Genomic DNA, 57,671 nt, shown 5'->3' on the forward strand with positions numbered 1-57,671 from the left:
AGAATAAAATAAAAGTTCCTAAAATTAATCTTTAAAAAATTTTATTGTTTTAGAATATTTAATTATTGTTTATCAATAATTATCATATATTTGTCACAACTTATAACTTTATAAAAATGAAAAAATTACAAATCTTGAGAGCTGTTTTGGACTTTTTCTGGTTTTTTTCTTTAATCAGCGGAATTGGAATTTTGATTTTGCTAACTTTTTATTTATTTGATTCTAATATGGATATCCCTGTAAAAATAAAGGGAAACGTAATAACACCTACTACGCTACTTTCTAAGCTGATTATTTTAGCAAATGTGATCAGTGGATTTCTCTTTTTATACAGCATCTACGTGTTGAGAAAAGTGGTTGGATATTTCCAAAGAAAAGAAATCTTTAAATCTGAGGTTATAGAAAATTTTAATTTAATCGGTAAATTAGTTATCAGCTCTTCGCTTATTAGCCATCTATCCTTATTTATCTTTACTTACATCAATCGAGGCACTGTAGGCTTCTCAATAGAATTTGGAAGCTATGACTCCTTCTTAATTTCAATTAGTTTGGGATTGTTTTTCATGGTGATTAGTGAGGTTTTCAAAATAGCTAAGAATATAAAGGAAGAAAACGAATTAACAATTTAGCACTACTAATCAATTACAGCCTCCGATTAAAATCAGCAATTAACTAGATTAAAAAATTGAAATAAGATGAAAAAAATAATTATTCTGAATTGGGTATTAAAAATATTTATAGGGATTTTACTCTTGGCTATCCCCATAAACGAATGCTTGCGCTATAACCTATCTAATGAAGCAAGAACTTTAATGTACAAAGATTCCCTTTTTGGGCATTTCAGTCCCTATATTATGTTAGTACGAATAGCGATAGTACTATTTGCCCTATTTAATATTCAAAAGGGGCTGCAAGCATTTATTAAAGAAGGCTTTTTTAACGTCAAAAGCTCTGATAGATTTAAAAAAAGTGGTTACTTGCTGCTATTCATTAGCCTCTTTGGAATCATCATTAGTCTGTTGGTAATGTATCATTCCCCAGAAGAACAAACACTATCTGATATAATTATGTATCTACTATTACTTGCAATAGGGATTGGCTTATTGGCTTTTTCTGATGTTATTAAAAAAGGAAACACCATCGAGACAGAAAACAATCTAACAATATAGCCATGCCCATCATTATCAACTTAGATGTTATGCTTGCCAAGCGAAAAATGCGTTCGAATGAATTAGCTGAAAGAATGGGAATCACAACAGCTAACCTTTCTATTTTGAAAACCGGAAAAGCAAAGGCGGTTCGGTTTTCTACTTTGGAGGCAATTTGTGAGATTCTGGAATGCCAACCCGGGGACATTATGGAGTTTGTAAAAGAAGAATAATCTGGAAAAGTCAAATCCCTAGCCCAGATAGCAGTGGAAATCCTTTTGCTTTTTTCTTTAAAAAGCAAAAGATTGAAACGTAAAGCTGGAAATAGCTCCAAAAAAAAAGTCACACATTACTGTATGACTTTTGTTTTTTATTTTGACATGTCTTAATCTACTAAAACAATCACTTTATTGTCTTTCATTTCAATTGTTCCTGAATTGATAGCAAGGGTGTAATTTTGAGCATCTAGTTTAGTAAATTTACCTGCAACCTCTTTTGCAAAAGCAAAGTTAGAAGCTGTAATTTTCACTACACCTTTTCCTAAAATAGAAACGATTGGTGCGTGGTTATTTAAAATCTGAAAGCTTCCATCAACTCCTGGCAATGTAACCGAAGTTACGTCAGCTGAAAATAATTTTGCTTCTGGTGACACTATTTCTAATAACATAATTTTTCAGTTTAAAGCTTAAAAGTTTAAAGTTTAAGGTTACTTGAGAATCTTAAACTTTAAACTTTAAAACTAATTTTTAAGCTTCCGCTAACATTTTTTCTCCAGCTTCGATAGCTTCTTCAATAGTCCCTTTAAGGTTAAAAGCTGATTCTGGCAAGTGATCTAATTCACCGTCAATAATCATGTTAAATCCTTTAATGGTATCTTTGATATCAACTAAAACTCCTTTCAATCCTGTAAATTGCTCTGCAACGTGGAATGGTTGAGATAAGAAACGTTGTACACGACGCGCTCTTGAAACAGATAATTTATCTTCTTCAGATAATTCTTCCATACCAAGGATTGCGATAATATCTTGTAATTGTTTGTATTTTTGTAAAATTTCTTTTACTCTTTGTGCACAGTCATAATGCTCATCACCTAAAATTTGAGGAGTAAGAATTCTTGAAGTAGAATCCAATGGATCTACCGCAGGATAAATACCTAATTCCGCAATTTTACGAGATAATACTGTTGTTGCATCTAAGTGAGCAAAAGTTGTAGCCGGAGCTGGATCCGTTAAATCATCCGCAGGCACGTAAACCGCTTGTACAGATGTAATAGACCCTTTGTTTGTCGAAGTAATACGTTCTTGCATAGCACCCATTTCTGTTGCTAATGTTGGTTGGTATCCTACTGCAGATGGCATACGACCTAAAAGTGCCGAAACCTCAGAACCTGCTTGCGTAAAACGGAAGATATTATCCACGAAAAACAATACATCTTTCCCTTGATCAGTTCCTGCTCCATCACGGAAATACTCCGCAATAGATAATCCAGAAAGTGCTACACGAGCACGAGCTCCTGGTGGCTCATTCATTTGACCGAAAACGAAAGTAGCTTTAGACTCTCTCATTCCTGGCATATCCACTTTAGATAAATCCCATCCTCCATTTTCCATAGAGTGCATGAATTCATCCCCGTATTTTATAATTCCAGACTCTAACATCTCACGAAGCAAATCATTCCCTTCACGTGTTCTTTCCCCTACTCCTGCGAATACAGAAAGTCCACCGTGACCTTTAGCGATATTGTTAATCAACTCCTGAATCAATACTGTTTTACCAACACCTGCACCACCAAACAACCCAATTTTTCCTCCTTTTGAATAAGGCTCAATTAAATCGATTACTTTAATACCGGTGAATAAAACTTCAGAAGAAGTAGATAAATCTTCGAATTTTGGTGCTTGTCTGTGAATAGACATTCCGTTTTCTCCTGTTTTTGGTAAATTACCTAAACCGTCGATTGCATCTCCAATTACGTTGAATAAACGACCGTAAACATCGGCACCAATTGGCATTTGGATAGGATTCCCTGTTCCAACTACTTCATAACCTCTGCTCAAACCATCTGTTGAGTCCATCGAAATGGTACGTACTGTATTTTCACCAATGTGAGATTGTACTTCAAGTACCAATAAAGTACCATCTTTTTTTGTGATTTCTAACGAATCATAAATTTTTGGAAGTTCAACATCTTTACCGTTGAAAACTACGTCAACTACTGGTCCAATGATCTGGGCAACTTTTCCTATTACTTTTGACATTACTTATGTGTTTATTAAATAGCTATTTAGGTTTATGAATTAGTACTAATCGAAACGTATCGATTAAATGCCTTTTTCAGAGCGCAAAGATAATTTTTTAAAATAAAAAATCAACACCTTTTGCGATAAAAAAAGGATATTTTTAATAGTTTGCATAGAAATGACCAAGAAACGGACAAAAGACAGCAATATCCTTAAAATAAACAACCACCACGTCAAAAGACGGGTGGCTGTTTATTGTAAAAAAAATGAATTTTAATTATTGAATTGTCGCTGGATATTGAATTCCATATAAACCTAAGTCAACCCCTTTAAGATTAGAACCGTATTTAGCATTAATCGCTTCTATGAATTTATTCGCAATCAGAGCATAACCTCTAGGACTTGGATGAACTCCGTCCAGAGAAAAAGTACCTCCAGTCACATAAGCAGCAGTCATGTGAAAATTACCAAAGCGAATTCCGCCATTGTTCAACTGATTCAAAACGGAAGCAGCGTCAACAAAAGCCAACCCATTAGATTCTGCAACAGCTTTAATTGTTACATTATAAGCATCTGTAGCTACTTTTATCTCTAAAACCTCTGAAGCTGTTAAAACTCTACTATCTTGTAAAGGATAAGTCACCCCAACTGTATTAAAAGGAGCTGGAATTCCAGCTTGTGGCGTTCCAATAACGGTTCTAGTAGTCAGTAATATAAAATCTTTATTTGCCACATTTGCACCACCATTAGCATGACGTGCCTGCCCATATAAACTACCCATTAAGCCTGCTTGACCAGCAGAAACTCCAGCAGCTACTAATGCACCAGTAATCTGAGCGCTATAATTCACTAAGGTTTCATCTCTTATCAATAGCGGATTTGTAGCCGAAGCAGTTAATGTTTTAATTCTAGTGCCTGCACCCAAAGCTGTAAGAATTTGTTTGACAGGTCCCAACAACTGCGTGTTCAACTGTGTTGCTGTAGCTGCATCTAACGGTACTGGATTAAAAGGAACTGTTGTAAAAAATGGAAGATTATTGATATACGGTAAGTTTGCAACAACCCCTTTTCTGCCTCCAGTAGCAAGAGTCGTCGCTAAAGCATTATAAGCCGCATTAAAAGTACCTGTAGGCGTAATGTCATTCCCTAACACTGGATCTTGTGACGTTGGCACACCCCCATTAGTTGCATATCCCAAAACATCATTTCCACCAATAAATAAGGAGAAAAAAGTTGGGTTTTGATCCGTAGCATCTTTAAGCACACTTGACATTGCCGTTTTAGCAAATCGTCCAAAATATGGATTTGCTTGACCGTAACCTGCTACTCCTAAATGAATTGCTTTTGCACCTGGAACACCCATATTACTGTAATATCCAGAGATACTAGCACCAAAAACAGTCCCTGAAACACCAGAAACATTTACAGGTCCAGCTCCATTAAAATACAAACGCGTTGGGAACTGAGGGATTTGATTCCCACCAATAGAAAAACCTCCTCTATTGTCCTCTGCCATGAATGGATTTGTAAAAGCACCTCCACCAACTAAAGCAAACTGCTCAGCCATGATGTTTGGATACGAATTTTTTTGACCCGCTTTAAAAAGCGCTCCATCACTGTATCCAGCTGCAAATGAATCTCCTAAGGCAACGAATTTCGAAAAATCTGCTGTACCCGCTGTTAACGGCTCTTCGACAACTACTTCATCGTCGTTATTACATGCTGCGAAGGTTAGCGAAATCAACAACAGCCATTTGAAATTTTTTATCATAATATATTTTTTAAAATTATTGCCCTTTTTAGTTTTATGGGTTGATTGTCCATGAAGCAAACCATTGTTGACCTATAGCACCCGCTCCAATTACTTGAATATAATCCTTTCCACCAATATTAGTAGCACCTACTTTAAGTACTGATTTTAATTTAGGAAAACCATAGTTAATTTGAGCATCTAACACTGTGTTTTCTGGAACAATCCCATCAGCAAAAGAAGACTGCCATAAATACTCCGTGTTGTATCTTGCGTTTATATTGAAACCAAAGTTTTCAAACAATCTTGAATTTCCAATTGAAGCTTTTACTCTGTGTTTTGGAGTGTTGAAACCAGCTACAAAACTAGGATCTTCTTCTTGGTTAAAATTAAATTCAGCATAATTGTAATTCACGCCCAATTCAAAATCTTTATATACTTTTTTAGATAAACCTACACCAAAACCTAATGAAGTAATTTTTGCAGTTGTATTAGTATAAACTTGATAAACTCTTCTGTCACCATTTCCTAAAGCGGATAGTGTAGCCAATGTAGCTGGATTGCCAAAGTCAAATACTGTGTTGACATCTCCATAATACGGGCTGATTACTCTTGAAGTATTCATGAAATCATTGTAAATATTATAGTACCCATTCAAATCAATTGATAAATCGTTGTTTACAACAGAACGATACCCCAGTTCGATTGCTTGTACCTCTTCTGGTTTAACTAATCTAGGATTAGCCGTTTTCAATAAAGCTGCTGCTGCAGGAACATTTGTTGGGTTGGCGGCAATGGCAGCACTAAATGCTTGTACCGAAGTTAAAGTATATGAATTATTGTATGCATTTTGACCTGTTAATGTCAAAGTTGCAGGTATTCCCAATGCTTGACTTGCAGCACTAACTCCTCTAACCTCTGTGAAACGATCTAAATTCTCAGGAGCAGAACCAATCAAAGCAAACGGCCCTAAGTCAAGACCAATGTACTGATCTTGTGTTGTAGGATTTCTAAATCCTGTTTGATATGAAGCTCTAAAATTGTGTCTTTTAGCTTCCCCAGCAGAATACACCAAGGATACACGTGGCGAAATGTTTCCGTTAAAATTTTGACTTTTATCGTAACGCGCTGATCCTGTAAATTTCAAGCGGTCGTCCATGAATTTTTTAGTCAATTGCCCGTAAGCACCATATTCATTATATCTTAAAGGACCATCAAAATCAGTAAAGATTGTTCCTTGAGAATTCATTTCATATTGTCTAAAAGAACCACCTAATTGAATCTCAGCAAATTTCACTAAATCTTTAAAATTATAATTCACATCTGAATGATAGATTTTTGACTGATCAATAAATTTAGCTCCCTTTGTTAAATCTGGCTCAGCAATTGCTGCAGCTAAAGCATTCTTAAACTGGATAGAACCCGGCTCAAATCTTGCACTTCCCGCTGGAGTTGGTAAAAAAGGCAACCCTGTTGGTTTAATATTGAAATCAGCATAATTTCTCGCATTTGCAGCTGATTGTTGTGCGTTAGTTCCTAAAACAGCACCCGAAAGTTGGTATGCCGTAGCATAGTTCGTAAACCATTCTGTATCTGATTTTGCAGCTCTGTTAACATTCCAAGCAGCAAAACGCATATCATAAGAATTTCCCGCATCCTCGTCAGTCACATATCCTCTAACAAAGAAATTTTTTCCTTTTATTTCTAATTTAGATTGCTGCATGAAGAAATCGCCTAATGCATATCTATTTGCTCCTTGGTATATTGTACTACCTAAACCTATTTTATGTTGTAAAATAATTTCAGTTTCCCCTTCCCAAGGTTTAAAATGCAAAGAAAAATCAGCCTTTACACTTCTTACTTTGTTGTCATTCAAATCTTGCTCACGGTATCCCGTTCTACTTACTTGACCTACATTAGTTATAAAGGTTGTCACCTCATCACCATACAAGTTCAAACCATCATAATTTTGATTATTAGCGTGCCCTACGGAACCGCCAGTAATACTTCTTTGATCAGCAGCAATCCACTCTGTCGCTCTCAAAAAATTAAAATTTCCTTTAGCAGCAAAATGCTTACTAAACGCTTTGGCAGCTCTTAATCCAAAATCAAAATAATCATTAGTACCCGCAGCCTGTTGCGTGGTCTGACCATATTTTACATACGTACTAATCCCTTGATTTGTGAAAGGATTTTTACTGTTCATAAACAAAATACCATTAAAAGCATTTGCACCGTAGAGCGCTGAAGATGCTCCTGGGAGTAATTCCACATTAGCAACATCGATATCCGATAGTCCAATTAAATTCCCTAATACAAAGTTCAAAGCAGGTGATGAATTATCCATTCCGTCCACCAATTGCATAAAACGCGTATTTGCCACACTAGAAAATCCTCTAGTATTAATCGATTTAAAGGAAATACTACTTGTATTAAAATGCACCTCTTTAAGATTCTCTAAACCATCATAAAATGTAGGTGCAGTAGTGTTTTTAATTTGTTGAATACCCATTCTTTCAATAGTAACTGGTGACTCAATCACTCTTTCAGGAGTTCTTGAAGCTGAAACCACAATTTCGTCTAGCTTATTCTCCTCATCTAAAAGCGTTACAGCAATTTTTTGATTATTTGAAGAAATTGCAATTTTTTGGGATCGATATCCCACACTAGTAACCTCAATTGTAAAAGGTGGCTTTGCTGTAGATTGCAATGTAAATGCACCATCTAAATCGGTAGTTGTACCCGAAGAATCTCCAACAATCTTAATGTTGGCTCCAGGAATAGGTTGGTTGCTACTGTCTGTAACAATACCAGAAATTGAGTTTTGAGCAAAGGTTAGGCTACAAAAAAACAATGACAAAAAAAGTAAATACACTCTCATTGGGTTATAATTTGTTGGTTTATGAAGCCAAAGTACAAATATTTTTGATATTAATAAAAAAGCACCTTAAAAATTTCATATTTATCAGTTAATTTGCCTCATTTGCACTTATTCTATATTTGAATTTAATTATTTAATGTTAAAATTTGCATCAAAAAAACAGAATATCACTATGCGCGCATATAAAAAATACAGATATCACAAAATTTTTATTAATTTTTAGATATTTGATAAAAGTGATAAAACCTTAAAAATTTATCATTTTTTTGTCACTATCGCCAAGTATCAGGGCTTTACCGTGCCTCGAAAAAACAACGCATAAAAAAGCCCCGAAAAGAATATTCGAGGCTTTAGTATAAAAATAGAATACTATAAATTTACTCTACAGTAACTGACTTTGCTAAATTACGGGGCTGATCTACATTACATCCGCGCATAACAGCAATATGATAAGACAAAAGCTGTAAAGGTATTGTGGTAATCAATGGCGATAGCGCATCTGATGTCTCTGGAATTTCTATCACATAATCCGCCAATTCACGCACTTGTGTATCACCCTTAGTTACTACTGCTATGATTTTTCCACTTCTGGATTTAATCTCTTGGATATTACTAACAATTTTATCGTAGTGTCCTTGTTTTGGCGCAATTACAACTACCGGCATGTGCTCATCAATTAATGCTATCGGTCCGTGTTTCATTTCTGCTGCAGGATATCCTTCAGCATGAATATAGGAGATCTCTTTTAATTTCAATGCACCTTCCAGAGCTACAGGAAAATTATATCCTCTACCTAAATACAAACAATTAGGGGCATCTTTAAAGACAGCAGCTATTTCTTTTGCTCTGTCATTTGTTTCTAAAGCCTCTTTTACTTTGTCAGGAATAATTTCTAATTCTTGCAAATAGCTGTGAAAAACAGAATTCGACAATGTTCCTTTGGCTTTAGCCAAACGCAAAGCAATCATAGTCAAAACAGTAATTTGCGTGGTAAAAGCTTTGGTGGAAGCAACACCTATTTCAGGTCCTGCATGCGTGTAAGCACCAGCGTGAGTTTCTCTTGAAATAGAAGAACCTACTACATTACAAACTCCAAAAACAAATGCACCATTTTCTTTAGCCAGTTTTATTGCTGCCATCGTATCCGCCGTTTCTCCTGATTGAGAGATAGCAATGACGATATCTTTACTATTAATAATTGGATTTCTGTATCTAAATTCAGAGGCGTATTCTACCTCAACTGGAATTCTAGCAAACTCCTCAAAAACGTACTCGGCAACTAAACCAGCATGCCAAGAAGTACCACAGGCAACAATAATAATTCTTTCTGCATTTAAGAATTTTTCTAGATTATCTTCAACACCTGCCATTTGGATTAATCCTTCATTTGCATGAAGCCTTCCACGGTAAGTATCTTTAATAACGCTAGGTTGCTCATAAATTTCTTTCAACATAAAATGATCGTACCCTCCTTTTTCAATTTGCTCCAAGTTCATTTGAAGTTCTTGAATCGTAGGATTAACCAAAGAATCATCTTTAATTTTGCGTACTTTCATTTGTTTGTGCAATCGGATATTTGCCATTTCACCATCTTCTAGGTAAATAGCATTAGCCGTATATTCTATGAAAGGTGAAGCATCTGAGGCTATGAAAAACTCTCCTTCTCCAACCCCAATTGCTAATGGACTACCTAAACGGGCCGCAACGATTTCATTTGGATTTTTTTTATCAAAAACAGCAATCGCATAAGCTCCTACTACTTGATTTAAAGCTACCTGAACAGCTTTACCTAATTTTAGGTTATCTTTTTTCTGCACTTCTTCAATAAGGTTTACAAGCACTTCTGTATCTGTATCCGAATGAAAAACATACCCTCTTTTAATTAATTCTGCTTTCAAAGGAGCATAATTCTCGATAATTCCATTGTGAACAATAGCCAAATCACCTGAATTCGAAAGATGAGGATGTGAATTCACATCATTTGGAACACCATGAGTGGCCCAACGTGTATGCCCAATTCCAATGCTTCCATTGATTGTCATTTCCTTTGAGGCTCGCTCTTCAAGATCTGACACCTTTCCTTTGGTTTTACAAACTTTTAAATTTTCACCATCGTACAACATCACACCAGCACTGTCATAACCTCTATATTCCAGCCTTTTTAATCCTTTAATTACAATAGGATAAGCTTCTCTGTATCCAATATATCCAACGATTCCACACATAGTCTTGGTTTAATTAGGTTTTGTATAATAAATTTCAAGTTTCAATCTTTTCTCCACAGGAACGGTAGATTTTCCGCTATATAAAATCGTCCCTAAAGGATTCATCACTGAAGCTTTTGGGGCCTGAGAAATAAAAGAATTTGGCGTTTTTACTTTATAAGATGCTATTATACCAATATCTTCAGTAACAACAAGTCCTAGACTAACATTAGTTGAATCTTTATTATTTATTAGATTTCGTATCTGATTTGTAATTCTAATTTTATACGTAACTCCTCTTTTACTGGTTGCATCCTTTTTAATCATACCGTCAAAAAAAGCTTTGGATTTCTTTGGATTAGTACTATTAGAAGTAGGATCTAAGGAGTAATCTACTAATGGTCGGCTATTTTTAAAATCGTAAAGATAAATTCTTTGCGGCTCATTACTGGACGACATTTCATCGGCATCGATATGGAAAACTAAATTTGCTTCGTTTACCAAAAGCTTTTTACCATCGGCTGGATTTCTTAAATCATCTAATTCATCGGAAACTCCATTAGGGCCTGTAAGAACTCCGTTAGCATCGTACCCTTTTAGATCTTTAGGATCAAAAAGCTGCAGCACCGCTACGGAACCTTCGCCCCCTCTTAGAAACAATTTATCATCACCGTCTGTTCTATTTCCTGTACTTGGCAAAGCAGCATAAGCAGCACCAGAGGTGGTAAAATCATTGTTCAACAAACTAACCGTATTTCCAGTTAAGTTAAGCTCAATAGTCTTTTTTACTCTCGTCGTTGTAGTAATACCGGCAGCAGTAGTAGACACTAAATCTTCATTGTACTTAATCGTAATTTTTCCCGCTCTAAAATTTAACATTGCTAAATTTCCAGCACTGCTTCCTGATTTTTCCATTTTAAAGTAAAGTCCTCTAAAATAATTTTTGAAAACATCATTTGAAGCCAATTTACCACTATTAACTGCATCAATAATTCTGGTTTTAAAGTAGTCTCTGCTCAAATTCAACTTCATACCTGGTGGCGTGTAAGCCGTAGATTTTACATTAGTAATTGAATCTGTCGTTACAACTACATGTTCCTCAGGATTAAAGAAAAACTCTTCATTTTGAGACTTATCTGAACTGTCATTTAAAAGTGTAGCTTTTTTTAAATTGTTAAACTCAGTATTTTGATCTGTAAAATATTTTTGCTGTTGCTGAAAACCGGAATCAGGATCTGAATCTCTCATGAAATAACCTGATTCATAGATACTCAATTTCATTTTAGCCTTTTCCACGCCGTAAATCGAATCAAGAACATATGCACGGCTGCCATCGGCATTTACTTTCGTTTGCGATGGATCCGTATAATAAGGAAGTGTTAACACAACACTTTCAACATAAGGATTTGAACTGACAACAGTGGTAAAAACTGGAAGAGTTAATTGGGTATTAAAATTCGCAGTGGTTTCCCCAAAGTTTGAATTACTATAAATTCCCAATGGATTTACTTCAAGATTATTAGATTGAATTGGTCCTGTTTTTTGATTGTAACCTAAAACACCGTAGGAGGCTTTATTAAGATCAAAATTGTTTCCACCAATCAAATCACCACCAACTTCGTTGTAATCTTTATCACATGAATATAAAAACACAACAGTTGCCACTATCAGGATTTTCTTAAAAAAAGAATTATTGTACATATTTATTAAAAAAGTTTAATTTAAAGAACCTCGTTTAAGTAAAAGTTAGTATACGCTTCTGCGAATGCATCTTTCGGAGCGAAAGGTAAAAAAGGTTTTCCTGAAGATTCTATAAATTTTGTTAAACTTGAAGAGAGGTTTTCTGAGGCAATAATCACGGCATCAGAATGCTTTATAGTAGCCTTTATAATATTTTCATAATCTGGTATGGCCAAGTCCGAAATCGCATCAGCGGGAACTCCATCAAACTTCACTTTATTGATCATTTCCACATTCAAAGTTCCTTCAAAGGACTGACTGTAAACAGAAGTAACAATCTTTGTTTCAGAAAATAAGGCTTCATTTTTATAAAAATGCTTCATGTAAATAGGCAACATCGCGGCCATCCATCCATGAACATGTATAATATCAGGTACCCAATTGAGTTTTTTAACGGTTTCAACAACTCCTTTAGCAAAGAAAATAGCACGTTCGTCATTGTCAGGATACATCACTCCTTCTTCATCTGTAAACGTCGCTTTTCTTTTAAAATATTCATCGTTATCGATAAAGTATACTTGAATTCTTTCTTTTGGAATAGAAGCTACTTTTATAATCAATGGCATATCCAAGTCATTCACTACCAAATTCATCCCCGAAAGTCTAATTACTTCGTGCAATTGGTGTCTTCTCTCGTTAATATTTCCATACCTTGGCATAAAAATTCTTATCTGTCCACCTTGATCATTAATCATTTTTGGCACGTCATAAGACATTAAAGAGACCTCGTTTTCAGCAAGATAGGGCACCACTTCAGATGATACATATAATATCCTCTTATCTTTCATATTGTAATTTACTTTATTTATTGGCAATAAAAACCATGCAAAATTACAAAAATTTATGCAGTTATTAACTAAAATAGTAAGTTTGCATTTAATTTTAATAAAACTGCCATGCCTATTTTCTACGGAAAAGCATCTTTAATGGACTATTTGAAATCAATAAAAACAATCCATTCTACCCTTGGATTTGTTCCAACAATGGGCGCTTTACATCAAGGTCATTTGGCTTTAATGCAAAAATCATTGGCGGAAAACACAAATACTGTAGTGAGTATTTTTGTGAATCCTACCCAATTCAACAATCCTGAAGACCTGGCAAAATACCCAAGGACATTAGAAGAAGATGTGAAAAAACTTACGAATTTGGATCCGAATATTATTTTATACGCCCCTACAGTTGAAGATATTTATGACGGACAACCCGTTTCTCAATCGTTTGATTTTGATGGCCTCGAATATCCAATGGAAGGCAAATTCAGACCCGGACATTTTAATGGTGTAGGTACTGTGGTCAAACGCCTTTTTGAAATAGTGGAACCTACCCATGCTTACTTTGGAGAAAAAGACTTCCAACAATTGCAAATTGTAAAAAAAATGGTAGCTAAAAATAATTTAAAAGTAGTTATCGTTGGTTGTCCCATTTACAGAGAAAGTAACAATCTAGCCATGAGTTCTAGAAACGAACACTTATCTGCTCAGGAAAGAGACGAAGCGGCAGTTATATATCAAATATTGACATCTGTCAAAGCTAAATTTCCGACAAATAGCGCAGCAAAAATCTCAGAATGGGTTCAAAAATTCCTTAAAAAAAATCCTCAATTTACGCTGGAATACTTCACCATTGCCGATGAAGCAACCCTTATATCGTGTAATCGAAAAAATAAAAATAAAAAATACCGCGCTTTCATAGCCGTATTAGTCAACAATATCCGTTTGATTGATACCATTTCATTAAATTAATTTACTTTTGTAGCATGCAAATTCAAGTTTTAAAATCAAAGATTCACCGAGTTAAAGTGACAGGTGCCGATCTAAATTACATCGGGTCTATCACCATTGACGAATCATTATTAGAGGCCTCAAATATCATTGAAGGCGAAAAAGTTTCCATTGTAAACATCAACAACGGAGAACGTTTTGAAACCTACGCCATTAAAGGCGAAAAAAATTCAGGAACCATTACCCTCAACGGTCCTGCAGCAAGAAAAGTTCAAAAAGACGATATCATCATCATCATATCCTACGCAACCCTAGATTTTGAAGAAGCTAAAACCTTTAAACCATGGGTGATTTTTCCAAATGAAAACGACAACTCGTTGACTTAATTGCTATACGAATTCAATCAACACTATCTTTTAGCCACTGATTCTCTGATTTTGCATTTTAAAATCAGAGAATTAGTGGCTATTTTTTAAACGCTAGTTCCTACCTTATAATCAAAGCGCAATAGTAACATTTACCGTTACTCTTTTTCAATTAAAAGTAATAATGTTTATCTTGCTTGCTCTTATTTAGAGCATTCTATAGATTCTAAAACAAAACAAATCATGAAAAAACTAATACTCTTATTACTCTTTTCCATTTCTGTATTTTCACAAAAAACTGTGATTGCTTTCGATTCTCAAGTGCTTGGTGAAAGCAGGGAAATCACCATCGGTCTCCCACCTTCTTTTGATAAAAACCCAATTAAAAAATACCCTATTCTTATTTTACTGGATGGCGATTATCTGTTTGATCCTTTCTACGGCGCCTTAAATTATGGAGCCTATTGGGATGATTTACCTGAAATTATCATTGTTGGCATCAGCCAAAACAAAAATAACGAACGATTTGACGACTGCAATTATGACGAAGCTGATGGTGTCCCTTCCAGAAAAGGCGCTAAATTTTTCGAATTCATTCGAGCGGAGTTGTTGCCATACATAGAAAAAAAGTACCCTGTAGCTCCTTTTCGAATGATTGCTGGCCATGACACGACTGCGGGATTTTTGAATTTTTTTCTGTACAAAGACAATCCTATTTTTAATGCCTATATTTCATTGAGTCCAGAACTAGCACCTGATATGGAAAACCGTATTCCAGAGTCACTTTCAAAACTTAAACAACCTATTTTTTATTATCAATCCAATGGTGATGGCGATGTAAAGAAACTGCAAACCTCTATCAAAAAATTAGACACAAATATAAAACTGGTTACCAATCCGTTACTAAATTACAAGTTTGACAATTTCAAAGGTGCATCTCATTATTCACTGGTTTTGTATTCGATTCCAAATGCTTTATACCAATTTTTCGATACGTACAAACCCATTTCTTCTACTGAATATTCGGAGAAAATTGCCGTCCTTCAATCTGGTTATGTAGATTACTTAACTAACAAATATGATGTAATATCTAAAAATTTAGGCTTAAGAATACCCATTCGCGTCAATGATTTCAAAGCAATTGAAGCGGCCATTTTAAAAAATAAAGCATACGCTGAATTAGAAAAATTAGCCGAAATAGCCAACAAAAACTACCCAAAATCAATGCTTGCTGATTATGAATTGGGATTGATGTATGAAAAAATGGGCGATCCAAAAAAAGCGGCGAAACGCTATCAAAGTGCTTCTCAATTAGAGGAAATCGGTAACCTTACCAAAGATAGTATGATGGAAAAATACGATGATATGATCAGTCAAACACCAAAAAAATAATGACAAAAGTAAAAACTACTTTTTTTTGCCAAAACTGCGGAGCACAATACGCCAAATGGCAAGGACAATGCAATTCTTGTAAAGAATGGAATACCATCGCAGAGGAAATTATCCAAAAACAAGAAAAAACAGCGTGGAAAAGTGAGACTTCCACTAGCAGCAAAGCACCAAAACCTTTACGAATAAATGAAATTGATTCCGCTCAGGAAATCCGAATGGATACTACTGACGCTGAACTGAATCGTGTGCTAGGTGGCGGAATAGTTCCCGGTTCATTGATCCTTTTGGGTGGCGAACCAGGCATTGGAAAAAGTACCCTTTTGCTCCAAATTTCTTTAAAGCTACCTTATAAAACGTTATACGTTTCCGGTGAAGAAAGTCAGAAACAAATAAAGATGCGTGCCGAAAGAATTACGCCCAGCGGAGATAATTGCTATATTCTGACGGAAACCAAAACACAAAACATCTTCAAACAAATTGAAGCCATACAACCGGAAATCGTGATTATCGATTCCATTCAAACCTTACATACGGATTATATTGAATCTACTCCCGGTAGTATTTCTCAAATCCGGGAAACCACAGCTGAACTGATCAAGTTTGCCAAAGAAACCAATATTCCCGTAATTTTGATTGGTCACATCACCAAAGACGGAAACATTGCTGGACCAAAAATCTTAGAACACATGGTTGACACCGTCTTACAGTTTGAAGGCGATAGAAATCACGTGTATCGCATTTTACGTTCGTTAAAAAATCGTTTTGGATCTACTGCCGAAATTGGTATCTATGAAATGTTAGGCAATGGTTTGAGAGAAGTTTCAAATCCATCGGAAATATTGATTTCACATAAAAATGAGGAACTATCAGGAACAGCAATTGCTTCCACATTAGAAGGCATGCGTCCGTTGATGATTGAAATACAAGCCTTGGTAAGCACCGCCGTTTATGGAACACCGCAACGCAGCACCACAGGTTATAATGCCAAAAGGCTCAATATGATTTTGGCCGTTTTAGAAAAAAGAGCTGGTTTTAGGCTTGGCGCCAAAGACGTTTTCCTGAATATAACCGGCGGGATTTCAGTAGATGATCCTGCCATAGATTTGGCTGTTGTGGCCGCTATTTTATCCTCTAATGAAGATATTGCCGTAAATAAAGACTTTTGCTTTGCCGGCGAGGTAGGACTTTCAGGTGAAATCCGTCCCGTAAATCGCGTAGACCAGCGCATACAGGAAGCAGAAAAACTAGGTTTTTCAACCATTTTTGTATCCAAATACAATAAAATCGCTTTGAAAAACACTGGGATCAAAATCCGATTGGTTGCCAAAATTGAAGATGTAGTAAGTGAACTGTTTGGATAATTCTTAAAACCACATAAATTTAAAGAGCCTCATTCCAGTTTTTTATTGCCCTACTTTACGATTTAAAATAAATACTCTAAATTAAGAAAAGGGTATATTATTTTTTGTAACTTTATGTCTAACAACACATTAAGATACAAAATGAAGCATTTACTCCTTGCTATTAATTCTTATTCCAAACATCTCGGCAAAGTGCTAATTCTAGCAAGAAGTAGAGTCACGGCCCACTTCTTGCTAAAATAAAAATAAAGTAGACTCAATTCTGCTCAAATCACTGTATCTGATTTTGCTGGCATAAAACAACACAAAAACGAGCAATTTTAATTTAAAATATCAAAACCATGAAAAGACAAACTGGTATTTGGATTGATTCCTCAAAAGCGATAATTGTCGCTCTTGATGGTGATACAGAAAAAATTACTGAAATAGATTCTGAGGTTGAAAATAGCGTCTATCATAATAAAGAAGGCGATAAAGGGACGTTCTCTGGAGCTCATCATGGCAATAGTGACAAAAAATTTGAGGAAAGAAAAAAACAAGAGTTGGACTATTTTATAAAATCAGTCCTTTCGTATGTTAAAAAATCAGATGAGCTTATTGTCTTTGGTCCAGCACAAACCAAAATTAAACTGGAACATAAATTATTAACAGAACATTTATTAGAACCCGGAAAACTAAAAGCAGTCGAAACGGCCGATAAAATGACGTTAAACCAAATTGTAGAAAAAGTGAGACGCTATTACAATCCTTCCCAATTTAAGACACCAAAGCCCTAACACACTGAAACTATCGTTACCGCAAAATAATTTAGAAACTACAACGCTTTCTCCGTTGTAGTTTTTTTATTTTACACTTTCAATTTCAAATCAAAGTACTAAAGAATACCATAAAAATGTTTCCTTTAGTATTATATTCCTTTTCTTTATACCCAAGATGCATGTCGCTGTATTTTATACTTAAATCAACTGTTTATGAAAACTGGAAAACAAAAACTACTTATCGCAGCAAAAGTACTTTTTGTATTGTTTGTCGCTATACTTATTGCTTTTTATATATTTAGAGATGCCGTATTACAGCAAACAATAGCCAAAGTTTCCCATGAAATGCAAGTCGAATACAATAGCTCTTTTACTATAAAAAAAGCTTCCTTCGATGGACTATCAAGACTGAATCTTTCGGAGATTATATTAGTTCCTAAAAATGCAGACACGCTGTTTAAAATACAAAAACTAAAAACTAGTGTCAATTTATGGCATCTCCTAACTGGTGATGTTCAACTGGGAACTTTAGAAGTCCAGAACGGTTTTGTACAGTTAGTAAAAAAAGGAAAAGTGAGAAATTTTGATGCTTTTCTAAAAAAAGATAATCAAACAGAAATACGCGATGAGAAAAAAGATTACGCGCAGTTTACCTATAGAATCATCTCAAAAGCACTGAATTTAGTCCCAACGGATATGATTCTGGACAATCTTTCTTTTAGACTCGATGATAACGGGAAAAAAGCAACCATCAATTTTCAAAAACTGCGCTTGGTCAACAAACAGCTCGAAACTTCGATACAAGTTCAAACCAATACGATATCACAACGTTGGAAAATCAAGGGATTTGCAGATCCAAGAAATAAAAAAGCCGATATCCGTTTCGTCAATATCGATACTGGCGCCATCCAAATGCCGTATTTAGACGAGCGTTTCAACCTAAAATCAAGCTTTGACTCTATTCGATTGAATATTCAAAACATAGATAGAGATGGTGATCAACTACATATTGATGGGTTTATGGCTATTGCCAATTTAAAACTCAACCACCCAAAAATTGCGAGCAAAGATGTATTATTAAAAAACGCCAAATTCGATTACCGATTCTTACTCGGTTCTAATTTTATCTCGATTGATAGCAGCTCAACGGTTCAGTTGAATAAGATAAAATTTCATCCTTATGCCGCTTACGAAACAGAAAAAGATACCATTTACAAACTCAAGGTAAACCTACCAAAAATGAAAGCGCAGGATTTTATTACCTCGCTTCCTGACGGCTTATTTACCCATTTTCAGGGAATGGAGGCCACTGGAACTTTTGATTATAAATTGGATTTTGCGTTCAACCAAAACAAACCCAATCAACTGGTTTTTGATAGTAAATTGAAGAAAGAAAACCTAAGAATTACAAAATACGGCGAAGCCAATCTCAACAAACTTAATGGCGAATTTATGTATCGCGCTTTAATCAACAAGGTGTTTCAACGAGGTGTTTTGGTAGGAAATGCGAATCCAAATTACACGCCTTTGGACCAAATTTCGCCCTATTTACAAAAATCGGTTTTGACAACCGAAGATCCTTCTTTCTTTAGTCATAGAGGATTTATCACCGAAGCATTTAAACAATCCATAGTCAAAAACATAAGAACCAAAAAGTTTTCCCGCGGAGCTAGTACCATCAGCATGCAATTAGTAAAAAATGCATTCCTGAGTCGGGAGAAAACGGTTTCTCGAAAGCTAGAAGAAATTTTATTGGTTTACATTTTGGAAAACAACCGAATTGTGAGCAAGGAACGCATGCTCGAAGTGTATTTTAATATTATCGAATGGGGACCAAATGTGTATGGAATTGGCGAAGCAAGTCAGTTTTATTTCCAAAAAACACCTGCAGAATTATCGCTGAACGAATGCTTGTATCTCGCCAGAATTATCCCGAGTCCTAAAAAATTCATGTATCAGATTAACAATCAAGGGATGTTGAAAGATTTTGCCGTAAAACAAGAATCGTTCTTAACCAATATTATGTTTCGAAGAGGACTTTTGACTCCGGATGACACTATTTACAAGTCGTTACCCATACTAATTTCAGGACCTGCAAAATCTTTTATCAAATTCAAAGTACAGGATTCCACACAAATAAAAGTAGATTCTTTAGCTAATGATGATGAGTTTGATCTTTAATGCTGCAGCTTTAACCACAAAGTTCACGAAGAAATCGCCAAGTTCACAAGGTTTAAATTTGCTTTTATATTGTCATTCCGACAAAGTAGAAATCCCATTATGTGAGATTCCTCCTTTGTCGGAATGACAAAAAATAGTTTTTTAATTTACGGTGCCGGATCAGGAATAACAGCCTGAACTTCATCAATTGCTTTTAGAATTTCCTCGGAAAGTGTTACTTGAATCGTATCTATGTTTTCCTTTAATTGTTCCAATGAGGTTGCGCCAATGATGGTACTGGTTACAAAAGGTTGTTGGGCTATAAATGCCAAGGACAATTCTGTCAGAGTCAGTCCGTTTTTTTTAGCGATTTCTTGATACAATCGGGTAGCCTCTGTACATTGCGCACTGTTGTATCTCGAATATTGTGGAAATAAATTAAGCCTAGCATTTGGATGCACTTCGCCCGATAAAAACTTACCCGATAAAACGCCAAAAGCCATTGGTGAATAAGCTAATAACCCAACATTTTCTCTCAAGCAAATTTCAGCAGAACCATTTTCAAAAAGTCTATTCAATAATGAATATGGATTTTGAATCGTTTTTACTCTTGGCAAATCATTGTATTTGCTTTCCTCTAGAAAACGCATAATTCCCCAAGGATTTTCATTTGAAAGTCCGATATGTTTAATTTTTCCTTCTTTGACAAAACCGTCTAATGTTTCGAGAACATTGTGAATATTATCTTCCCAAGCATCCTCCTGAACTTTAAAACCACGTTGCCCAAAATAATTGGTTTTGCGTTCTGGCCAGTGCAATTGGTACACATCAAGATAATCTGTTTGTAAGCGTTGTAAACTTTGGTCTAATGCAAACTTGATGCTAGCTGGTGAAAAATCTAACTTGTCTCTCATGTAACCAAAATTCGGATTGGGTCCAGCAATTTTGGATGCCAAAACCACTTCCTCTCTTTTACCTGATTTTTTGAACCAAGTTCCAAGAATTTTCTCCGTACTTCCATACGTTTCTTGGCGCCCTGGAATCGAATACATCTCAGCAGTGTCAAAGAAATTGACTCCATTTTCTAAGGCATAATCCATTTGGGCATGACCCTCCGCTTCTGTGTTTTGTTGCCCAAAAGTCATGGTTCCAAGGCAAATTTTGCTGACTTTTATATCCGTATTTGGTAAAGTTGTGTATTTCATTTTTAAGGAAATTGTATTTTATTTTCGAAAACAAAGATAAAATTAGTTTGTTGTTTAGATTTACAGTTAACAGAAAATTGAGAAACGTTTACAAAATATATCCGCGAATTCGCGAATTAAAAAGCTCCATTCCAAAGATAAAATTAGCGAATTAGCGGTAAAAGAGAAAGGTCCAAAGCAACTACTTTGAACCTTTCCCTCTTTACAATTTTGATCTTTAATTGATTTCCTTTAGCATTTCGGCGATTTCGTCTAATCTAGGTGTTAGAATTATTTCGATTCTACGATTTTTAGCTTTTCCGTCCGCTGTTGAATTGCTTGCTAATGGTGAAAATTCTCCTCTTCCAGCAGCCGTTAGACTCTGTTTATTGATTTTCTTGTTCTCACTCAAAATAGCAACTATTGCTGTGGCTCTTTTTGTGGATAAATCCCAGTTGTCAGCAATAGGTCCTGATGCCGTAAAAGCATCATCATCTGTATGACCTTCAATTAATACGGATATATCAGGATTATCACCCAAAACCTTACCAACTTCTATTACTGCTTTTTTCCCTTCGGAACCAACTGCCCAACTTCCTGAATTGAAAAGTAGTTTGTTCTCCATAGAAACATATACTTTCCCATTTTTTTGCTCGACTGTCAACCCCTTTCCTTCAAAACTATTCAAGGCATTTGACAAGGTCTCTTTTAATTTTTTCATACTGGCTTCTTTGGCAGCAATCAAATCTTCTAATTCCTGCAAACGCTGTGCACTTTTGCTCAATCGCTCTTGTTCCATTGCTAATGCTTTTCCTTTTTCGTCCAATTGCTCTAGCAAATCACGATTTTTTTTCATGTTGCTTTGCAAAGCATCACCACTATTTTTTTCTAAAGCGGCATACGAATCCTGCAAGACTTTGAATTTATTTTGAGCCGCAGCGTAATCTGCTTTCAACTTATCTAGTTCTGATTTAGACTTGCTTAAATCCGTTTTTAAACCATCACGGTCTAATTCTAATTGGTTTTTAGCTTTTAACAAATCAGCATTTTCATCTGCTAAACTTCTGTTTTCTTTTTTGGAATCGGTGTATTTACTTTCTAAGTCATTGTATATTTTCTTGGACACACAGGAAGTTGAAAGTGCCAATACTACTAATCCGATGGAAACTTTTTTAATCATTTTGTTTGTATTTATGTTGTTTCTAATGTTGTTTTGAAAACAAAAACTCAAATTTTATCCGGATCCCCTAGCCCCGATTGAAACGGAAATCCTTGTTGTTTTTGCTGCCAAAAACAACAAGATTGCAGAGTAAAGCGGGAAATAGCTCCTAAAAATGTTACTCTATTTCCACTAAAATTGGGCAATGATCCGAATGCACTGCATCTGATAAAATAACGGCTCTTTTTAATTTATGTTTTAAAGAATCACTAACTAAGTTATAATCAATGCGCCAGCCTTTGTTGTTTCCTCTGGCTCCAGCGCGGTAACTCCACCATGTATATTGGTGTGGCTCACTATTAAAATGTCGAAAACTATCTACAAATCCAGATTTCATAAAGCCGTCAAGCCAATTTCTTTCTTGCGGCAAAAAACCGGAAACATTTTTGTTGCGGACAGGATCATGAATATCGATTGCCTCATGACAAATATTGTAATCCCCGCAAATAATTAGGTTTGGAATTTCTTTTTTGAGTTCGTCAATGTAGTTTTGAAAATCATCCATGAACGTGAATTTATGGTCCAATCGATCGATGTTAGTTCCCGATGGCAAGTACAAACTCATCACAGAAAACCCATCAAAATCAGCACGAAGGTTCCTACCTTCGAAATCCATGTGCTGAATTCCGGTTCCGTGAACCACATTATTGGGTTTGATTTTGGAAAGAATAGCCACGCCGCTATAGCCTTTTTTGGTTGCTGAATAGTAATATTGGTAGGGATATCCAGCTTTTGTGATATCGTCTACTGGAATTTGGTCTTCGGTTGCTTTAATTTCCTGAAGACAAATAATATCTGGATTTGCTTGTTGCAACCAGTCTATAAATCCTTTTGAAATAGCGGCTCTGATTCCGTTTACGTTGTATGAAATAATTTTCATTGAATACTTTTTTGAAATTCTTCCGAAAAAATTATTTTTACCTGCCGTTGTCAGGAACCCACTTTTTTATTTTATCGGAAAAATTATATTGTTTGTATGTGGGTTTCAAATGTAACAAAAAAGTAGAAGTTTGATGGAGAAAAATAGAGAAAATGGAGTTTTTTGCTATCTTTGTTTCTTGCTCTAAAAAAAGATAAAATACATGGGTTTAGTAACCGCGAAGGAAGTTGCAAAAGCAATAAATGCAGACAAGTATGGAGTTCTGGGGACTTTTTCCGGCTGGATCTTGATGAAGGTGCTAAAAATCTCCACTTTAAACAAAGTATACGACAGAAATAAGCATTTAACGGAAGTTGATTTCCTGAATGGTATACTAGATGATTTACAAATAAAATTCGAAATTCCAGAAGAAGATTTAAAACGTTTGCCAAAGGAAGGTGCTTATATCACGATTTCAAATCATCCATTGGGAGGAATTGATGGGGTTTTGTTACTGAAATTGATGTTGGAAAGAGAACCAAATTTCAAAATTATAGCTAATTTTCTTTTGCATCGCATTGCCCCGCTCAAGAAATACATCATGCCTGTAAATCCTTTTGAAAATCACAAAGATACAAAATCAAGTGTAGTAGGATTAAAAGAAACGTTTCGCCATTTGAGTGATGGAAAGCCGCTAGGCATGTTTCCAGCCGGAGAAGTTTCTACTTATAAAGATGGAAAACTGATGGTAGATAAACCTTGGGAAGAAGGCGCTATAAAAGTCATTAGAAAAGCCCAAGTTCCTGTTGTCCCTATTTATTTTCATGCAAAAAACAGCCGATTATTTTATTTACTTTCTAAAATAAGCGGAACATTTAGAACGGCAAAACTGCCTTCGGAAGTGTTTAGTCAAAAACACCGTGTGATCAAAGTGCGCATTGGCAAACCTATTTCCGTAAGTGAACAAAATGAGCATACAACGATAGAGGAATATTCTGAATTTTTAAGAAAGAAAACCTACATGTTAGCGAATCCTTTCGAGAAAGAAATCCCTTTTTTGCCTACACCTACCTTAAAAATTCCTAAAAGTCCAAAGACTATTGTTACTGGGGCTAGTCAAGATAAAATGACTAAAGAAGTAGATGTATTACGAAGTACCGATTGTCGACTTTTACAAAGTAAAAATTACGAAGTGTTTCTTGCTGAAGCACATGCAATTCCAAATATCCTCCATGAAATAGGTCGTTTACGAGAAATTACTTTTCGCGAAGTGGGCGAAGGAACAAATGAATCCATTGATTTAGACAAGCACGATCAATATTACCATCATCTTTTTTTATGGGACAATGAAGCCAATAAAATTGCTGGTGCATATCGAATGGGATTGGGTTCAGAAATTTATCCTAAATATGGAATAAATGGATTCTACCTCAACGATTTGTTCCGATTTGAACCCGAATTACATGATATGATGCACAAATCCATAGAAATGGGAAGAGCTTTTATCATCAAAGAGTACCAACAGAAACCAATGCCGCTTTTCTTGCTTTGGAAAGGAATTATGCACACGACTTTACGATATCCAGAACACAAATTTTTATTGGGAGGCGTAAGTATCAGTAATCAATTTTCAGATTTTTCTAAATCGCTGATGATTGAATTCATGAAGTCCAATTATTACGATCCTTATATTGCACAATACATTCACCCAAAGAAAGCCTATAAAGTAAAATTGAAAGATGCCGATAAAGATTTCATTTTTGATGAAGCAGAATCCGATTTAAATAAGTTTGATAAAATTATTGATGAACTCGAACCAGGAAGTTTGCGTTTGCCGGTTTTGATTAAAAAATACATCAAACAAAATGCAAAAGTGGTTGCTTTTAATGTTGATCCACTGTTTAACAATGCCGTTGATGGATTAATGTACATCCGAATTGCTGATATTCCCGAAAGCACCATGAAACCTGTGATGGAGGAATTTCAAGCGGAATTAGAACGAAAATTAGCTGATAAAGAAGATTGATTTTCTTCAAAACTTTTTGAAAATCAACACGATTACAACGCTCACAAAGCCACTACTTTCAAAATCAAAACCCTATAAATGGCAGGATTTTTTTGAAAGTAGTGGCCTTCTTATTTATTAAAGTATAGCTATTAAAAATCGCTTATTTCAGCCTTTAAAACCACGCTTTTTTATTTAGTTGATATGTAATATAAAATTCCTCATCTGATTTTGTCAAGTAAATTATTCCTTCGATAACACCTAATATATAAGTAACCGTACCACAAGTAAAAAGACTAATCACTAACCAGATAATTCCTTCTGTTGTGTCCTAAAAGGAATTTATGAATGCCAAAAGGCCCCAAAAGTATGGCTAAAATCCCCGCTGGAAGTTTTTTATTGTCTTTACGAATTGGTGTTGGGTTATTCCAAGCTTCAAACTTTGCGTTTTCCATAAAAGTTGGTTTTAGGTTATTTTTTGGTAGTTATAATAGAAATTTATTGAAATGTAGCGTCAATAGGCTCCCAGAGTTCGATTTTATTTCCCTCGACATCCAAAATCCAGCCAAATTTTCCATACTCATAAGTCTGTACATCACCTATAATTGTTACACCTTCATCCGATAATTTTTGCAACAAGCGTTCTAAATTCTCCACTCTGAAATTTTGCATGAACTGTTTTTCGCTTGGTTCAAAATATTTTGTACCTGCGGCAAAAGGCGACCATTGCGTAGTACAATCCTCCCCTACGGCGTCTTTCCAATGAAAAGTAGCACCATAATCATCTGTTTTTAAACCTAAATGTTTGGCGTACCAGGCAATCAACTGCATCGGATCTTCTGCTTTAAAAAAGAAACCGCCTATTCCTGTAACTCGTTTTTCCGGTTCAACAGCTTTGGCTTGACCAAAATATTTCGTTTTTATTTTATCAACTATGACTTGCGCTAATCGTTCGTGGCTCTCGAATGTCCAACCGGCAATATGTGGTGTCAGAATGACATTCTTGGCTTTCAATAAATATTGAAAAGCTTCCGGTGTATTTTTATCAGTAAACAGGGTTTCGAAAGATAATTTCTCATATTCCAAAACATCCAAACCTGCACCGAGAATTTTATCGGATTTCATAGCCGAAACTAAATCAGCAGTGACAATATTCTTTCCACGAGACGTATTGACAATCCAAAAGGATTTTGAAAATCCATTAATAAAATCGCTGTCAACCATTTTATCGGATTTAGGAGTCCACGGAATGTGTAAACTCACTACATCTACTTTTTGCTTAAATTTTGCTAATGAAACCTGTTTTGCATTGACGTCACCTACATTATCCTGAATATCATAACACAATACTTCCACATCAAACCCACGAAGTTTTTTAGCAAAAGATTTTCCCATATTTCCATAGCCAATAATCCCCACGGTTTTTCCGTCCAATTCATGACCACGATTGCTTTCTCGATTCCAGTGCCCGGAACGTATCTCGCTATCGGCTTCATTCAATTTATTAAAAAGGGATAAAATCATTCCCAAGGTATGTTCGGCAACAGCATTTCGATTTCCTTCTGGCGCAGCGATAAGCGTAATGTTTTTTGAGGCTGCATAGTCACAATCAATACTTTCTAATCCAGCTCCTACTCGCGCTACAAATTGTAAATTAATGGCTTTGTCTAAAAAGGTTTTATCTATTTTGAAACGGCTCCGAATAACAATTCCTTGATACTCCTGAATTTTAGTTTCAATTTCTTCTTTTGAAGAGTTAAAATCGCTATGATTTATAAATCCAGAATCCTGCAATTGATTCCAAAGTAAGGGATGATTGCTGTCTATGTGAAGGATTTTGATGTCCATAAGTGTTCTTTTTTTGATCCCTCAAATTAACAAAAAAAATACGATTTATTGCTTTAACAAAGGAAAATAGAGTGCAATTTTGTAAATTTGCAACTTCAATTTTTTTTACAAATCGAATCATTGTAAAAAAAGAAAACTCAGTAATGAAATTAACGAAAACATTTAAAGCTTTTTTCAAAAGCGAAAAATCTGGTGGTCTTCTGCTACTCTCTGTCACAATAGTCTCTCTTTTATTAGCTAACTCATCCATTCAAACTGAATATATTGCATTTTGGGCAGCCAAACTAGGCAGCCATTCTGTAACGGAATGGATAAATGATGGTTTAATGACAATCTTCTTTCTTTTGATTGGTTTGGAATTAGAGCGAGAGATGTATCAAGGGGAATTATCTAGTATAAAAAATGCAGCTTTACCTCTTTTTGGAGCCTTTGGGGGAATGATTATTCCGGCAGGTATCTTTTTACTATTGAATTTTGGTACAATCACACAAAATGGTGCTGGAATCCCAATGGCAACTGATATCGCATTTGCTATTGGTATTTTATCGTTATTAGGGAATCGCGTTCCTACCTCACTCAAAGTATTTCTGACTGCACTTGCTGTAATAGATGATTTAGGTGCCATCATGGTCATTGCCATATTTTATACAGAGTCCATTGCCTACATAAATTTGTTTATTGCTTTGTCCATCATGGGCGGGCTGTTTATTCTCAATAGAAGAAAGGTTCACAATCTCATACCTTATCTGATTGGTGGTGCCGCAATGTGGTATTTTATGTTAAATTCTGGAGTACATGCCACGATCACCGGCGTTTTACTAGCTTTTGTGATCCCATTTGGTAATGGAGGCAAGAAAACCTCCTCCTATAAATTACAGCATTTTTTGCATAATCCCGTTGCCTTTTTTATTCTTCCTTTATTTGCCATCGCTAATACAGGCATCGCTATTGGAAGCGAATGGCACGAAGGATTGAATCATCCCAACACAATTGGAATCATTCTAGGTCTCGTGGTAGGAAAACCATTAGGGATATGGCTATTTTCATTTATTGCTGTGAGTTTAGGGATTTGTACACTTCCAAGAGATTTAAAATGGAGCGACATCTTAGGTGCGGGAATGTTGGGTGGTATCGGTTTCACGATGTCTATTTTTATTACGCTACTGGCTTTTAAAAATGATGGACAAGAAGTCATTACCTACTCCAAGATAGCGATTCTAATTGCCTCTTTTATTGCTGGAACAATTGGTTTTATATGGCTAAAGTTTGTACTAAGGCCCGCAAGAAAAAAAGTAACTAAATAACCTCGGTTATATTTATAAAAATGCCTCGTTTACAAAACTGTAAACGAGGCATTTTTTTAGTGACAATTGACCTTAGCTTGATTGGGTTATTCCAAAACTATTTTCAAAATTACTTTTCCTGATAAATAAGAAACCTACGCAAGGAATCACCATTAGAGGAGTGAACTTCTGAAGTATAGCAAACTGAATAACGATACTTGCCAACACTAATCCTATCATGATTCCTCTTCCAAGATGGTATGTACAACTTGGGTTTATGGTAACTATCTTAGTTTGACCAGCTCTCAAGACCACTTCTTCTTTTTGACAGGATACTTCGTTGCCAATTTCAATAAAGTGCTTTCCGCTCTCAACAAGAAATTCTCGGCGGTTGTTTTTGAAGTTCATTTCGCAAGCTGTTTCATTAGCCACGCGAACTGAATACATATTTGCCTTATTATAAATTCCACTACTTTTAGACATTCTAACTATAATTGTACCTTGATTCATAAGTAAATGGATTAACTGATTAGTATGATGATAAATATTTCATTATTAATTTTTTTTACAATTTCAAAATACTTTTTCTAAAAAGCATATCCAATTGATAGCTGTAAATGAATTATATATTGGTTTCTATTATAGTCCTCATCTACATTTGTCGCATTGTCATTAAAAGAATTCTCCTTTACATATACTACACGATATCCGACTCCTACAGCGGTTTCATACGTAAAATGAGCACCTATTTGACGTTTTAATCCCCAAGTAGGAACAATTGCTAAATCAGCTGTTTTAGTTATAGCATCGTCTAAATTAAGCACAAACCAATCCGGATGATAACTGGTTCTAACCGAAACATAATTACCGCTGTTATTATTAATTTTTTTACCGTTGGAGTTCCTTTTTTCCAAATTCTAATAATATCTTGGTTCTAAGGATACTATGGGTTGCAAAATAAAACCTGCACCTTCATAATGAGTTCCTACTGTATAATCATTTTCAAGACCAATTTCACTTCGCAAAGCAATGCTATTAGTCAACTTCATTTCAATATTCAACCAAATCCCCACACGTGTTCCAAAACCGGCTTGGATTCCAAAAATGGATTTTTCAACACTTACTTCTTGAGCATTTACATTTAGATTAAATACTAAGATCAGAATTACTGCTACTTTTTTCATGTCAAATTCTCTTGTTTTTTAATATTTAGATTTTCTACTGACTTAATTTCTACTTTGTAGTCCAATAATCTACTACAGTCACTTTGTCTGGAGCCGGATTCAAAAGAGCTACTAAAGCTTTATGATCGGGATGAATTAAATACGCATCTCTATCAGCTTCACTATTAAATGTTAAAGTAAAACAATGCGTCAAACCGTTATTCAAATTTTCAGGACTGTTGTTAACTCCCCACTCATAAGCTTTGATCAATTTGATTTTGTGTTCTAAATCCCCAAAAGCAGTTACCACTTTGTCAATTGCTGTAGGATCTGTTCCAGGTTTCCAACCAAATAATACCACATGTCTGAGCACTTGTCTTTGCTTGTCTTTTATAGCACTTACAGCATAACTTGAAATTAAAATAAGGCTTAATAGCAGTAGTTTTTTCATGATAGTTTTTTTTCAAATATAAGAGTTGTTTTATAAAATATTAGCGAATGTAACGCATTGTACTTGTAACTAGTACATCTAATCAGTAACTAACCATCTCACTGGTTTAGATTTTAATATCTGTTTATCAGTTATTTAGTTACATGTCAATATTACAATATTTTAGAAAAATTGTGTAAAAGTTTTATTGTAAAGTATCCTGATATTTGTGTAAGTGAAAATTAATTCACTCCTTAAATACAAAAAATATGAACACTGAAAAATCAATTGAAATACTAAATTCGTTAGTCCAAATCAACAACGATAGAATTCAAGGGTACGAAACTGCTTCAAAAGAGGCTGATGAAACAGACTTAAAAACATTATTTTCTCATTTTACTGAAACAAGTTTGAAATGTAAAGCAGATCTTGCTACAGAAGTAAAAAGATTAGGCGGAACACCCATTGAAGGAACAACTACATCAGGTAAGTTGTTTAGAGTATGGATGGATATTAAATCTGCAATGACAGGTAGCGACAGAAAGGCGATAATCAATTCATGTGAATATGGAGAAGAAGCTGCACTTGAAACCTATGATGAGGCATTAAACAATGCTGAAAATCTATCTGCTGAACAATTGATGATGATAAATGAACAACACGCAGCAATAAAAGCAAACTATCAAGAAGTAAAAGAACTAAGCAATCTAATGGCTTAAATTTTTATTTACAGCAACAAGTATTAGTCAAAATTAATTTTACTAACTCGCTGGTTATATTTAATTCAAGTAAAAAATCGCTTAGCCATTAATGTAGATATCTAATTTCAGAATCTTGAATAATGGCTAAGCGATTTCTATAAAAAAACAACGGGACCTTTTTTTGGAATTGTATAAATTGCCTCATTATAGCAGCAAAAACTTATACAAAATGTCAATATTAATTTAAGGAGAAGGTCACCCCAAATGACGTTTATCCCTTGATTTGTTTCAAAGACGTTTTGATTCCTCGTATCAAAGACGAACTAAATCCGTGCATTTCCATTTCATTCAAACCAGCAATGGTGCAGCCTTGTGGCGTAGTTACACGGTCAATTAATTGTTCTGGATGTACTTTTTCTTCGAGTAGCATTTCGGCAGCGCCTTTTACGGTTTGTGCTGAAATGGCTAATGCGGTCTGCCAGTCAAAACCTATTTCGATACCGGCTTGCATCGATGCGCGAATGTATCGCAACGCAAAAGCGGTTCCACTGGCTGCCAAAACAGTCGCGGCATCCATTAATTTTTCGTCAATAATAGGAGCGGTTCCTAAACTCTGAAAAAGGGAAACTACGCCTTGTGCTTTCTCTTTGTCTTTTTCGTGGAATGCAATACAAGTGGCTGATGCGCCAAATTGTGCCGCAATATTAGGCATGATTCGGATCGCACTATTAGCCGTACCAATCTTGTTTTGTAAATTTTCTATGGACAAGCCGCTCACTGCCGAAGCGATGATTTTATTGGAAATTACAGGAAGGATTTCGGCTAAAACGGTATCTACTTGGTACGGTTTTATCGTTAAAATAATGACATCAGCTTCCTGAATCTGATGAATATTACTAGTGGAAACGGTTGCACCTAATTTTTCAAGATACAGAATACTAGACGTGTTTCTTCGGGTTATAGTAACTTGATTTTCTGGTGAAAATTTGGATAGTCCTAATGCGATAGAAACACCTAAGTTTCCTCCGCCAATGATGTGTACTTTCATGCTGGTTGTGGTTTTCCTCTCCCCTCCCGAAGCTTCGGTACCTCTCCAAAAGATAGCGTTCTGTTAGGGTAAAGTGTTGGTTGTGTAGTTATAGTTGTATTAGTTTGTTGTTTAATTCCCTATCAAATTCTATTATCTTTCTTCTTTGTTCTATTCTCTCTCTTAAAACCCTAAAATCATTTTTGCTATCGAAAAATAAATCAAAATTCCGCAAATATCATTACTCGTTGTGATGAACGGTCCCGTTGCTAAAGCGGGGTCAATACCAAATTTATCCAGCAATAACGGAACAAAAGTTCCTATTAATGAAGCAATAATAATTACCGACATCAATGCTACGGTAACAATAATTCCGATTATAATTTCAACATTCAACAGAAAATGACTTCCTAAAAATAATATCGTAGCCAAAATAAGTCCGTTTAATAAACTTAGTGACACTTCTTTGACCAATCTACTAAATAATGATCCACTTAACGTATTGTTTGCCAAACCCTGCACAATAATTGCCGAAGATTGCACCCCAACATTTCCTGCCATAGCTGCAATAAGGGGCGTGAAAAAGAACAAATTCCCATGTTCAAGCATCGCTCCTTCAAATAATCCGAGCACTTTTACAGAGATAAAACCACCTAAAAGAGCCAAAACTAGCCAAGGCAAGCGTGCTTTTGTATGTTCAAATATACTGTCATCCGCTTCTACGTCCTGTGAGATACCTGCTGCCAACTGGTAATCTTCATCGGCCTCGTCCTTGATTACATCTACAATGTCATCAATGGTGATTCGGCCTACTAGTCTTCCTAATTCATCTACAACTGGAATGGCTTCTAAATCGTATTTTTGCATGATTCGCGCCACCTCAACATCTTCAGTATCTACTTTTACCGAGTTCAATTTTCGAATATAAACATCGTTAATTGGCGTTCTGGAAGAAGTAGTCAATAAATCCTTGAGAGACAAACGTCCTTTTAGCCGGTCTTCATCATCCACCACATAAATAGAATGAACTCTGGAAATATTTTCGGCCTGAATGCGCATTTCTTTGACACAAGTAAGTACATTCCAATTTTCATTGACTTTAACCAATTCTTTGTGCATGATTCCACCTGCGGTATCTTCGTCATAACGCAACAAATCCACAATATCTTTGGCATGCTCTACATCCTGAAGTTCTGATATTACTTCTGCTTTCAAATCTTGCGAAAGCTCGGCAATAATATCGGCTGCATCATTCGTTTCCAACTCGTCTAACTCTTCCGCAATCTCCTTTGGCGAAAGCCTGCTTAATATATTCTCGCGTAAATCATCCTCTAATTCTAGAAGAATTTCAGCGGTTTTTTCACTGTCTAAAACTTTAAAAATATAGGTCGCTTCATTAAAATCAAGCTCATCTAGAATTTCAGCAATATCAGCGTGATGCATATCATTCAATAAAACGCCCAGTTGCTCGTCGTTTTTATTTTGAATAAGTTGCTCTAATTCTTGAATTAGTACTTTGCTGATTTTAAACTCCATCGGCTTCTATTTTTTGGGTAAGTGCAATGAACTCTTCTACATTTAATTGTTCTGGACGTAGATCAAAGATTTTGTCTTCTCGCAAACTATCGGACAAATTTAAGGTTTTTAAACTATTTCGTAACGTTTTGCGTCGTTGTTGAAAAGCGGTTTTTACTACAGTGAAAAATAACTTTTCGCCGCATGGCAAACTGTAATCTTTCTTCCTGCGCAAACGTAAAACTCCCGATTTCACTTTTGGTGGTGGAATAAAAACATGTTCATCTACCGTAAATAAATACTCCGCATCGTAAAAGGCTTGAACCAAAACCGATAGAATTCCATAGGCTTTTGTTCCTTTTTTTTCACAAATTCGTTGCGCTACTTCTTTCTGGAACATTCCTGCAAATTCGGGAATCTGATCACGATATTCCAAAGTTCTAAATACAATTTGAGTCGAAATATTATAGGGAAAATTTCCAATGATAGCGAACTGCTTTCCTTCGAATATCTCATTTATATTGTACCGCAAGAAATCTTTAGAAATGATTCGGTCCTTTAATTTTGGATAATTTTCATCTAAATATGTCACTGATTCCGCATCGATTTCAATAACATAGGTATTCACGGGTTTATCCAATAAATATTTAGTCAAAACTCCCATTCCGGGACCTATTTCTAATACATCCTCATATCCTTCTAAGTTCAAGGTGTCTGCAATATCTTTTGCAATGCTTTCATCTTTTAAGAAATGTTGTCCGAGGTGTTTTTTGGCTTTTACTTTTTCCATTTTTTATGCTGAATACTTTCCAGTATTTTTTATTACCCTAATTTATTGATTTTTGTTTATTTCTCGCAATTGCTGAATATCCAATAAATCCTTAGGCCTGTTTGCTTTAATTTTACTTGTTATTAAATCCTCTAATGACAGTACATTCCATTTTAAAAAGAGAGTGTCCTTCACTTGTACTTCTTCACTACTTTCAAACGCTTCTGCAAAAGTTTTATTTACAGAAAATTTTGTGATTAATTCTAAATCTAAGTCTACTGGAGAGAATTTAACGGATATATTTTGTTCTTGTTTTTTTACATTTTCGGGGAAATCATCAATTTCATATCCCATTTCATTAAAAACGGACACTAATTTTTTAAAGTTTTCATCCGTGGTCTCAATCCAAAAATCGACAGCTGCTGAATGACGCTGGTATCCATGAAAATTTACTGCTCCTCCGCCAACCATCAACATTCTGACATTATGTATATTGGCAATAGCAATGAATTGACTAATATTTTCTTCCCATTTTTGAAACATATCAGCTTGCTTTTATTTGAATAATAAAATTCGAATTTGTGTCGTTTTTATGCTTCACCGGAAATTGATTAACCTTCTCCATCAAACGCAAAAATTGATAAAAACGTTCTGCTTTGGACAATTTCAAAAAATCCTCCAATTGTTTTCTGTTGCTTTCCTCTTTGGTTTGAAAATGGATTTCCATGGCTATTTATAATCTGCAATCAGTTCTAATTCTGTTCTAAACGCCAACATTTTATCTCCAAATAATTTTAATCCTTCTTCACGAAAACCTGGCGCATCTTCCTGATAATATTTCTCCAAAGTTTCCTTACTATCCGTGGTGTACTGAACAGAATAGGTTACTCCGCCCATTTCTTCTTCAATTAAAACCCGAACCATTCTTGCAGCAGAGAATTTTCCTGTAGCCAGAATTTCAGGAATGTGCTTGTGTTGCATCCAGATCATCCATTGATCGTGAACACTTTCGTGTATGTTTGTAGTAACGTTGTATAGTATCATATCAGCCCCCTAACCCCCCAAGGGGGAATCCTACTAGGGGTAAGTAGGGTTAAAAATGTCATTAATTTATATACCATTCGCTATAATTATAGCAAAAATTCATTGTTTATAGTGTTCCTTTAATTCCCCCTTCGGGGGTTAGGGGGCTATCGTATCTCCCCGCAACTGCCTGAATTTCTTCCTAGCTTCCACAAAATAAATACTATCCTCATGACCGAAAATTATCTTTTCGTATAGTGGTTTCGCTTTCTCTGGCACCACTTGCTTGTTATAAATTTCTGCTGCAAAATACAAAGCTTCGTCTATGTAAATTCCGTCGCTATGTTGGTCGATAATCGTTTGATATTGGCTTAAAGCCAAAGCAAAATCACCTTTCTTTTTATATATTTTGCCCAATCGCAACAAGGTGACTGCCTCGATTTCTTCTCCTTTATGATTTCTAAGTATGGCTAGAAATTGTGTTATAGCCTCCTCATTCCTTTTTTGAAACAACAGGTAATCTCCTTTAGCAAACTGTTTCAAAGCGGTTTGTGTCGAATCCGCAACGGTATTGTCATTGATTAACAGAAAATACTCTAAGGCATCATTAGCAATCAATTGCGTATTTGCCGATTTTAATTCCTTGAACTGTTTCAATGCCCAAACGAAATCGGTTTTAAAATAACTCGTTTTGGCTGCTTTCAGACTGGCTTCATGCGCCATGACATCGTTCTTCAAATCCAATTCAATCTGTGAATAATAGATCAATGCCTGATTGAATTTCTCTTCGTACAGCAAAATATCTGCGAGTTCCATTTTGGCATTAGCCACTTCGTAATCATTCAGTTGCAACTCCAATGCGCTCTTGACAATTGCTTTTGCTTCCTCTGGTTTTTTTAACTTAAAAGCCGTGAAATGAGCCTGAATTAGCTGCAAAGATAAGGTAAAAGGACTTATTTCAAATTGTTTCAACAAATCCTCTAATTCTTTGCCGATGATAACCAATTCATTATCCGCTGCTTTTTCTATTTTCATTTCAATCAAATACGAATTGGCTTGGATAAGTAATTCTAAATCTTGGGTGTTTTCCAATACAAAACCAAGTATTTCCTTAGCCGCTGCCTCATTTTCCTCTTCAATAGCCAGTTGCCCTAAATTCACAATATTAGCAAGTGATTCTGAGTTGCGTTTGTAAATGGCTTTCTCTTGAATAAATGCTTTTTCGAACTCTTTTTGCTGTACATAAAACCAACTCAAATAATGGTTCCAAAAAATATCTTGATTTTTCTGGGTTCTTAGGATTAATGCCTTACGTAAGAGTTCATTGAAATTTGCATCTCCTTCGTCAACCATAAAGCGAACCAGCTGATTTTGGATTCTGATAGAGTTTTGAGGATTCGTAAACGCTTCGTCCAAAAAGGTAGCAATCATCATTTCCATATTAGCCATTTGACCGTAAAGCAACCCTATTTGATAATTGAAATTAAAATTCTGATCCGATTCTGAAGCGGTTTGATAGGATTTCAGCGCATAATCGAGTAACACTTTTCGCTCAAAAGCGTTAGCAATTCCGTACACGTCATTTGGATTTTTTTTAATTCGTTCTACTGCCTGCTCGTAGTATATTTTAGCTGTGTCATCCTTTTTTTGCAGCTGGAAATTATACCCTAATTCCACCAGAAGATTTCCCTGCTGGTATTTCTCCAGTCGCTGTTGAATGGCTTTTTCGGCACTTTCAAATTGTAGTAATTGTTGCGCACAATCAATTGTTCTAAGGAAATACTGAGAGTTTTGAGGAATCTCTTTCAGCAGTTCTTCGTAGCTGATTTTTGCTTTTTCAAAATCGCCTTTGTCATAATAATACTGTGCTAATTGCTCGTTTTGCGAAAAACAAACCAATGAAAAAAACAGCGCGATATGTAGAAAAATATTTTTCATCTTGAAAGTGTTCAGTATTCAGTGTTCAGTTTGCTAAACGGTACATTGTCCAAAAACTAACTGAACACCGATCACTGACCACTAATTTATAATATCAAACCCACAGTACGAACGTAAAACCTCAGGAATTACAATTCCTTCTGGAGTTTGGTAGTTTTCTAAAATTCCGGCCAAAACTCTTGGCAAAGCCAATGCACTTCCGTTTAAAGTGTGTGCCAATTGGTTTTTTCCGTCCTTGTCTTTGAAACGCAATTTCAAACGATTCGCTTGAAAAGTTTCAAAATTAGAAACCGAACTAATCTCTAACCAACGGTCTTGCGCCGTTGAAAACACTTCGAAATCATACGTCAAAGCCGATGTGAATCCCATATCGCCACCACAAAGACGCAATATTCGGTAAGGTAATTTTAGCTCTTGCAAAATGCTTTTCACATGTTCTACCATTCCGTCAAGCGCTTCGTATGATTTATCAGGATGTTCCACTCGAACGATTTCCACTTTGTCAAATTGATGCAAACGGTTTAATCCGCGGACATGCGCTCCATAAGAACCTGCTTCACGACGGAAACATGGCGTGTAAGCCGTGGTTAAAACCGGTAATTCATTTTCGTTCAAAATTACATCACGAAATAAATTGGTTACGGGAACCTCAGCCGTTGGAATTAAATATAAATCATCTGTTTTGTCATGGTACATTTGCCCTTCTTTGTCGGGCAATTGTCCCGTTCCATAAGCAGATGCTTCGTTTACCATGTGTGGCACCTGAACTTCATTGTAACCTGCAGCGGTATTTTTATCCAAGAAATAATTGATTAAAGCCCGTTGTAATTTGGCTCCTTTTCCTTTATACACCGGAAATCCTGCACCCGTGATTTTTACTCCAAGCTCAAAATCGATGATGTCGTATTTTTTTACCAATTCCCAATGTGGTTGCGCTCCTTCGTGCAAAACCGGGATTTCACCTTCTTCAAAAACGTTTAAGTTTTCCTCGGGAGTTTTTCCAACAGGAACGATATCCGCAGGAAGATTGGGTAACGTATATAATTTTTCTAAAAGTGATGTTGCAAGTACATCTGCATTTTCAGCTAATTTTTTACTTTTCTCTTTTAATAAAACGGTTTTTTCTTTTAGAATAGCTGCTTTTGATTTCTCTCCGCTTTTCATCAATTCGCCAATATCTTTGGATAATTTATTAGATTCGGATAGAATTCCGTCTAGCTCCACTTGTGTTGCGCGGCGTTTTTCATCCAGTTGTACCACTTCTTCAACAATACTTTTGGCATCCATATTTCTTTTTGCCAAAGCATTGATTACTTTTTCTTGATTCTCTCTAATAAATGCGATTTGTAACATAGCTTGATTTTTTTTGGGCTAACTTGTATAATAATGGAAGCAAATTTAAGGAAATGTTTGGGACTTACGTGGGAAAGTTATGAGGAAAAACGATTTACTCAATCTGTAAAAAACCATTTCACAAAGATGGATAAAGCAGACACAGAGATTCACAAAGTTTAACTTTAAAATTCTTTAAGCAACTTGTGAAAAATCTATTCTTAAAGAGCCACAAAAAAGACGCAGAGATTCACGAAGTTTAACAAAAGAACAAGATAGTTTGCCTTTATAATCTTTGCGAGTCTCTGTGTTTTTTTCTTTGTGTGCCTCTGCGAAATAGCTCTACCCAAGCAACTTACTCTCTTTTTATTTCGTGTCCCACAAATTCTTCCAAAACAGCAAACATATCATCCACCGAAAGCACTTCGAGATCGGGATGGGATTTTAAGAAATCAGCATTCAAATTTACTAGATTTTCTTCTAGTTCGAAAAAAGTATCGGTATTGAGCAAATCACGAATTGGGTTTACGCCCTCGAGCTTTCCTTTCAAGAACTTACTCAATTTTACGCTACTCATTAGTTTTACTTTTTTGGACTGTTGTTGAAACAATTCTAAATGTTTTTCGGCGCCCAATATTTGTAAACCTTCTTCAATAAGTTCGTTGAGCTCCTTGTCCCAACCTGAATTATGGACAAATTGAGCAAAATTCCCTTCGGTACATTGCGAGGTGTAATAATCCAGATAATAACTCATTAAGGCATCTTCGTGAATCAAATCATCATCTATTTTTTCCTCACGCATCAGGTTGATTACCGAAATATTAGAGTTGATTATGTCTTGTGGGTTTTCGCTATTTGCTGCGGTTTCTGAAATTATGATTCTACCGAATTCCATGGATTTGTGTTTAAGGAGTTTGGCGGCAAATTTCGTTTTTTTTGCCACAGATTACACGGATTAAAACGGATTTTTTTTGGAGTCGTGTTTTAAGAGATTATTTTTTAATAGCAAATTTCACAAATTAGCACAGATTCTTTTCAAATTTATCCGGCATCAGATTCGTCACTATTTTTTTGCTGATTCATTTTAGTAATCAAAGTTTTCAAGCGCAAGGCTTTTTCTTTTTTTTCTTCTTGAAGTTTAGCCTTTTTTCGATTTAGCAATTTAGTATGCAAAGCTTTATTTTTAGTATTTTTTTCGGGTCCTTTTGCCATGGTTTTTGATTTGATTTATTTTCTTTTAAAATGCATAACCGAAGATTTTATTTTAAATATCCTGTAAACCTTTTCCTAAAAGCCTTACGCCTTTCTTATTTTCACTGAAATAGAATAGTAATCCTCCTATAAAATATAAAATTACGTCTGCCCAATCTGCTGTATATCTCTGATTAAAACTTGGAAGATAATATTCGAAATAAAAAGAGTAATAACTCGCTAAAAGAATAACAAAGCCTAATGGAAATTTAAAATCTTTATCTTTTTTTAAATGGCGAATTGTAAATTCCATCGCACCTAACAACAGTGGAAGACAAAACAAATCATTCGCATAATTATTGATTACTGATGGCAATGGCAAGCTGAACCGCTGCAAGACATAGATTGCCAAAGCGGTTACAAACATACCTATGTAAATCACTACTCTAAACATACAAAATGCCAGCTGTCCAAGCGGAGATTACTGCTAAAATCGCACCAATAGTCCAAGAAGAACTAAACGCTTGAGCTATTTTTTTAATTATAACTTTTTTATTTTTTGTAGCTCTTTCTGAGAAAGAGCAATGCTGATTTTGTTTGGATACTTTCATTTCGATTTATATTTTAACCAGCGGCTGCGGCTGTGACCAAGGCAATAATACCTCCCACTAGAACTGCAAAGAAAAGCCAAATGGCATAACCTGTTTTAAAAAAAAATCGAATTACAAGGTTCGAATGTTCTAAACCATTTTTTAAAAATGCCTCCACTTTATTTGGTTTTATATTTTTTTGTTGCTCAATTTTTTTTTGAAGTTTACTTTCACTTTCAAGTTTACGTTTTAAAACGACATCAAGTAGAGCCTTACAATTGCTACAATACTCGTTATTGTAATTTACTGTGCCACATTCTGAACACTTTATATATGATTTATTCATTGAAGTTTTACTCTTAGTTACCTTTTAACCCAGTTTATCTGATAGCCAAATTATTTAGAACAGAAATTTTACATAGATCCTATAGATGGACCATGAGGCAGTATAATTCATTTCATACTTTGATTCAAAGTTAAGGAAATTATCTGTTTCGAGAGTCTAATAATTGGGGCTGAACATTTTTAAAACTGCTATCGTAGAGTATAAAGGTTAACTTAAAATTGGTTTGTTTTGTTACAATTTACATATTGAAGTTTCCATCTAACTTTTCCAATCTAATTTGTCATGCAGAGAGCGCCTCCTTGTTTGCTACTAACTCAATAGTGTTGAGATTCCTCCTAAAAGCGAAAGAAGGAATTAATTAAAAAGTACAATGTAAATTCGAAATGCCCTAGCCCGGATCAAAGCGACATCCTATTGTGCCGGGGTTCGGCACAATAGATACAGCGGAGAGCGGGAAATAGCTACTAATCCTTCGGCCTCAATAAAAATGACAATAAATAATTCCTTATTTTTGCACCTCGTTCTGAATTAATTTCAGAATCTAAAAATAATTTTATGACACAGAATCCAAAAAGATATACCATTACAGCGGCATTGCCTTACACGAACGGACCCATTCACATTGGCCATTTGGCGGGGGTTTACGTACCTTCGGATATTTATTCCCGTTACCTAAGATTGCAAGGTAGAGACGTTTTGTTTGTTTGCGGAAGCGATGAACATGGTGTTGCCATATCAATGAAAGCCAAAAAAGAAGGCATTTCACCTCAAGAAGTTATCGATAAATACGATGGAATCATTCGCAAATCGTTTATTGACTTTGGTATTTCATTCGATAATTATTCTAGAACTTCGGCTAAAATTCACCACGATACGGCTTCTGAGTTTTTTAAAACTTTATATGAGAAAGGCGATTTTATAGAACAAATAACCGAGCAGTTGTATGATGCGAAAGCAGATCAGTTTTTGGCAGATCGTTTTGTGGTAGGAACTTGCCCAAAGTGTGGTAATGAAGAAGCCTACGGAGATCAATGCGAAAAATGTGGATCGACGTTGAATGCTACTGATTTGATTAATCCAAAATCGACAATTACCGGAGAAACACCTATCATGAAATCAACAAAACACTGGTTTTTACCTTTGGATCGTTATGAAGATTTCTTGAAAGAATGGATTCTTGTTGGACATAAAAATGACTGGAAACCCAATGTTTACGGACAAGTAAAATCATGGATTGATGGCGGACTAGAACCTCGTGCGGTAACTCGTGACCTCGATTGGGGAATTGATGTTCCCGTTGAAGGTGCCGAAGGAAAAAAATTATACGTGTGGTTTGATGCGCCAATTGGCTACATTTCATCTACGAAAGAATGGGCTTTGCGCGAAGGAAAAGATTGGGAACCGTATTGGAAAGATCAAGATACCAAGCTGGTTCACTTTATAGGAAAAGACAATATTGTTTTTCACTGCATCATTTTCCCTGCGATGCTAAAAGCCGAAGGAAGCTATATTTTACCGGATAATGTTCCTGCAAATGAGTTCTTGAATTTGGAAGGAAACAAACTTTCTACGTCTAAAAACTGGGCGGTTTGGTTGCACGAATATTTAGAAGATTTCCCAAACCAGCAAGATGTTTTGCGTTATGCACTGACATCGAATGCACCGGAAACAAAAGATAATGACTTTACTTGGAAAGATTTTCAAGCGAGAAACAACAATGAATTGGTAGCTATTTACGGAAATTTCATTAATCGTGTGGTGGTCTTGACCAATAAATATTACAATGGCGTTGTACCTCAACCAAACGAACTTTCAGAAGTGGATGAAGCGACTTTAACCGAATTGAAGGCTTATCCAGCGGTGATTTCGAGTTCGCTTGAACGATACAGATTCCGTGAAGCGTTGAGTGAATTGATGAATGTGGCGCGTTTAGGAAATAAATATTTAGCCGATGAAGAGCCTTGGAAAGTCATTAAAGATAATCCAGAGCGCGTGCAAACACAAATGTATGTAGCGTTACAAATTGCTGCTGCCTTGAGTTCTCTTTGTGAACCATTCTTGCCTTTTACCGCTAAAAAATTATCCCGAATATTAAAAATAGAATCTCCATTGTCATGGGCTACTGTTTCAGAAACTTCAGATTTGATCCCAGCTGGTCACCAAATTGGAGAAGCAGAACTACTTTTTGCCAAAATTGAAGATGAGGAAATCCAAAAACAAATAGATAAATTGGAAGCTACAAAAACAGCGAATAAAGCCGAAAACAAGGTGTCCGAACCACAAAAAGAAGCGATTCAATTTGATGATTTTGCCAAAATGGATTTGCGCGTTGGAACCATTCTAGAAGCAGAAAAAATGCCAAAAGCCAACAAGCTTTTGATTTTGAAAGTAGATACTGGAATTGATGTTCGCACGATTGTTTCGGGAATTGCAGAGAGCTTTAAACCAGAAGATATCATTGGAAAAAAAGTAACTGTTTTAGTGAACTTGGCACCAAGAAACCTACGCGGCGTAGAAAGTCAAGGAATGATTTTGATGACTACAAATGCAGAAGGAAAATTAGTTTTTGTAAATCCAGATGCTGAAGCAGCGAATGGGGAGACAATAAATTAAGAAAGAGTACAGTAAACAAATTGCCACTAAATTAGTGGCAATTTTTCTTAAATAACTCTTCGAAATATTTTTTATTAAGATTTATACTTTTTGAACAAAAAAATAAGATATTAGCTAAAAAAAGAACCATAACAAATATTTATTATGCTTAAAAATTTACTTCTTACTTTCTTGGTGCTACATGGCTTTGCATCATTTTCACAAGAGTTAGTAATTGCTACTCCACTTGCACTAAAAAAAAATCGTGATGTTTTTCAGACCGTTAACGATGGCAATAAACAGGTCACTTTATTTGTTAGTGACAAAATAAAAGTAACAGCTATTCAGCTTAATGAAAAAATGAATATTGTTGATAGCATCTCTACAGAAAGACCTAATCCTAAAACTTATACCAATATGATTGGGTATAATTTTAGTAATGGAAATACCAGATTATTTTGGTCGTCTAATGATTTCGACGAAATGTTCACTCAATTGTATGATTTTACTAATCGTAAAGTTGAAACACAACAGCACACTTTGGTTTTTAAGGACGAAAAAGTTTTACAGAAATTCAGCAAAAATGAGAAATTTTATATTTTAACTGTTGTAAAAAAAACAAATACGCTCAAATTTCACATTTTTGATAAAGATGGAAAATATGAAGAAAAAAATATTGATTTAAGCAATTTTCATTTTTACACTTCACAATATACTAAAACAACGCTTTACGGTATGTTTGGTGTCAATTTACTTCCTTTTGAAGCTCCTTTTACTTTACAAAATATCAATGTTGAAAATCCGACATCATTGACAGACGCTGCTAAAAAAAGGAAATGTTATTTTAATGACAAACAACTTATAATAACATTTGATACTAATGTCGATTTCACTCAAGTTGTCATTGTTGATTTAGTGAACTTCACTGCTGAAGAAAAAATTGTAAATAAACCTGCAATAGCCAAAGCTGAATTTGATAGATTGAATTCAAATTCATTTTATTTTGAAAATAAGTTATATCAAATGAAAAGCACGTCAGATTTAATTTATTTTACGATTAAGGACTTAGATGACAACATTATCAAGGAATACTTTGCCAATGACACTAAACCATTAGATTTTAAGAACTCAGATATTTACCAAGAAGGAGGAGATTTTGGAGGTGGAAAACGAGTTTTGGAAAACACTTCTCAATTTATTCGAAAAGTAAATAATTTAAATTCGGGTTTAACTTGTTATCACATTGGTAAAAATACTTTAATTGTTTTTGGAGGAATTTCGGCAGTTCAACAATCCGCTGGGCAAGCTGCTTTAGGTCAATTTGGCTTCATTGGTGCTTTAGTTTCTGCAATAGCATTTAATCCTACAATGGAAAGTTTTAATTCCTATTCTAACCGAAAAGTAGTGAAAGTGGAAGGACTATTTGATAAAGATGGAAATCATTTAGAAGGTGACTTACCACCTTTGGCATTTGATAAAATCCGAACATTTTTTGACAAAAACAATGATGTTTCATCACAAACTTTATTCAAAATGAACAGTACATACTATTTAGGGTATTACGATAATAAAACTAACGAATATACCATTAGAAAATTTACTGATTAATAAAACAAAACAGACAACATACACATTGCCAAACTATTGCTTGGCATTTTGTGTTTTATGAGATAAAAAACATGAAACCAACAAAACCAAGATTGGCTTTAGCCTTTGGAATACTTTGTATTTCTATTTTTCCAATATTGGTAAAACTCAAACTTACTCCTGGATTAATTTCTGCATTTTACAGAATGGCCATCGCACTAATGTTGCTTTTACCTTATGTACTTATTATAAAAAAATTTAAACTTCCTCAAAAAAAATACTTGATTTTGGCTGTGATTTGCGGCATATTATTTGCCTCCGATGTGGCGGTGTGGAATATTGCTATTCAACATTCAAGTGCTACTCAAGCTTCTTTATTGACCAATTTGTCTCCGCTTTGGGTGGGGATTATTTCATATGTGTTTTTAAAAACTAAACCGGCTACTAATTTTTGGATTGGAACGATAGTGGCTTTGTTTGGAATGGCAATGTTAGTAGGTTTTCAGTTTTTTCTGGAATTGGATTTTGACACTGCTTTCCTTTTGGCGGTATTGTCAGGAGTATTATATTCAATCTATTTATTAGTGAGTAAAAAAGCCCTTTCCCAAATAGATGTACTTTCCTTTATGACCGTTAGTTTATTGGCATCCACCGTATATTTAGCGATCGTTTGTGTATTCATGAACGAACCTTTTTCTGGTTTTTCAGATCTGGGATGGTTCGTTTTACTCATTCAAGCAGTGGTTTGTCAATTAATGGCATGGCTCTCTATTAGTTTTGCGACACAGCACATGCGACCTACAAGAGTTTCGCTAAGTTTGTTAGGACAAGCAGTTATCACCTCGCTATTGGCATGGGTATTTCTGGATGAAAAAATCAGCTTAAATATGATTATTGGTGGTCTTATTTTGCTATTGGGTATCCGAATTACCTTTTACACTAAAAACCCTTTTGATAAAAAAAATAGTAAAAAACACAAAGAACATTCCTCTTTGATTCAAAAAAAATAATATGAAAAATATAAAAGTAATCGCTTTTGATGCGGACGACACTCTATTTATAAATGAAACGTACTTTGCTGAAACCGAAGAAAAATTCTGCAGTTTAATGAGCGATTACCTATCCAATCAAGGGATCTCTAAAGAACTTTTTAAGGTCGAAATTGATAATTTGCGATTATACGGTTACGGAATCAAAGGGTATATTCTTTCCATGATTGAAGCAGCAATGTCCATTTCTAATCATACGTTGCCAATTGAAATGATCGCAAAAATCATCCAATACGGAAAAGAATTATTAGAGAAGCCAATTGTATTATTAGATGGTGTTGAAGAAACTTTAGATGCTTTACACGGAAAATATAAATTAGTGGTGGCCACCAAAGGTGATTTATTAGACCAACGAAGAAAATTACACAATTCTGGTTTGGGGCATTACTTTCATCACATTGAGGTAATGTCAGACAAGCAAGAAGTAGATTACACCGATTTGATTAAACGTCTAGAGATAGAACCGTCGGAATTTTTTATGATTGGAAATTCTTTAAAATCGGATGTTTTACCGGTTTTAGCCATTGGCGGACACGCCGTACATATTCCGTTTCACACCACTTGGGCACATGAAAAAATAGATCATAAGGTCGTTCATGCCAATTTTAGTGCTTTAGAAAAAATCACAGACGTTTTAAAACGATTGGAATGAGTATTTTCAATAGCAAAACTGAAGGAGATAAAAATTTTATACGCTTGTTCATTATTCCCATTTTGGAATAAAATCTTTCGTTCAACTAGTTTTTGAATAGAAAAATACGATTGATCTGAAAGTGAAAAAACTACTGAAATCATCAAAAATCTGACAAAAACTTCTATAAAAACGTACTAAACAGTCTGTTTTTATAGAATTAAAACGAATCGTTATATAATTTACGCTTTAAAATTTATCATCCAACTTTGTGCTGTAGTTTTGCAAAAAATTAAAAAATTACCACATGAAAAGAATCATACTTAGCCTAGTTTTTGGTGCAACTATTAGTACAATGAGTGCACAAACTGAACCTGTAAAAAGTAGTGAAATGGATTATAACAAATGGTCTATTGAATTTGCGGGCGGTGTCAACAAACCACAGCAACCAATGACTCCCGGATATTTTACTTCTACACCAAGTGCTTTTGTAGCAGATCTTGGCGTTAGATACATGTTCAACAACAAATTTGGTTTGAAAGCGGATGTAGGATACAATAGCTTCCAAGCAAAAAAAGAATCTATTGATTTCGAAACGAATTATTACAGAGCAAATTTACAAGCCGTTACCAATTTAGGAAGAATTTTGAACTTTGAGACTTGGACTAAATCAATTGGTTTGTTATCACATACTGGTTTTGGTTATGCACAGTTAAGAAATAAAGACAATGACATCCAAGACAAGATGGGTAACTTTATTACTGGTGTAACTGGACAAATTAAACTAAGCAACAGACTGGCATTAACCGGAGATTTTACTACGATTGTTAATTTCAGCCAAGGAACTGCTTTTGATGGAGCCAGCCTTACTCCTGAAGCACGTGGTTTTCAAGGAATCCTTTTTAACGGTACCGTAGGTTTAACGGTTTATTTAGGTAAAAACGAAAAACATGCGGACTGGGTGATTGACAATGAGAATGAAATCGAAGAGTTAAGACAAAAAATTACTGCCATTGAAACTTCAATGTTAGACACTGATAAAGATGGAGTAGCTGATTATTTAGATCAAGAAGCAAATACACCCGAAGGAGCACTGGTTGATACCAAAGGAAGATCAATTGATAAAAACAATAATAATGTTCCAGACGAGACTGAAGCTTACATCTTAAAGAATTATGCTAGCAAAACTGGTGACAGTACCGTAGTTTATGATAACGAACTAATTAAAAGTTTAATCAATGGAGGTTATGTTGCTGTTTATTTTGACTTTAACAAAAGTACTCCAACTAATGTTTCTACAGAAGGAACTGATTTTATCTTAACCTACTTGAGAAACAATCCTTCCGCTTCAGTGGACATTATTGGTCATGCTGACGAATTAGGAAGATCAGCTTACAATGACAAATTATCTAATGCAAGAGCTAAAAATGTTAAAAACACGTTAGTAAAAGCTAATATTGATGCATCAAGATTAAATCTAATTGCTGCTGGAGAAGATACTTCAGTAAACAAAGATTCTGAAAGCGCTAGAAAACTGGTTAGAAGAGTTACTTTTACAGTGAAATAATTTACTTTTTAGTACAACAAAAAGCCCTAAAGGAATTTTCTTTTAGGGCTTTTTTTGTACTAAATTTATATTTTAGTAAAATGCTATTTTATATTTTTAGACATAAAAAGTTCTTGAAATGAATTTCGGGTTTAAGAAGATTAGAAGTACTTTTGAAAAAATTAAAATCCTATCCTTTTGAGAACACTTTTAGACCTAGAAAATTGGAACAGAAAAGAACATTTTCAATTCTTTAAACAATTTGAAGAACCTTTTTTTGGTGCTACCGTCGAAATTGATTGTACCAAAGCTTATGCTTCAGCAAAAATCTTAAAGACCTCCTTTTTCAGTTATTATTTATACCACACTTTAAGAGCAGTAAACACAATTGAATCATTTCGGTATCGAATTGCTGATGATCAAATATACGTTTGTGATCAAATTAATGCTTCGGCCACCATTGGCCGTGAAGATGGCAGTTTTGGATTTTCTTTAATGGAATACAATTCTGATTTTTCAGTTTTCGCAGCAAGTAGCACCAAAGAAATAGAACGAATACAGACCACGACAGGACTTTTTACCCGAAACTTTGACGATGATAATGTCATTCACTTTTCGGCGATTCCTTGGCTGGATTTTAGCTCGTTATCACATGCCCGTAGTTATACATTTCCAGATAGCTGTCCTAAAATCTCTTTTGGAAAAATGAAAATTGCTGATAATGGAAAAAGAACCATGGCCATGTCTGTTCATGTGCATCATGCTTTGATGGATGGTTTCCATGTAGGTCAGTTTGTGGATTGTTTCCAGGAGTTGATGAATCAGTAAAAAATAGGATTGAAAACACTACCAAACTAACTTTTAAAAGTGCCTATACGCCCCGTTTTTTTGACACCAGCGTTGAAGATTGAACTTTAATAAAATAATCTTTTTTATGTTTCCAATAGCTTTTCATCCCATATACCAGCATCCGTTGCCAGAAGGGCATCGCTTTCCCATGTTGAAATATGAATTGCTACCACAACAATTAGTGTACGAAGGAACCGCTTCACCATCTGATTTTTTTGAACCTGAACTATGTGATTTAGATTCTGTTTTAGCCATTCACAAACCAGACTATGTAAATGATTTGCTGCATATGACCCTAAATGCAAAGGCAGCAAGAAAAATTGGATTTCCACTTTCTAAAGAACTAGTGCAACGCGAACTAATAATCGCCCAAGGAACTATCACTGGTGCTCAAAAATCATTTGATACAAAAGTGTCTTTTAATATAGCAGGTGGAACACATCATGCGTATGCTACTCATGGAGAAGCTTTTTGTTTGCTCAATGATCAAGCCATTGCTGCTCAGTTTTTACTAGACCACAACTTGGCTAAGAAAATTTTAATTATCGACCTAGACGTGCATCAAGGCAATGGAACGGCTACCATTTTTCAGAACAATCCGCATGTATTTACTTTTTCTACGCATGGTAAAACCAATTATCCTTTCAAAAAAGAAACCTCTGATTTAGATATTGCTTTCAACGATGGGACAACGGATGAGGAATTCCTCCATACCATTGCAAGTGTAATTCCGAAATTAATAGCGACTCAAAAGCCCGATTTTATTTTTTATTTAGCAGGAGTTGATATTCTAGCTACGGATAAATTAGGAAAGCTAGGCTGCTCCGTGGAAGGCTGTAAAAAAAGAGATGAACTGGTTTTTGAACTTTGCTCAAAACATCAAATTCCTGTACAGGTTTCTATGGGTGGTGGCTACTCTCCTGATATAAAAACGATTATTGAAGCGCACGCCAATACCTATAGAGTGGCAAAAGATATTTTTTAAAAAACATTTCATACCGCTAATGGATCAAAAAAAAAGCACGAACTTCTAATACAGAAATTCGTGCCTTCCAAATATAATCTATTTTCCTAAAAGCAACACCTCATTGGCAACGATTTCAGTTACATAGCGTTTTTCGCCGTTTTTATCATCATAACTTCTGTGGGTTAGTTTTCCTTCGATACCAATTTCCTTTCCCTTAGTCACATATTTTTCAATGATATCAGCTGTTTTCCCCCAAGCAGTAACCCGATGCCATTCGGTTTGTTCTACTTTATCACCGTTCTCTTTATAGTATACATCATTTGTGGCTATGCTAACGGTTGCTAATTTTTTTCCTCCTTCTAATGTTTTTACTTCAGGATCTTGACCTACTCTTCCGATTAATTGTACTTTGTTTTTCATGGCGTGTAAATTTATATATTAGTGTTTATAGTTTTTTGTTAAAACGTTCTTTCGATTCAACAGGGCAAAGATGCAACAGGTTCAAATCTTTATTCGGTTGCTAACTATTTACTTTCGGTTGTAACTATTTGTAACCGTTTGTAAATGGATTAATTTAGTTATATTTGTTAAAAATCACATTATTATGCAAGCCAAAATAAACAAGGTAGAATTACGAAATCTGAAAATTGATGACTACAAAGAGCTAAAAAAATCTATGGTAGAATCATATCCAGAAATGATTGGTTCCTACTGGAGAGAACACCATATAGAAAAATTATTAAGCATTTTCCCTGAAGGGCAGTTAGTAATTTTAGTAGATGGAAAAGTAGTAGGTTCTGCATTATCCCTAATTGTTGATGAAAGTTTAGTCGACAAAAATCATAATTATTCAGATATAACTGGAAAATATACTTTTTCGACACACAATTCAAAAGCAGATGTGTTATATGGTATAGACGTTTTTATTCACCCTAATTACAGAGGACTGCGTCTGGGAAGACGATTGTATGACGCCCGAAAAGAATTATGTGAACAACTGAATCTGAAAGCCATTGTCTTTGCTGGAAGGATTCCTAATTACGGTCAACATTCGGATACACTCACTCCTAAAAATTATATTGAAAAAGTAAAAAGAAAAGAATTACATGATCCCGTTCTTTCGTTCCAGTTGAGTAACGATTTCCACGTAATCAGGGTAATGAAAAATTATCTAGAAGGCGATACCGACTCTAAGGAATTTGCGGTTTTACTAGAATGGAATAACATTTATTATGATGAAAGTCCCAAATTGATCAACCTCGAAAAAAGTGTTATCCGCTTGGGGTTGGTTCAATGGCAAATGCGCCAATTGAACAATCTGGAAGCTTTATTCGAACAATGTGAATTTTTTGTTGATGTCGTTTCTGGTTACGGAAGTGATTTTGCATTATTTCCAGAACTTTTTGCCGCACCTTTAATGGCCGATTACAACCATTTGTCTGAGGCAGAAGCAATACGAGAACTAGCCAAACATTCAGAACCAATCCGCAAACGCTTTCAAGAATTAGCCATTTCGTATAATATCAACATCATCACAGGAAGCATGCCGTATTTAGAAAACGGTACGTTATACAATGTAGGTTTTCTATGCAAAAGAGATGGAACATCAGAGATGTATGCCAAAATTCACGTAACTCCAAATGAAGTACAACATTGGGGAATGACGGGTGGATCACAAATCAAGACTTTTGACACCGATTGCGGAAAAATAGGTATTATGATTTGCTATGATGTGGAATTTCCTGAACTATCCAGATTAATGGCTGATGAGGGTATGAATATTTTATTTGTTCCCTTCTTGACAGACACCCAAAATGCCTATACCAGAGTCAAACACTGCGCGCAAGCCAGAGCTATAGAAAATGAGTGTTACGTAGCCATAGCTGGTTGTGTGGGGAATCTACCAAAGGTGAACAATATGGACATTCAATATGCACAATCCGCTGTGTTTACCCCTTCAGATTTTGCTTTTCCAAGCAACGGAATCAAAGCCGAAGCTACTCCAAATACAGAGATGACACTGATCGTAGATGTAGATTTAGATTTACTAAAAGAACTTCATGAGCATGGAAGCGTTCGAATTCTAAAAGACCGCAGAACTGATTTGTACGACATCAAAAAAATAAATCCATGAAAACCTGCTTAGAATGCGGAGAGAAAATTATAGGCCGCGAAGACAAAAAGTTTTGCACCGACGGTTGCCGCAATGCCTACAATAATAAAATAAATAAAGACAGCACTAATTTTATGCGCAACATCAACAATAAGTTGCGCAAAAATTACCGCATTCTATCTGAACTTAACACTGATGGAAAATCAAAAACTACTAAAGCAAAACTTTTTAGTAAAGGATTTGATTTTCAGTTTTTTACAAATATCCTACAAACCAAAACAGGGAACACATATTATTTTCTCTACGATCAAGGGTACATGGTTTTGGATAATGATTTCTATATGCTAGTCAAAAAAGATATTTAATGTTATAATTCCAAAATCTACCCCACCAAAAATGAAAAAAGATTTTTCCTCCATTTTCGTCGTTCTGTTCATTTCCCTAATTCTGGGGCTGCTTTTCTTCACGATGCTGCCACAATGGACATCTGATACCGAAGGTTCTCTTACTGATTTTTCGACTAAAAGAGCCACGAACCTAGTAGCAGCCATTTCAAATAAACCACATTATGTAGGTTCACAAAATCACGAAGTCGTCGCCAACTATCTCGTTAGAGAGCTCAAGAAGTTGGGATTACAAACTTCCATACAGGAAGGATATACGTTAAGTGATTGGGGAAACCTGGTAAAGTCAAAAAATATTTTGGCTCGCATAAAAGGCTCCAATAATTCCAAAGCCTTGTTATTGCTTTCCCATTATGATAGCGCTCCTCATTCCTACTCACCAGGCGCGAGTGATGCTGGCTCAGGCGTTGCAACCATTTTAGAAAGTGTTCGCGCCTTTTTGTACAATAAAACTCCACATAAAAACGACATCATTATTCTATTTTCGGATGCTGAAGAATTAGGGTTAAATGGCGCTGCTCTCTTTGTGACGCAACATCAATGGGCAAAGGAAATAGGTTTAGTTCTGAATTTTGAAGCACGTGGTTCTTCTGGACCAAGTTACATGCTGATGGAAACCAACAAAGGAAATGCAGGATTAGTCAAAGAGTTCGCTGCGGCAAAGGCTACTTTTCCAGTCTCAAACTCGCTGATGTACAGCATTTACAAGATGCTACCCAACGATACTGACTTGACCGTGTTTAGAGAACAAGGTAATATCCAAGGCTATAATTTCGCTTTTATAGATGACCATTTTAATTATCATACGGCACAAGACGACATCAATCATTTAAACAAAAACACCTTAGCACATCAAGGTTCTTACTTGATGCCACTGTTAAATTATTTTTCGAATGCCAATTTAAACGCCACACAAGCCAGCGAAGATTATGTTTATTTTACCCTTCCCTTCACGTTTATAAGTTATCCCTTCAGCTGGGTTTTGCCAATGGTTCTGCTCGCCTTAGTCTTATTTATTTTTCTACTGTTTTTAGGAAGAGCCAAACGCATATTGTCCTTACGGGAAATTGGGAAAGGATTTATTCCTCTCTTTGGCTCCCTGCTTTTAAGCGGACTTATCACTTTTTTTGGATGGAAAGGATTACGGTTTGCCTATCCGCAGTACAACGATTTACTCAACGGATTTACCTATAACGGGCACGCTTATATTGCTGCTTTTGTGTTGCTTGCTTTAGCGATAAGTATGGCTTTTTATCATTTTTTTTCACAACGAAGGGTAACCATCAATCACTTTGTAGCCCCATTGTTCCTTTGGATAATCATCAACGGAATTGTCGCCTTTATTTTACCAGGTGCAGGATTTTTGATTATTCCCATTTTCTTTGGCCTCTCTGTTTTTGGTATTTTTATTGTGACTCAAAAATCGAATAAACTAGTAAATCTGTTTTTAAGTATTCCTGCGTTACTAATCATAGCGCCTTTTATCCAAATGTTCCCAATTGGTTTAGGCCTTAAAGTATTGTTTGGAAGTGCTATTCTTACCGTTTTGACCTTTGGATTATTGCTTCCCGTTTTTGGGGCTTTCGCCAAAAAGGGAATCTGGGCTTTGGCATTTTTAGTGCTTTCCATTGGCTTTTTTGTGAAAGCACATTCTGAATCCAGCTATGAATTTGGTAAAGCGAAATCGAATAGTTTATTATACGTCTATAATGCGGACACGGACAAGGCCAGTTGGGCTACTTATGACACTAATCTGGATTCCTGGACCAAAAGCTACTTAGGCAAAAATCCTAAAGAAGCATCCTCTTTAAATGAAATTCCGTTATTCAGCAAATACAATTCTGGGTTTACATACGCTGCAAATGCCCCTAAAAAAGAGCTTCAAAAACCGACTATCGAATTCCTAGAGGACCGATTGGTAGGCAATCAAAGGTTTTTGAAAATACGAATTTCTCCAAATCGAAATGTCAATCGGTATGATTTTTTTGCCAATGAAAAAATGACCATTCATAATTTCAAAGCAAATGGCGTAAGTACCTTAGGACAGAAAAATTCATTGTATGAACGTAAAGGAAAAAAATTATTGAGTTATTATGTGGTTGGAAACGCCCCTTTGGAAATGCAATTTAGTTGTAATGCTTCAACGATTGTAGATATGGAGCTACTAGAAAGTTCTTTTGATTTAATGTCAAACCCATTATTTGAAATAACTAAAAGAGAAAACTGGATGATGCCTACTCCTTTTGTTTTAAACGATGCCGTGGTTATTAGACAAAAAATAAAGCCAAGTACGGTAATTGTGGACAATCGTTTAAATCCTACGCCGGTAAATCCTATTTTAAAAGTTGTAAAAGACAGCTCAACAATCCAATAATTAAAGGTAATAATGACAAAAATTAGTATTCTGGGTTGCGGTTGGTTGGGAATGCCTTTGGCGAAAGCCTTACTGCAAAACAACTTTTTAGTAAGCGGATCAACGACCTCTGAGGATAAATTAAAAGTTTTGGAACAGCAAGGAATCATGCCTTTCTTGATTGCGCTTTCAGAAAAAGAAACTACTGGAAACGTGACTGCTTTTCTAGAAAATTCTAAAATTCTGATTATAGATATTCCCCCAAAACTTCGTGGTTCAGAGAACGAGAATTTTGTTTCCAAGATTAGGAATATAATTCCGTTTATAGAAAAATCAGTTGTTACAAAAGTACTTTTTATAAGTTCTACTTCTGTTTATAATGATGCTGCTGCTCTTGTTTCAGAAGAAACAGTACCTCAACCAGATACGGAAAGCGGCAAGCAATTACTGCAAACAGAACAACTTTTACAAAACAACAGCCATTTTAAAACTACAGTATTGCGTTTTGGTGGCTTGATTGGCGATGACCGTCATCCCATAAAATTTCTGGCTGGGCGCGAAAATTTAGACCAGCCTGATGCGCCTATAAATTTAATCCATCAAGAAGATTGCATTGGTATCATTCAAAAAATTATAAGTACGCATGCTTGGAATGTAACTTTTAATGCGGTGGCGCCCTTTCATCCCTCACGTGAGCAGTATTATACACAAAAGGCTGTTGATTTGAATTTGGCCCTGCCAAAGTTTATTTCTTCAACTAATTCAGTTGGAAAAATAATTTTGGGTGATCGCGTAGAAACGGTTTTAAAGTATACTTTTGCGAAACCAAATTTGTAACGTGAGAACTAAAATTAAGAATGTTGTTTCGTCGAAAGTTAGCGCTATTGGACTGCCTGTATTGGCTTTGTGCTGGGTTAGTTTTTTTTGGGGCACCACCTGGATTGCTTCCAAAGAAGGAGTAAAACACATGCCTGCCTTGCAACTTGTAGCCATTAGACAGTTTCTAGGCGGTTTCCTTTACATTTCCTATTTTCTATTTAAAAAAGCGCCTTGGCCAAAAGGAAAGCAGTGGAAAACGATCATCATTTTAAGCATCCTTAATTTTGTATTAAGTAACGGATTAAGTACTTGGGGAGTTAAATACATAAGCAGCGGTCTTGGCGCCATCATAGCAGCGATTGTTCCTTTGTGGATTGTTATTATAACGTTCTTTAGAGGAGAGCGTTTGTCCAAATTATCCGTTGTAGGTTTGATTATCAGCTTTGGCGGTGTTTGTGTCATTTTTTACGACCATTTAAGTGACTTTTTAATTCCAAGTTTCAGATTTGGAATTATAATTTCGTTAATCTCTACTTTAACTTGGGCATTTGGAACTTTATACACCAAGAAAAAAGCAGCCACTTTTAATCCCTATTTTAGTTTGGGTTTACAAATGTTCTTGTCTAGTATTTTGATTTTTGCGTATACTGGCGCCACTGGAATATCTGTACCTTTAAGCGAAATTCCAGCGATTTCGTGGTGGTCGATTGCGTACTTAGTACTCTTTGGTTCTATTCTTACCTTCATCGCTTTTATTTATGTTCTTCAAAATCTTCCTGCAGCCGTCAGCACTGTTTATTCTTATATTAATCCAATTGTTGCCGTTTTGTTAGGCGCTTTAATTTTTGGAGAAACCCTAAATGTGGCTATTGCAATAGGAGGAAGCGTTACTTTGTTTGGATTGTATATGGTTAATGTTTCGTTGAGAAAACAACGAAAAACAAGTACTGAAAAGCTCTAAAAAAAAATCCCATTTGTCGCAACAAATGGGATTCTTCAAAAGTATTAAATTGTATTACCAGATTCTAACTCTTTTTTCTGGTGCGATATACATGCCATCATTTGCTTTGATATCGAATGCTTTATAGAACGTATCTATATTTTGCAAAGGAACATAAGCACGATACATTCCAGGAGAGTGCGGATCCGTTTTTACTTGGTTTTTCAACGCTTCATCACGCATTTTCGAACGCCAGATAGTCGACCAAGAAATAAAGAAACGTTGTTCTGGAGTATAGCCATCAATTAATCCGGGATTACCATTTTCTTTCAAGTACAATTGTAAACCATCGTAAGCCGCGTTTACTCCACCTAAATCACCAATATTTTCACCTAACGTAAATTTACCATCTACGAAAGTTCCAGGTATTGGTTCCAAAGCGCTGTATTGAGCAGCCAATGCTCCAGTCAAAGCGGAGAATTGTTTCAAATCATCAGCCGTCCACCAGTCTACTAAATTGCCTTCTGCATTGTATCGTGATCCTGAATCATCAAAACCATGAGATATTTCATGACCAATAACCCCACCGATTCCACCATAATTTACGGCTTCATCTGCTTGGTAATTGTAAAAAGGCGGTTGCAAAATAGCCGCTGGAAATACAATTTCATTGTTGGATGGATTGTAATACGCGTTCACCGTTTGTGGTGACATTCCCCATTTTTCTTTATCAACTGGCTTGTTTAATTCGGCTATGTTTTCGTCAAAACGCCATTGAGCCATACTTTTTGAGTTCTCAAAATAGGTTCCACCTTCTTCTGGACTTTTTATTGTCAAGGCTGAATAATCTTTCCATTTGTCAGGATATCCAATTTTAATTCTTGATTTGTGCAGTTTAGCAAGCGCGCTTACTTTTGTTTCTGCAGACATCCAAGACAAATTATTGATTCTGTTTTCGAAAGCTAAGAAGATGTTCTTGATCATTTTCTCCGCTTTGGCTTTGGCTTCAGCCGGAAATTTTTTCTCCACATATAATTTACCTAACGCTTCTCCAACCGTTCCGTTGATCGTTTGCAAGGCTCTTTCGTCACGTGGTCTTTGACTTACTGCACCGGTTAATGTTCTTCCGTAAAACTCCCAGTTGGCATTTTCAATCTCAGTAGACAGTTGACTAGAAGCTCTATTTAATAAACTCCAACGCATGTAGGCTTTCCAGTCTTCTACTTTATTTTCTTTGAAAATAGTTTCTAGCGCCGTCATATATTTGGGTTGCGATACAATTACGGTATCTACTTTAGCTAAACCAATTTTGGTAAAATAAGCATCCCAATTGATTGACGGAGTTAATTTACTCAACTCACTCAATGTCATAGGATTGTATGACTTACGACGGTCTCTGCGCTCAACTCTGTCTAACCTTGGTTTCGACATTGCAGTTTCAAGAGCTAGAATTTTCTCTGCATTCGTTTTTGCAACGGCAGGTTTATCCCCTAAATATTGCAACATTTTGGCCACGTGCAAAACATACTTTGCCCGTTTCTCTTTGGAATCGGCATCATCAGAAACATAATAATCTCTGTCTGGTAAACCTACGCCGCCAGGGCCTAAATTAATCACGTTTCTACTGCTGTTCTTCGCATCTGTTCCTACGCCAGCACCCATAAATCCGATGCCA

At 35.4% G+C, this 57,671-nt stretch carries 53 protein-coding genes and 2 pseudogenes (1 of these 55 only partly in view); 24 read left to right on the top strand and 31 right to left on the bottom strand.

Annotated features, from left to right (window positions below; translation table 11 throughout):
• Positions 1-116 precede the first annotated feature (116 nt).
• The 3 genes from BUC11_RS04475 to BUC11_RS04485 all read left to right on the top strand — a co-directional run bounded on the left by BUC11_RS04475 (position 117) and on the right by BUC11_RS04485 (position 1,381).
• Entirely contained in the window at positions 117-629 is a 513-nt protein-coding gene (locus tag BUC11_RS04475; RefSeq protein ID WP_073352319.1) for a DUF2975 domain-containing protein, read from the top strand.
• Between the two features lie 66 nt (positions 630-695).
• Positions 696-1,169, top strand: a complete 474-nt coding sequence (locus tag BUC11_RS04480) for a DUF2975 domain-containing protein (protein WP_073352321.1) — start codon at positions 696-698, stop codon at positions 1,167-1,169.
• A 2-nt stretch (positions 1,170-1,171) separates the two neighbouring features.
• Positions 1,172-1,381 (top strand): helix-turn-helix domain-containing protein, encoded by a 210-nt coding sequence (locus BUC11_RS04485; protein WP_073352323.1) that lies wholly within the window; start codon positions 1,172-1,174, stop codon positions 1,379-1,381.
• A 152-nt stretch (positions 1,382-1,533) separates the two neighbouring features.
• On the opposite strand, the gene BUC11_RS04490 is transcribed toward BUC11_RS04485, so the two are convergent.
• The 7 genes from BUC11_RS04490 to BUC11_RS04520 all read right to left on the bottom strand — a co-directional run bounded on the left by BUC11_RS04490 (position 1,534) and on the right by BUC11_RS04520 (position 12,751).
• The gene (locus tag BUC11_RS04490) at positions 1,534-1,815 is read right to left on the bottom strand and encodes a FoF1 ATP synthase subunit delta/epsilon (protein ID WP_073352325.1); all 282 of its coding nucleotides are present in this window, start codon (positions 1,813-1,815) and stop codon (positions 1,534-1,536) included.
• Between the two features lie 79 nt (positions 1,816-1,894).
• Entirely contained in the window at positions 1,895-3,406 is a 1,512-nt protein-coding gene (atpD, locus tag BUC11_RS04495; RefSeq protein WP_073352327.1) for a F0F1 ATP synthase subunit beta, read from the bottom strand.
• 259 nt (positions 3,407-3,665) lie between these two features.
• Complete coding sequence (locus tag BUC11_RS04500) at positions 3,666-5,159, bottom strand: SGNH/GDSL hydrolase family protein (RefSeq protein ID WP_073352329.1); 1,494 nt, start codon at positions 5,157-5,159, stop codon at positions 3,666-3,668.
• 34 nt (positions 5,160-5,193) lie between these two features.
• A complete protein-coding gene (locus tag BUC11_RS04505) occupies positions 5,194-8,019 on the bottom strand; it encodes a TonB-dependent receptor (protein ID WP_073352331.1) in 2,826 nt (941 codons plus the stop codon).
• Between the two features lie 377 nt (positions 8,020-8,396).
• Positions 8,397-10,244 (bottom strand): glutamine--fructose-6-phosphate transaminase (isomerizing), encoded by a 1,848-nt coding sequence (gene glmS, locus BUC11_RS04510; RefSeq protein WP_073352332.1) that lies wholly within the window; start codon positions 10,242-10,244, stop codon positions 8,397-8,399.
• Positions 10,245-10,253: 9 nt separating this feature from the next.
• A complete protein-coding gene (locus tag BUC11_RS04515; RefSeq protein WP_073352335.1) occupies positions 10,254-11,924 on the bottom strand; it encodes a BamH family beta-barrel-assembly machinery protein in 1,671 nt (556 codons plus the stop codon).
• Between the two features lie 20 nt (positions 11,925-11,944).
• The gene (locus BUC11_RS04520) at positions 11,945-12,751 is read right to left on the bottom strand and encodes a glycogen/starch synthase (protein WP_073352337.1); all 807 of its coding nucleotides are present in this window, start codon (positions 12,749-12,751) and stop codon (positions 11,945-11,947) included.
• Positions 12,752-12,859: 108 nt separating this feature from the next.
• Here BUC11_RS04520 and panC point away from each other — a divergent pair, with 108 nt between their 5' ends.
• The 6 genes from panC (at position 12,860) to BUC11_RS04550 (ending at position 19,744) form a co-directional block, all read left to right on the top strand.
• On the top strand, positions 12,860-13,708 hold the full coding sequence (gene panC / locus BUC11_RS04525; protein ID WP_073352338.1) for a pantoate--beta-alanine ligase: 849 nt from the start codon (positions 12,860-12,862) through the stop codon (positions 13,706-13,708).
• 14 nt (positions 13,709-13,722) lie between these two features.
• Positions 13,723-14,073: an aspartate 1-decarboxylase gene (panD, locus tag BUC11_RS04530; protein ID WP_073352340.1), complete on the top strand. Its 351-nt coding sequence runs from the start codon at positions 13,723-13,725 to the stop codon at positions 14,071-14,073.
• Between the two features lie 222 nt (positions 14,074-14,295).
• Entirely contained in the window at positions 14,296-15,444 is a 1,149-nt protein-coding gene (locus BUC11_RS04535; RefSeq protein ID WP_073352342.1) for an alpha/beta hydrolase-fold protein, read from the top strand.
• Positions 15,444-16,805 (top strand): DNA repair protein RadA, encoded by a 1,362-nt coding sequence (gene radA, locus BUC11_RS04540; RefSeq protein WP_073352345.1) that lies wholly within the window; start codon positions 15,444-15,446, stop codon positions 16,803-16,805. Before BUC11_RS04535 ends, radA begins: the two co-directional genes overlap by 1 nt.
• Before the next feature lie 341 nt (positions 16,806-17,146).
• Positions 17,147-17,581 (top strand): hypothetical protein, encoded by a 435-nt coding sequence (locus tag BUC11_RS04545; RefSeq protein ID WP_073352347.1) that lies wholly within the window; start codon positions 17,147-17,149, stop codon positions 17,579-17,581.
• Between the two features lie 195 nt (positions 17,582-17,776).
• Positions 17,777-19,744: a transglycosylase domain-containing protein gene (locus BUC11_RS04550; protein WP_073352349.1), complete on the top strand. Its 1,968-nt coding sequence runs from the start codon at positions 17,777-17,779 to the stop codon at positions 19,742-19,744.
• 146 nt (positions 19,745-19,890) lie between these two features.
• Here BUC11_RS04550 and BUC11_RS04555 read toward each other — a convergent pair whose 3' ends face one another.
• From BUC11_RS04555 to BUC11_RS04565, 3 genes are all read right to left on the bottom strand, one after another.
• Complete coding sequence (locus BUC11_RS04555) at positions 19,891-20,928, bottom strand: aldo/keto reductase (RefSeq protein WP_073352351.1); 1,038 nt, start codon at positions 20,926-20,928, stop codon at positions 19,891-19,893.
• Between the two features lie 217 nt (positions 20,929-21,145).
• On the bottom strand, positions 21,146-22,087 hold the full coding sequence (locus tag BUC11_RS04560; RefSeq protein WP_073352353.1) for an OmpA/MotB family protein: 942 nt from the start codon (positions 22,085-22,087) through the stop codon (positions 21,146-21,148).
• 157 nt (positions 22,088-22,244) lie between these two features.
• Positions 22,245-23,006, bottom strand: coding sequence for an exodeoxyribonuclease III (locus BUC11_RS04565; protein ID WP_073352355.1), 762 nt, complete (start codon positions 23,004-23,006; stop codon positions 22,245-22,247).
• 202 nt (positions 23,007-23,208) lie between these two features.
• Here BUC11_RS04565 and BUC11_RS04570 point away from each other — a divergent pair, with 202 nt between their 5' ends.
• Entirely contained in the window at positions 23,209-25,011 is a 1,803-nt protein-coding gene (locus BUC11_RS04570; protein WP_073352359.1) for a GNAT family N-acyltransferase, read from the top strand.
• A gap of 154 nt (positions 25,012-25,165) precedes the next feature.
• On the opposite strand, the pseudogene BUC11_RS04575 reads toward BUC11_RS04570, so the two are convergent.
• A pseudogene (locus BUC11_RS04575) lies at positions 25,166-25,445 on the bottom strand (TM2 domain-containing protein).
• Positions 25,446-25,899: 454 nt separating this feature from the next.
• Positions 25,900-26,838 (bottom strand): annotated as a pseudogene (locus tag BUC11_RS04580) (2-hydroxyacid dehydrogenase); the annotation flags it as partial.
• 143 nt (positions 26,839-26,981) lie between these two features.
• Between BUC11_RS04580 and nhaA the strand changes: the two are divergent.
• On the top strand, positions 26,982-28,142 hold the full coding sequence (gene nhaA / locus BUC11_RS04585; protein ID WP_073352432.1) for a Na+/H+ antiporter NhaA: 1,161 nt from the start codon (positions 26,982-26,984) through the stop codon (positions 28,140-28,142).
• 72 nt (positions 28,143-28,214) lie between these two features.
• Here nhaA and BUC11_RS04590 read toward each other — a convergent pair whose 3' ends face one another.
• From BUC11_RS04590 to BUC11_RS04600, 4 genes are all read right to left on the bottom strand, one after another.
• Positions 28,215-28,631: a hypothetical protein gene (locus BUC11_RS04590; protein WP_073352360.1), complete on the bottom strand. Its 417-nt coding sequence runs from the start codon at positions 28,629-28,631 to the stop codon at positions 28,215-28,217.
• Between the two features lie 77 nt (positions 28,632-28,708).
• On the bottom strand, positions 28,709-29,035 hold the full coding sequence (locus BUC11_RS16600; protein WP_084129514.1) for a hypothetical protein: 327 nt from the start codon (positions 29,033-29,035) through the stop codon (positions 28,709-28,711).
• Positions 29,036-29,038: 3 nt separating this feature from the next.
• The gene (locus tag BUC11_RS16605; protein WP_084129515.1) at positions 29,039-29,305 is read right to left on the bottom strand and encodes a hypothetical protein; all 267 of its coding nucleotides are present in this window, start codon (positions 29,303-29,305) and stop codon (positions 29,039-29,041) included.
• Positions 29,306-29,354: 49 nt separating this feature from the next.
• Positions 29,355-29,735: a Dabb family protein gene (locus tag BUC11_RS04600; RefSeq protein WP_073352362.1), complete on the bottom strand. Its 381-nt coding sequence runs from the start codon at positions 29,733-29,735 to the stop codon at positions 29,355-29,357.
• A 248-nt stretch (positions 29,736-29,983) separates the two neighbouring features.
• On the opposite strand from BUC11_RS04600, the gene BUC11_RS04605 reads away from it, so the two are divergent.
• Positions 29,984-30,433, top strand: a complete 450-nt coding sequence (locus tag BUC11_RS04605) for a ferritin-like domain-containing protein (RefSeq protein WP_073352364.1) — start codon at positions 29,984-29,986, stop codon at positions 30,431-30,433.
• Between the two features lie 253 nt (positions 30,434-30,686).
• Here the strand turns inward: BUC11_RS04605 and proC are convergent, their stop codons facing one another.
• From proC to BUC11_RS04660, 13 genes are all read right to left on the bottom strand, one after another.
• Entirely contained in the window at positions 30,687-31,463 is a 777-nt protein-coding gene (proC, locus tag BUC11_RS04610; protein WP_073352366.1) for a pyrroline-5-carboxylate reductase, read from the bottom strand.
• Positions 31,464-31,625: 162 nt separating this feature from the next.
• Positions 31,626-32,978: a magnesium transporter gene (mgtE, locus tag BUC11_RS04615; RefSeq protein ID WP_073352368.1), complete on the bottom strand. Its 1,353-nt coding sequence runs from the start codon at positions 32,976-32,978 to the stop codon at positions 31,626-31,628.
• Positions 32,968-33,747 carry a 16S rRNA (adenine(1518)-N(6)/adenine(1519)-N(6))-dimethyltransferase RsmA gene (gene rsmA, locus BUC11_RS04620; RefSeq protein ID WP_073352370.1) on the bottom strand — a complete coding sequence of 260 codons (780 nt, stop codon included), beginning with the start codon at positions 33,745-33,747 and terminating at the stop codon, positions 32,968-32,970. The genes mgtE and rsmA overlap by 11 nt, the downstream gene beginning before the upstream one ends.
• A gap of 42 nt (positions 33,748-33,789) precedes the next feature.
• A complete protein-coding gene (locus BUC11_RS04625; protein ID WP_073352373.1) occupies positions 33,790-34,269 on the bottom strand; it encodes a DUF6036 family nucleotidyltransferase in 480 nt (159 codons plus the stop codon).
• A 1-nt stretch (position 34,270) separates the two neighbouring features.
• Positions 34,271-34,453: a hypothetical protein gene (locus tag BUC11_RS04630; RefSeq protein ID WP_073352375.1), complete on the bottom strand. Its 183-nt coding sequence runs from the start codon at positions 34,451-34,453 to the stop codon at positions 34,271-34,273.
• Positions 34,454-34,455: 2 nt separating this feature from the next.
• A complete protein-coding gene (locus BUC11_RS04635) occupies positions 34,456-34,770 on the bottom strand; it encodes a DUF4286 family protein (RefSeq protein ID WP_073352377.1) in 315 nt (104 codons plus the stop codon).
• A gap of 138 nt (positions 34,771-34,908) precedes the next feature.
• Positions 34,909-36,687, bottom strand: a complete 1,779-nt coding sequence (locus BUC11_RS04640; RefSeq protein WP_073352379.1) for a tetratricopeptide repeat protein — start codon at positions 36,685-36,687, stop codon at positions 34,909-34,911.
• Positions 36,688-36,768: 81 nt separating this feature from the next.
• A complete protein-coding gene (gene serS / locus BUC11_RS04645; protein WP_073352381.1) occupies positions 36,769-38,040 on the bottom strand; it encodes a serine--tRNA ligase in 1,272 nt (423 codons plus the stop codon).
• A gap of 334 nt (positions 38,041-38,374) precedes the next feature.
• Positions 38,375-38,914, bottom strand: a complete 540-nt coding sequence (locus BUC11_RS04650; protein ID WP_073352435.1) for a DMP19 family protein — start codon at positions 38,912-38,914, stop codon at positions 38,375-38,377.
• Positions 38,915-39,060: 146 nt separating this feature from the next.
• Positions 39,061-39,231: a hypothetical protein gene (locus BUC11_RS16910; protein WP_175547727.1), complete on the bottom strand. Its 171-nt coding sequence runs from the start codon at positions 39,229-39,231 to the stop codon at positions 39,061-39,063.
• Between the two features lie 52 nt (positions 39,232-39,283).
• The gene (locus tag BUC11_RS04655) at positions 39,284-39,664 is read right to left on the bottom strand and encodes a hypothetical protein (RefSeq protein ID WP_245793763.1); all 381 of its coding nucleotides are present in this window, start codon (positions 39,662-39,664) and stop codon (positions 39,284-39,286) included.
• Positions 39,657-39,821, bottom strand: coding sequence for a hypothetical protein (locus tag BUC11_RS16915; RefSeq protein WP_175547728.1), 165 nt, complete (start codon positions 39,819-39,821; stop codon positions 39,657-39,659). Before BUC11_RS16915 ends, BUC11_RS04655 begins: the two co-directional genes overlap by 8 nt.
• Positions 39,822-39,834: 13 nt before the next feature.
• Positions 39,835-40,146: a hypothetical protein gene (locus BUC11_RS04660; protein ID WP_073352384.1), complete on the bottom strand. Its 312-nt coding sequence runs from the start codon at positions 40,144-40,146 to the stop codon at positions 39,835-39,837.
• Positions 40,147-40,701: 555 nt separating this feature from the next.
• On the opposite strand from BUC11_RS04660, the gene metG reads away from it, so the two are divergent.
• From metG to BUC11_RS04700, 7 genes are all read left to right on the top strand, one after another.
• A complete protein-coding gene (gene metG, locus BUC11_RS04665) occupies positions 40,702-42,759 on the top strand; it encodes a methionine--tRNA ligase (RefSeq protein WP_073352386.1) in 2,058 nt (685 codons plus the stop codon).
• Between the two features lie 144 nt (positions 42,760-42,903).
• A complete protein-coding gene (locus BUC11_RS04670; RefSeq protein WP_073352390.1) occupies positions 42,904-44,346 on the top strand; it encodes a hypothetical protein in 1,443 nt (480 codons plus the stop codon).
• 71 nt (positions 44,347-44,417) lie between these two features.
• Positions 44,418-45,335 (top strand): DMT family transporter, encoded by a 918-nt coding sequence (locus tag BUC11_RS04675; protein ID WP_073352392.1) that lies wholly within the window; start codon positions 44,418-44,420, stop codon positions 45,333-45,335.
• A gap of 1 nt (position 45,336) precedes the next feature.
• Entirely contained in the window at positions 45,337-46,026 is a 690-nt protein-coding gene (locus BUC11_RS04680; RefSeq protein ID WP_073352394.1) for an HAD family hydrolase, read from the top strand.
• A gap of 286 nt (positions 46,027-46,312) precedes the next feature.
• Positions 46,313-47,572: an OmpA family protein gene (locus tag BUC11_RS04690; protein WP_073352398.1), complete on the top strand. Its 1,260-nt coding sequence runs from the start codon at positions 46,313-46,315 to the stop codon at positions 47,570-47,572.
• Positions 47,573-47,749: 177 nt separating this feature from the next.
• The gene (locus BUC11_RS04695) at positions 47,750-48,379 is read left to right on the top strand and encodes a chloramphenicol acetyltransferase (protein WP_073352400.1); all 630 of its coding nucleotides are present in this window, start codon (positions 47,750-47,752) and stop codon (positions 48,377-48,379) included.
• 106 nt (positions 48,380-48,485) lie between these two features.
• Positions 48,486-49,385, top strand: coding sequence for a histone deacetylase family protein (locus tag BUC11_RS04700; protein ID WP_073352404.1), 900 nt, complete (start codon positions 48,486-48,488; stop codon positions 49,383-49,385).
• Between the two features lie 78 nt (positions 49,386-49,463).
• On the opposite strand, the gene BUC11_RS04705 is transcribed toward BUC11_RS04700, so the two are convergent.
• Positions 49,464-49,787: a single-stranded DNA-binding protein gene (locus BUC11_RS04705; RefSeq protein ID WP_073352406.1), complete on the bottom strand. Its 324-nt coding sequence runs from the start codon at positions 49,785-49,787 to the stop codon at positions 49,464-49,466.
• Positions 49,788-49,971: 184 nt separating this feature from the next.
• Between BUC11_RS04705 and BUC11_RS04710 the strand changes: the two genes are divergently transcribed.
• From BUC11_RS04710 to BUC11_RS04730, 5 genes are all read left to right on the top strand, one after another.
• Positions 49,972-51,501 carry a bifunctional GNAT family N-acetyltransferase/carbon-nitrogen hydrolase family protein gene (locus BUC11_RS04710; protein WP_073352408.1) on the top strand — a complete coding sequence of 510 codons (1,530 nt, stop codon included), beginning with the start codon at positions 49,972-49,974 and terminating at the stop codon, positions 51,499-51,501.
• Complete coding sequence (locus tag BUC11_RS04715; protein ID WP_073352410.1) at positions 51,498-51,845, top strand: hypothetical protein; 348 nt, start codon at positions 51,498-51,500, stop codon at positions 51,843-51,845. The genes BUC11_RS04710 and BUC11_RS04715 overlap by 4 nt, the downstream gene beginning before the upstream one ends.
• Positions 51,846-51,948: 103 nt before the next feature.
• On the top strand, positions 51,949-54,258 hold the full coding sequence (locus tag BUC11_RS04720) for a M28 family peptidase (protein WP_073352412.1): 2,310 nt from the start codon (positions 51,949-51,951) through the stop codon (positions 54,256-54,258).
• A gap of 12 nt (positions 54,259-54,270) precedes the next feature.
• Positions 54,271-55,074: a Rossmann-fold NAD(P)-binding domain-containing protein gene (locus BUC11_RS04725; RefSeq protein WP_073352414.1), complete on the top strand. Its 804-nt coding sequence runs from the start codon at positions 54,271-54,273 to the stop codon at positions 55,072-55,074.
• 1 nt (position 55,075) lies between these two features.
• Positions 55,076-56,017, top strand: a complete 942-nt coding sequence (locus BUC11_RS04730; protein WP_245793765.1) for a DMT family transporter — start codon at positions 55,076-55,078, stop codon at positions 56,015-56,017.
• A gap of 54 nt (positions 56,018-56,071) precedes the next feature.
• Here the strand turns inward: BUC11_RS04730 and BUC11_RS04735 are convergent, their stop codons facing one another.
• On the bottom strand, positions 56,072-57,671 hold the 3' portion of the coding sequence (locus BUC11_RS04735; RefSeq protein WP_073352418.1) for a M13 family metallopeptidase. Its footprint extends 464 nt past the window's final position; only the last 1,600 of its 2,064 coding nucleotides appear in the window; its start codon lies off the right edge, out of view; the stop codon is at positions 56,072-56,074.

Source organism: Flavobacterium xanthum (genome assembly GCF_900142695.1).
Classification (GTDB): Bacteria; Bacteroidota; Bacteroidia; order Flavobacteriales; family Flavobacteriaceae; genus Flavobacterium; species Flavobacterium xanthum.

Bases quoted from the DNA above. Each gene is read 5' to 3' on its own strand.
- BUC11_RS04475 (WP_073352319.1), top strand. From the start codon at position 117: ATGAAAAAATTACAAATCTTGAGAGCTGTTTTGGACTTTTTCTGGTTT.
- BUC11_RS04480 (WP_073352321.1), top strand. From the start codon at position 696: ATGAAAAAAATAATTATTCTGAATTGGGTATTAAAAATATTTATAGGG.
- BUC11_RS04485 (WP_073352323.1), top strand. From the start codon at position 1,172: ATGCCCATCATTATCAACTTAGATGTTATGCTTGCCAAGCGAAAAATG.
- BUC11_RS04490 (WP_073352325.1), bottom strand. From the start codon at position 1,815: ATGTTATTAGAAATAGTGTCACCAGAAGCAAAATTATTTTCAGCTGAC.
- atpD (WP_073352327.1), bottom strand. From the start codon at position 3,406: ATGTCAAAAGTAATAGGAAAAGTTGCCCAGATCATTGGACCAGTAGTT.
- BUC11_RS04500 (WP_073352329.1), bottom strand. From the start codon at position 5,159: ATGATAAAAAATTTCAAATGGCTGTTGTTGATTTCGCTAACCTTCGCA.
- BUC11_RS04505 (WP_073352331.1), bottom strand. From the start codon at position 8,019: ATGAGAGTGTATTTACTTTTTTTGTCATTGTTTTTTTGTAGCCTAACC.
- glmS (WP_073352332.1), bottom strand. From the start codon at position 10,244: ATGTGTGGAATCGTTGGATATATTGGATACAGAGAAGCTTATCCTATT.
- BUC11_RS04515 (WP_073352335.1), bottom strand. From the start codon at position 11,924: ATGTACAATAATTCTTTTTTTAAGAAAATCCTGATAGTGGCAACTGTT.
- BUC11_RS04520 (WP_073352337.1), bottom strand. From the start codon at position 12,751: ATGAAAGATAAGAGGATATTATATGTATCATCTGAAGTGGTGCCCTAT.
- panC (WP_073352338.1), top strand. From the start codon at position 12,860: ATGCCTATTTTCTACGGAAAAGCATCTTTAATGGACTATTTGAAATCA.
- panD (WP_073352340.1), top strand. From the start codon at position 13,723: ATGCAAATTCAAGTTTTAAAATCAAAGATTCACCGAGTTAAAGTGACA.
- BUC11_RS04535 (WP_073352342.1), top strand. From the start codon at position 14,296: ATGAAAAAACTAATACTCTTATTACTCTTTTCCATTTCTGTATTTTCA.
- radA (WP_073352345.1), top strand. From the start codon at position 15,444: ATGACAAAAGTAAAAACTACTTTTTTTTGCCAAAACTGCGGAGCACAA.
- BUC11_RS04545 (WP_073352347.1), top strand. From the start codon at position 17,147: ATGAAAAGACAAACTGGTATTTGGATTGATTCCTCAAAAGCGATAATT.
- BUC11_RS04550 (WP_073352349.1), top strand. From the start codon at position 17,777: ATGAAAACTGGAAAACAAAAACTACTTATCGCAGCAAAAGTACTTTTT.
- BUC11_RS04555 (WP_073352351.1), bottom strand. From the start codon at position 20,928: ATGAAATACACAACTTTACCAAATACGGATATAAAAGTCAGCAAAATT.
- BUC11_RS04560 (WP_073352353.1), bottom strand. From the start codon at position 22,087: ATGATTAAAAAAGTTTCCATCGGATTAGTAGTATTGGCACTTTCAACT.
- BUC11_RS04565 (WP_073352355.1), bottom strand. From the start codon at position 23,006: ATGAAAATTATTTCATACAACGTAAACGGAATCAGAGCCGCTATTTCA.
- BUC11_RS04570 (WP_073352359.1), top strand. From the start codon at position 23,209: ATGGGTTTAGTAACCGCGAAGGAAGTTGCAAAAGCAATAAATGCAGAC.
- nhaA (WP_073352432.1), top strand. From the start codon at position 26,982: ATGAAATTAACGAAAACATTTAAAGCTTTTTTCAAAAGCGAAAAATCT.
- BUC11_RS04590 (WP_073352360.1), bottom strand. From the start codon at position 28,631: ATGAATCAAGGTACAATTATAGTTAGAATGTCTAAAAGTAGTGGAATT.
- BUC11_RS16605 (WP_084129515.1), bottom strand. From the start codon at position 29,305: ATGAAAAAAGTAGCAGTAATTCTGATCTTAGTATTTAATCTAAATGTA.
- BUC11_RS04600 (WP_073352362.1), bottom strand. From the start codon at position 29,735: ATGAAAAAACTACTGCTATTAAGCCTTATTTTAATTTCAAGTTATGCT.
- BUC11_RS04605 (WP_073352364.1), top strand. From the start codon at position 29,984: ATGAACACTGAAAAATCAATTGAAATACTAAATTCGTTAGTCCAAATC.
- proC (WP_073352366.1), bottom strand. From the start codon at position 31,463: ATGAAAGTACACATCATTGGCGGAGGAAACTTAGGTGTTTCTATCGCA.
- mgtE (WP_073352368.1), bottom strand. From the start codon at position 32,978: ATGGAGTTTAAAATCAGCAAAGTACTAATTCAAGAATTAGAGCAACTT.
- rsmA (WP_073352370.1), bottom strand. From the start codon at position 33,747: ATGGAAAAAGTAAAAGCCAAAAAACACCTCGGACAACATTTCTTAAAA.
- BUC11_RS04625 (WP_073352373.1), bottom strand. From the start codon at position 34,269: ATGTTTCAAAAATGGGAAGAAAATATTAGTCAATTCATTGCTATTGCC.
- BUC11_RS04630 (WP_073352375.1), bottom strand. From the start codon at position 34,453: ATGGAAATCCATTTTCAAACCAAAGAGGAAAGCAACAGAAAACAATTG.
- BUC11_RS04635 (WP_073352377.1), bottom strand. From the start codon at position 34,770: ATGATACTATACAACGTTACTACAAACATACACGAAAGTGTTCACGAT.
- BUC11_RS04640 (WP_073352379.1), bottom strand. From the start codon at position 36,687: ATGAAAAATATTTTTCTACATATCGCGCTGTTTTTTTCATTGGTTTGT.
- serS (WP_073352381.1), bottom strand. From the start codon at position 38,040: ATGTTACAAATCGCATTTATTAGAGAGAATCAAGAAAAAGTAATCAAT.
- BUC11_RS04650 (WP_073352435.1), bottom strand. From the start codon at position 38,914: ATGGAATTCGGTAGAATCATAATTTCAGAAACCGCAGCAAATAGCGAA.
- BUC11_RS16910 (WP_175547727.1), bottom strand. From the start codon at position 39,231: ATGGCAAAAGGACCCGAAAAAAATACTAAAAATAAAGCTTTGCATACT.
- BUC11_RS04655 (WP_245793763.1), bottom strand. From the start codon at position 39,664: ATGTTTAGAGTAGTGATTTACATAGGTATGTTTGTAACCGCTTTGGCA.
- BUC11_RS16915 (WP_175547728.1), bottom strand. From the start codon at position 39,821: ATGAAAGTATCCAAACAAAATCAGCATTGCTCTTTCTCAGAAAGAGCT.
- BUC11_RS04660 (WP_073352384.1), bottom strand. From the start codon at position 40,146: ATGAATAAATCATATATAAAGTGTTCAGAATGTGGCACAGTAAATTAC.
- metG (WP_073352386.1), top strand. From the start codon at position 40,702: ATGACACAGAATCCAAAAAGATATACCATTACAGCGGCATTGCCTTAC.
- BUC11_RS04670 (WP_073352390.1), top strand. From the start codon at position 42,904: ATGCTTAAAAATTTACTTCTTACTTTCTTGGTGCTACATGGCTTTGCA.
- BUC11_RS04675 (WP_073352392.1), top strand. From the start codon at position 44,418: ATGAAACCAACAAAACCAAGATTGGCTTTAGCCTTTGGAATACTTTGT.
- BUC11_RS04680 (WP_073352394.1), top strand. From the start codon at position 45,337: ATGAAAAATATAAAAGTAATCGCTTTTGATGCGGACGACACTCTATTT.
- BUC11_RS04690 (WP_073352398.1), top strand. From the start codon at position 46,313: ATGAAAAGAATCATACTTAGCCTAGTTTTTGGTGCAACTATTAGTACA.
- BUC11_RS04700 (WP_073352404.1), top strand. From the start codon at position 48,486: ATGTTTCCAATAGCTTTTCATCCCATATACCAGCATCCGTTGCCAGAA.
- BUC11_RS04705 (WP_073352406.1), bottom strand. From the start codon at position 49,787: ATGAAAAACAAAGTACAATTAATCGGAAGAGTAGGTCAAGATCCTGAA.
- BUC11_RS04710 (WP_073352408.1), top strand. From the start codon at position 49,972: ATGCAAGCCAAAATAAACAAGGTAGAATTACGAAATCTGAAAATTGAT.
- BUC11_RS04715 (WP_073352410.1), top strand. From the start codon at position 51,498: ATGAAAACCTGCTTAGAATGCGGAGAGAAAATTATAGGCCGCGAAGAC.
- BUC11_RS04720 (WP_073352412.1), top strand. From the start codon at position 51,949: ATGCTGCCACAATGGACATCTGATACCGAAGGTTCTCTTACTGATTTT.
- BUC11_RS04725 (WP_073352414.1), top strand. From the start codon at position 54,271: ATGACAAAAATTAGTATTCTGGGTTGCGGTTGGTTGGGAATGCCTTTG.